The sequence below is a fragment of the uncultured Shewanella sp. genome, from assembly GCF_947501665.1.
Lineage (GTDB): Bacteria > Pseudomonadota > Gammaproteobacteria > Enterobacterales > Shewanellaceae > Shewanella.
The window spans coordinates 115,344-173,014 of sequence record NZ_CANMWS010000006.1 but is presented as its reverse complement, the minus strand read 5'-3'; the positions used below and the strand labels follow the sequence as shown (position 1 = coordinate 173,014).

Sequence of the window (57,671 nt, the reverse complement as noted above, 5' to 3'; positions counted from 1 at the left end):
TGTATAACAATAAATAAAGTTAATTCATTCTTCTGAACTCGTGACAAACTCGATGCGAGTCACACTGATAGGCGAATTACTGAAAATTCACCAAATCGTAATAATTAGCGCTTTTTGAGGGAATACTGTAAGCTGCACGGCCGCCCGCATCAGCAGGCCCCTTGAACATTGCTGTTTTATTCGATGTGAAGATGTGATGAACAGCCGAAAAGAGACCATTCTATGAGCTTTACCTCCCTAGGTTTATCTGCTGCTATTTTAAAAGCGGTAACCCAAAAAGGTTATGAAACCCCTTCAGCGATTCAAGCCCAAGCAATACCTGCTGTACTTGAAGGCAAAGATGTGATGGCTGCGGCCCAAACAGGCACAGGCAAAACCGCTGGTTTTACGTTGCCCTTATTAGAGAGGTTAAGTCAAGGGCGGCGTGCGGGAGCTAAGCAAGTAAGAGCATTGGTCTTAACCCCGACACGCGAGCTAGCAGCACAAGTGGGTGAAAGTGTAGAGACTTACGGTAAGCATTTACCAATAAAGAGTGCCATTGTTTTTGGAGGTGTGGGGATCACGCCGCAAATCACTAAATTAGCCAAAGGGGTGGATATTTTAGTGGCGACGCCAGGACGGTTACTGGATTTATATAACCAAAAAGCAATGCACTTTGATCAATTAGAGGTACTTGTTTTAGATGAAGCCGATAGAATGTTAGATATGGGCTTTATTCACGATATTAAAAAGGTATTGGCGCTGTTACCTAAGCAACGTCAAAATTTAATGTTTTCAGCAACTTTTAGTGATGATATCAGAAGGTTAGCTAAAGGCTTGGTCAATAATCCTGTTGAAATATCTGTGACGCCTCGCAATGCGACAGCAAATACCGTGAAGCAATGGATATGTCCCGTTGATAAAGGTCAAAAAGCAGCGGTTTTAGTTAAGTTAATTAAACAAGATGATTGGCAGCAAGTGTTAGTGTTTAGTCGTACTAAACATGGGGCGAATCGATTGGCTAAAAATTTAGAAGCCAAAGGGATCACCGCCGCTGCGATTCATGGTAATAAAAGCCAAAATGCTCGCACTAAAGCGTTAGCCGATTTTAAAAGTGGCGATGTGCGAGTATTAGTCGCAACGGATATTGCAGCGAGAGGATTAGATATTGATCAACTGCCTCAAGTGGTGAATTTTGACTTGCCTAATGTACCAGAGGATTATGTTCATCGCATAGGCCGTACTGGCCGTGCAGGTGCTAATGGGCAAGCAGTTTCATTAGTCAGTGATGAAGAAATTAAGCAGTTAAGAGATATTGAACGTCTTATTCAGCAACATCTACCCCGTAAAGAGATTGAAGGGTATGTGCCAGCGCATAGCTTACCTGAAACACAGTTAAAGAAAACGCAGCAAGGTAGAAGAAGCCAGAATAAAACGAGGCAATCACGTGCTCGTCATTCTTCTAGCCAAAAACCCAGTAATGGCTCACCACGAAGTAGTGGGAACAAGCAAGGCGCAAAAGCGGAACATAAAGACGGTCAGCGAAGTGGCGGACGGAGCAGTAATAGTCACAAACCTAAAGTTAGCAAGGGTATTAACCACCGTTAATTTATTATCTTGAAAAAAGGTGCAGCAAAAAAAGCAGGTATTGACCTGCTTTTTTATTGCTTAGAGACGGGTTAACGCATCTCCCAAGCACGGTAAGTGCGGCCTTTTAGTTTACCGTTAACGATTTTATTTAAGGCCTTTTTAACGACCTTACGGTTAACGGCCACGTAAGATCGGTGATCGGTAATTTTAATTTTTCCGACTTCATTGCCTTCTATGCCATTTTCACCGGTTAATGCACCTAAGATATCCCCAGGACGCAATTTTTGCTTCTTACCACCATCAATTTGCAAGGTGGTCATCATAGGTTGAGCGGGAAAAGTATCCAGTAAACTATCACTTGGCAGCGCTTCGCTAACAATATCTCTGCCGAGGTAATCTTCAAGTAAAGCAACTTTATAGCCGTCATCCTGATTATAAAAGCTATAGGCAGCCCCTTTGCTACCGGCCCGTCCCGTGCGGCCAATACGATGAATGTGCACTTCAGTATCAAAGGCTAAATGGTAATTAATGACGGCATCTAAGGCTTCAATATCAAGCCCACGGGCTGCAACATCGGTTGCCACCATGACCGAGATACTTTTATTGGCAAAACGCAACAAGGCTTGATCTCTGTCTCTCTGTTCTAAATCGCCATGTAGGGCAACGACGCTAAAACCATCATTAATTAAATTAGCGGCAACATCTTTGGTATCACGTTTGGTGTTACAAAAAATAACGGCGCTTTCAGGTTTGTGTTCAAGTAAGAGTAATTTCACGGCTTTTAAACGAGCATTATGATTATGGAGTTCATAAAAGTGTTGCTCAATCGTGGCGCCATCATGATTGGACTCCACTTTACAAACAATAGGTTTGAACATGATTTGTTCTGCAATTGCTTGAATTTGTTTAGGAAAGGTGGCACTAAAGAGCAGGGTTTGACGCTCAATTGGCATGTGTTCCATGATGGCATCAAGAGAAGGCTGAAACCCCATTTCTAGCATTCTATCGGCTTCATCTAAAATGAGAGTGGTGACATTCTCTAAATCTAAACGGCCACGTTCTAAATGATCGACAATGCGGCCCGGCGTTCCGACAATAATATGAGCTCCATGTTCCAGTGAGCCTATTTGTGGCCCCATTGGTACGCCGCCACATAAGGTTAATACTTTAATGTTATGAATGCCGCGAGCTAAAGTACGAATTTCTTTGGCAACTTGATCAGCAAGTTCTCGAGTAGGACACAATACAACAGATTGAATGCAAAAACGTTTAACCTCTAATTTATTGAGCAGACCCAGTCCAAAAGCGGCTGTTTTACCTGAGCCTGTTTTCCCCTGACCAATGACATCTTCGCCATTTAAAATAGCAGGTAAGCTTTGTGCTTGGATAGGTGTCATGGACTTAAAACCCATAGTGACTAAGTTGTCGAGTAAAGCAGGTTTTAAGGTTAAGCTACTAAAGGCTGGCTGAGAAGCCGCTTTTGTGTCGATATTACTCAATTTCGATATCCTAAATCATTGGCGACAGTATGCTAAAGCGGGTCGCACGAATATGGCTGCTCAGCAGGAAGCGCCTTGGTTGAGAAGGTAACCAATCGCTAAGCAATAATGGCGAGTATTGTAGCAAGGATCTTGGTCGCTTAGCGTATTTAAATTTAATTTATATTAATTAAATTATATGAGTGATCTTTCAGCGGGAATTCAATATATTGTAGGCAAGGTCGTTAATTGCTTCTGCATTAACAGACATTCCCATTATTCATGACGGTTACGAATATTTGAAGCGAATAGTACATTTTTATTTTATTTTTTAATATATTACATGAATAACCGTCTTATGAGTCGTTTGAATAAATACCAATAATTATTTTGTGTCATTAATGAAATATTGCCATTAGAGAAAACATATCCCAATATATTTTTTAGTCGAAAGGACTTAGGATCCGTGAAATGGATTTGAGTCTTGTATTGCGAATGTGAGGAGCTGGATTGATCGTTAGGCTTGACTGATGTCACCACTCCTTTTACATTGCAAAATCCTGTGAGTTCAATTTCAATACTGTCATTTTCTTTTAGTGTATCTTTTGCAATGAAAACATCGCAGTCTTCAACGGATATCCCATCTACTTGGGCTTCAATCTTGATTTTTGTATCAGTGATGATATTGATATTGGGGTTGGATAGCGTCCATTTATGATATAAACGCGGCAGATCAATAATCATGAACAGTCCGGTAAGCAAGAAAAGCGTATTAATCGAAGCCCAAACGAAAGACAGGTGTGTGTATGAGCCTAAAGACACTTGATAGCTGTAGTGGTGGTTGAGTAGCATTCCAATTAAATTGAGTGAAATTAATACAATCAGTGGTGTGGCTAGATGGTAATTAATAATGGCATTTTTTATTTTAATGTTCTTTTCGGTAACGGAAAAAGTGGGGCTTCCTTTTTTAAGTAGTCCTTTTAAGACAGCAAAAACCAGAGGGATTGCAATGACAAAATTAATGACATCTGTCATGAGAATCAGCATTTTTCCACGATTTTTGCTGGCTAGAAAAATCATGCTGGTCATGATGATGATGGGAACATACAGATAGACTTGATCATCTTGGATTGAAAAAGTTGTAACAGAGAAAAGTAATGCGAGTATAGGCGCTAATAAACACATAATGCGAAAGGGGTATGAAAACCAATGAAGAACACAAGAGATAAACTCCACACGCTGTAGCAGTGATTGCTTATTAAAGCGGAAGCTGCTTTGTTGAGAAAACAGTTGCTGTAAGGTCCCTGTTGCCCACCGACATCTTTGTTTAATGTATTCGTTTAATGTTTCAGGTGACATTCCGTAAGCGACAATTTTTTGAGTGTAACGAGTAATGTAACCATTTTGGAAGAATCTATACGAGAGATTGACATCTTCAGTGACAGTGTCGGTTGGAAAACCACCGACATTCATTAATGCTGTACGTTTAATTAGGGCTGGGCAGCCGCAACATAATGCGGTATCCAATTTGTCTAAACCAGGCAATACCCCTTCAAAAAAAATGCGCTGATCGTCTACAATGGCTTGACTGGCTAGAAAATTATGCTGAACGGGATCTTTATTATAGAAATATTGAGCCGCCTGAACTATGGCGACGTTATGTTGATCGATACAGCTCAGTAATGATGTAGCGATATCTTTATGGCATAAAAAATCGGCATCGAGTACTAAAATGAATTCTGCGTTAGTGATGTTAGCCGAATAATTGAGGCCGTTATTTAAATTACCTGCTTTAAAGTGAGTTCGCTCTGTTCTACCAAGGTAATGTACTTGATATTGCTCACAGAGCAATTCAATGTCTTTTCTTTTTCCATCATCCAATATCCATATGTTGATATTGTTGTAATGGATATTTTTCGCACAAACAATGGTTTTTTCAATAATGTATGCGGATTCATTATATGTGGTAATAAAAATATCAATACTGGGTTCTTTTTTCTGTAATTCTAGGCTGTGATTATTAACATTGATATTCATCATTGAGATTAAAAATGCAGTGAATATGCCGTTTAATATCATGAATACTTCAAGTAAGAAAAAGCACCATGCCCAAATATTGAATAGTGACAATTCTGGTAATGTTTCTGTGGAACGCCAGAAGAGGTAAGTGATATTAATGAGAGTAAAAAATCCAAATGTGATTAAATCCAGTTTAAAAATTTTATAGTGATTAGCAATGATTAAAAATAATAGAAAAAATAAAAACCAAATAACAATAATTGATGATGATAAATAAGCTATCATAAGCTAGAAATCCTGGCCATTTTCCCTACTTGGCAGTGTGCATTATTATCATGCTGTGGATAATTGTCATCATCAGAAGTAATTTTAATGACGAGCATAGAATCGGTATCGTCAGAAGAGGTTGTGGAAGCCACATAATCTTTATTCATGATAAAAGATTGTATGGCAGAAATACTGCCGGTGTGAGCTTTATCTTCTCCTGCAATATCGATGTTAACTTCATCACCTATATCCGCTTTTGCCGCAACAGAGTGAGACACTAGTACCGAAATATATTGCGGATGGCATGATGTTAATACCATGATTAACTGTCCTTTTTTGACATAACTGTGATTGCCCGTCGCAAGCTGCCATAAATAGGATTTATTTTGTGTAGAGATATTAACTTTATTCGCCTTGTTGTATTTTTCTTTATTCGCGTTAAATTGATTTTTTAAGGATGACATTTGATTGACTAAATCACTCAATCTGTTGTTAATGTGAATTACATCAAGTTGAATTTTATCATAAAATTGCTGTGAATAAGGCACATTATTATAGGCGTCACCGATGAATACTCCATTTTTGGCGGCGGTAATTTCTTGATTGAGTAGTTTAAGTTGCTGTGTATTGGTCTCAATTCTTTTTTCGATATCAAGTACTGTTTGTTGTTGATCTTCATGTTGACTGATGCTGACATGGTTGCCTTTTTTGAGTGTATTTAAGCGATTCATTTCTTGTTTATTTAGCGCTAATATTTTTTTATCATCTCTAATAATTGATTCTGTAATAGATTGTTTTTGTTCTAGCCAAGCAATAAAGTATTTTTTATGTTTCTGATAGTTATTTAATGTATTCGTTGCAATATTATTTAAATTACTTTTTTCTTCGAGCAACAAGTCATGCTGTTTTTGCATATCTACAATTTGTTGTTCAATATAGAGATGATCTTTGGCTAATTGATTGTTGGTCACTGAAAAAATTTGGGTGTTTTCTGGGAATATGAGTCCAAATGGCATTTGTGGATTGTCGTAGAGCAATGTTAAATGACCATCAATAGGAGAATAGTACTTGATCATTGGTGCAGAAACGATGCCTTTGTCTGATAAGACCAGCATTCTAAAGGTTAAAAAGAAGATGATTGCAATAATTATCAGTGTAATAAAAAAGATTTTTACCCATTGTTTTTTAACCATACGACTTGACCTTGATAAATTTAATTTTATTAACTAATAGGTAGTATAGCTATGATTTTATATTTAAATATTTTGAATATCTAAAAACAGAAATTAAGGTGGGTTTTATGATAAATCAAATGCGCTTAGTGACTCAATTAAGGCAAATATTGGCCAGTCCTAGTCTGCTGTTAATGCCATGTGCTTTTGATGCATTGAGTGCAAAGCTGATTGAGCAAGCAGGCTTTATGTTAACTTTTATGAGTGGTTTTGGCGTTTCTTCAGCGCGGTTAGCTATGCCAGATACAGGGTTAATTAGTTATCATGAGATGTTAGAGCAAGGCCATAATATCTGTCATGCTGTGAATATTCCGGTTTTTGGCGATGCTGACACTGGTTATGGTAATGTCATGAATGTACAGCGCACATTGCATGGTTATATTCATGCCGGATTTGCAGGTATTATGCTTGAAGATCAACAAACACCTAAACGTTGTGGTCATACTAAAGGTAAACAAGTCATTAGTCAGCTCGAGGCGTTTGAGCGATTGGGTGCAGCGGTAGATGCTCGTGATCAAGCGAGAAAAATGGGTCATGATATTGTTATTATTGCAAGAACAGATGCAAGAGCCACTTTAGGCATTGATGAAGCAATTAGCCGAGGGAAAGCGTTTCAAGATTTGGGGGCCGATGTGATTTTTATTGAGGCGCCTCAGTCTATTGAAGAAATGAAGATGATTTGCGAAGAAATATCGGTTCCGACAATGGCGAATATGATCGATCAAGGGGTGACACCCGTTTTACCTCCCGCTGAATTGGAAAAGATTGGGTTTAAACTAGTGGCATATCCTTTGAGCTTACTGAATGCATCTGTTGAAGCCATGCAAAAAACCTTATTAAAATTGAAGTTAGGTGAAAAAATTGAATCCAACTTGAGCTTTGAAGATTTACAGAAACACATTGGTTTTCATGATTATGATCTTAATTTAAAGCGTTTATCAGCAAAGAGAGAGCCTGGGAAATAGCAATTGTCATGAATTTTTTAAATCGTAAAAAATATACCATTAGCTGGAAAATAGTGAAATTGATTGCTTTAATTAAGAGTTAGAGACTGTAAAAGTTTAATGTTGTAAAGTGGTATTACTACAAAAGGACTTGTGGTTATGTGTGCAGTATTTCACATAGAATTACCCAAGAAAAATGCTTACCTATTAATATTATTAAGCGTGTTTCTCTCATTTTATACCTTATCAAAAGAGGAGCATTCACAGGCTCTTGTTTCAACGCCGCTTGTTCTAGCATCTCTAATACCGTCTATAGGGGTTTCTGATACAGAAGCTGCCCGTTTATTACAGCAAGCGACATTTGGGCCAACAATAACGGCAATATCAAATGTTAAAACACTAGGTATTGAAGCTTGGATTGATTGGCAATTGAGTTTGTCAGCGTCTTATCATGCTCCCTTAATTACTCAGAGTTACACCCACAGTAGTGCTATTCGCTTGAGTGCTTGGTGGAAAACGGCTATTTGGAGTGATGATCAACTGAGGCAGAGAATGGCTTTTGCATTAAGTCAAATATTAGTCGTGTCTCAAAATTCGGCAAAATTACATGAACGTCAAGAAGGCTTAATTTATTACTATGATTTGTTAGTTCAGCACGCATTTGGGAATTATCGAGATGTATTGCATGCTGTCACTTTAAGTCCTGTTATGGGAAAGTATTTAACATATCTTGGAAATGCTAAAGCTACAGAGAATTATCGCCCTGATGAGAATTACGCTCGAGAACTGCTGCAATTATTCACTCTCGGATTACATGAACTCAATATTGATGGCACTAAAAAACGTGATGAATTTGGATTATTGATCCCAACATACCATCAAGAGCACATTGAAACCTTTGCTAAAGTATTCACTGGTTGGTGTTTTGCACAGCCCACAAACGATAGATTTTGTAATTCGAGTAATGACTATGTTACGCCTATGCGAGCATGGGAAGATTATCATGATCAAAGTGAAAAACACCTTTTGTTAGGTGAGGTCCTTCCTGCGATGCAAACCGCTGAAGCGGATCTCAATGGAGCGTTAGATAATTTGATGTCTCATCCCAATATGGCTCCTTTTATCAGTGAACAGTTAATAAAAAGATTAACGACATCGAATCCGAGCCCTGAGTATATTGCTAGAGTCGCTCATGTCTTTAATAATAACGGTCAAAATATAAAAGGCGACTTAGCTGCGGTAGCTAAAGCGATTCTATTGGATAGTGAAGCGCGTAATGGACATGTAGACTTCCCCGATACTTTTGGCAAAATTAAAGAACCCTTATTACGCATGACTCAAATGTGGCGAGCATTAGATGCTTTGCAATTACATGATAACTTTAAAATTTACAATATTGGTGTAAAAGTAGGACAAGAGCCGCTTAATGCACCTTCTGTATTTAATTTTTATTCTCCTCATTTCACCACACCAGAGCTGGCTACTCAGGACTTAGTCGCCCCAGAATTACAAATCAGTGATGAGTCTCAACTTATTCAGTTCTATAATTATCTCTTTTCGCCTATTCGCTATGGTGTTGCTGAATGGACCTTAGCTGAAGACGCTCGATATTTTTGGCTTTATAATCAATTCACGCCATCAGTGACATTATATGAATCTGAAAATGGTGAGGACTTAACCATTGATTACTTTAACTTACTCTTTATGGCTGGTGGCATGAGTGAGGAATTAGACGCCTCATTGAAACAGCTCATCATCGATATTCGTGCATATGATGAAAGTCGTGGTGTTTATAGTCCTTATAGCATTATGGCTAATTTAGTCTTGGTGATCATGCTGTCGCCAGAATTTGTTGTGCAACGGTAATGAGGTGCTGTAATGAGTTTTTCATTCAATGAACGTCGTGCCTTTTTAAGGCATATTCTCTATGGGGGGATGGGGGTTGCTGCGTTAAGTTCCGTGCAATTGTCTTTGATGCAAGCGGCATTTGCTCAATCATCTTCTGCTACCGATTACAAGGCGCTAGTGTGTGTGTTTTTGTTTGGTGGTAATGATTCATATAACATGCTGATGCCTATTGAAGGGCAAGCACTGATAGATTATCAAATGACACGGCAAAATTTAGCGCGTGAATATCCATTGGAAATTATTCCAGCAGAGCAGCAAATTGATGGCGGAATAGGTTTAATGCCTGAGTTGATGGGGTTGAAAACACTCTTTGAACAAGGTCATCTAGCCATTCAAGCCAATGTTGGAACATTAGTTAGGCCAACAACGAAAACGGAGATAATGAATAAGAACGCGATACTGCCCGCCGATCTTTATGCGCATAATAGTCAACAACTCACTTGGCAAAGAGGGGCTGAACTCAATCAGCATAATACTAGCCATACCGGGTGGGCGGGTCGAGCAATGGATTTATTACACTCAAATTCAAATGCTTCTTTCATACAAAATGTGAGTGTTACAGGCCATAATACATGGCAATCAGGTATTAATACGTCTGCTTATCATGTTAATGCTGATGCCGTTGAAACCATGAATATATATAAACACCATGCTTATGCTGCAATAAGAAAACCTATTCTTGAGCAGCATATTTATGCGACTCCATTTTCCCATTTATTGGCTCAATCTTATAATCATGTTGTGAAAGATGCTGAGGATAACGCTCAACAATTAGCAATAGATTTATCACAATTATCGCCTTTAGATATTGATACACCCACTGGTAATACCTTAGCCTCTCAGCTTGCTAGAGCGACAGATTTGATTCGGATTGGTAAGCAAAAAGGGTTGTCGAGACAAGTGTTTTTTGTGGGGCTAGGAGGATGGGATACGCATAATAATCAAATTTCTAATCACCCAAAGTTACTAAAATTACTCAATGATGCTTTATTTTATTTTTATCAAACACATTTAGCTATTGGGGCTGAAAATGAAGTGGTGAGTTTTACGATGTCTGATTTTGGTCGTACTTTGACATCGAATGGTGGAGGCACAGATCATGGTTGGGCGGGGCATCAATTTATTTTAGGTGGCAGCGTAAACGGTGATTTATATGGGACTTTACCGCCACAAACATTGACGAATGAATATGCATTAAATCGGGGGCGAATGATCCCAACCACAGCCAGTGAACAAATGTTTGCTTCATTGGCTCAATGGTATGGAGTTGGGGCGCATCAATTGGATGATTTATTTCCTAACTTACAGTATTTTAATAACAATATAGATTATTTTTCTGTGTGATAGTTGAGGTATTCTTGGGATTGCATTTCTGTTAATCGGCTTAATGTTCGTTTAAATTCAAAGCTGAGGGCCCCTTGGGTATACAGTTGTTCTAGGGGGACTTCTGCACTTAAATAAAGGTGAACGCCTTGATCGTAGAGTTCATCGACGAGACTAATAAAGCGCCTAGCAGGATCATCATTAATAGCGTAGGACAATTGTCTCTCACCCGTTTCAGTCGCGAAGTGCCCATCTTCAGTCCCTCTTGCTCGAATCCAACTGCGTGGCTCACCACCTAAAATAGGAATATTACTGAGCAATAGGTGGGTAAATTGACTGGCTATTTCAATATAATCCAATTGTGATCTCGGTCCATCGCATAAAGCATCAAAGCTTAGCCATAAACAAGATGCGGAGTATTTGATGGTGTCGATTAGCCGCCCATGGATCAGCAATCCTTGTGAAATAAATAATGCTTTTTTAGAAGAATTTGGTGTTTCCTCTTGAGTGAGCTTGATAAATAAGTCGTTGAAATCTATTTCATGAGGTAAAAAGTATGTTTGCTGAAATTGTAAAGATCGTAATCGATGGTCCAGAGTTCCATCAAGGTGGATTTGCTTAGTATGTGCTAGCAGTAAATCTATGGTGGGTAAAAATCGTTGCCTTTGAAGTCCATTTCGATATAAAGATTCAATTTGGATATTTGATGTGGCGACTAATATTGTGCCTTGTTGAAATAAAGCTTCAAAAAGACCTGCTAGGATCATGGCATCACCAATATCGGAGACAAAAAACTCATCAAAACAAAGTACGTGTGCTTCTTTTGCAATTCGTTTAGCCACTATTTTTAGGGGATCACGCTTGCCTGATTCAAGAGAGAGCTCTTTGTGTATGCGAGCCATAAATCGATGAAAGTGTAATCGAAGCTTTGAGGTATGTTGTAGATTGCTATAGAACATATCCATAAGAAAGGTCTTTCCACGTCCCACATCTCCCCAGAAATACAGTCCTTTAGGTACGGAATGTGAATGATGTTCTTGTTCCTGATAAATAGCTTGATAAAGAGTGTCGAGTGCTAATACCGCTTGCATTTGTGCTGGATCGTTAATTAATGCATGGTTATCAAGTAAACTTTGATAAGTACGTAATGGGCTCATTTCTGGTGAATGGGCTGCGACGCTTTTTTTATGGAAAAATGAATGTGTCATCAAGAGATAGGCTCATACTGATTAAATTTTACCGCTGCATAAAGTGGTAGCCTTTTGAAGTTAAGTATAATGTGATTGTAATAAAAATGACCAGTAACTCAGTCTATTTTTGTCTTAATCATATTTCTGCATTGCTTGTTTGTTCGTTAGTTTAACCCATGGGATCCTGCAACTTCAGGCGATTTCGGTATATACTTTGTGATAATGCCTTGTGATAAATCAGCTTTTAAAAATAAACCTTTCTTATTATAAGGGATGATGGTTTGGATAAAGAGGGGGTATTCGATGAAGAAATGTAGATATTCTAGCATTAACTATCAATTTTACCGTCTGGACTAGATAATAATTCGATTAAAATATACTTATTAACGTTTAATTTAAAATAAATCAAGTAATTAATTATTAATATTTTAACTAACTAATTGAAATTTATGTAATTAAACTTGATTATTCATTTATTTCTTTGTTTAGTGCTTTTTTATTGCTTTAGTTATGATAAGTTAATATTTATAGAATTTAAAAATAGATAGGCATAAAATTAAAATTTAAGCCTATCTTATTAATAATTAAGCGATATATATATTATTATTGAATTAAGTTTAATTGTTTTGTTTTTGTTAATTTATTTGATTGTATGTTTTTATTGTAAAGTTAGATTATGCTTGGTGCTTATGATGAGCACTGATGAATAGTGGAATATTCAATATTATGGAATATTAAGGAGGTTGTTTGAACGCTGAATCTATTAATAACTTTTTTTTGATTGGTGCATTGCTTACTGCGGTGAGCGTCCTTTTGAGTTCAGTGTCTTCGCGTGTTGGCCTCCCTATTTTATTGGTGTTTCTTTGTGTCGGTATTTTAGCTGGCGAAGATGGCCCTGGTGGAATCGTTTTCGATAATTATTCAGTTGCGTATTTGGTGAGTAACCTTGCGTTAGCTATCATTTTACTTGATGGTGGAATGCGGACCCGTGTGAGTAGTTTTAGGGTAGCACTTTGGCCAGCTTTATCTCTCGCTACGTTTGGTGTCGCCTTAACCACCATTATTACAGGCGCATTGGCTGCTTGGTTATTTGATTTAACATTATTACAAGGCATGTTGGTTGGTGCAATCGTCGGGTCAACAGATGCTGCGGTTGTTTTCTCTTTACTCAAAGGAAAAAGCATTAACGAACGTGTTGGGGCTACATTAGAAATAGAGTCTGGTAGTAATGATCCCATGGCTGTATTTCTAACCGTGACTCTAATTGCTGTAATTGCTAATACTAACAATGATATGTCTTTTAGTTTCATGCTAACAAGCTTTGTTAAGCAGTTCGGGATTGGGGGGATATTAGGTGTCGGTGGAGGCTGGGTATTATGGCAGCTCGTTAATAGGAGCCATCTTGCTGATGGACTTTATGCCATTTTGGTCCTCAGCGGTGGCTTAATGATTTATGCCATTTCAAGTAAATTGGGGGGAAGTGGGATCCTTTCCATTTATTTAGTGGGTTTATTTTTAGGCAATAATGCTACACGTGGTAAGCACACTATTTTAAATATTCTTGATGGTATGACTTGGATGAGCCAGATAGGCATGTTTTTAGTTTTGGGCTTATTATTAACGCCTACAGATTTAATTGATTTAGCTCTTCCTGCGTTAGGACTGGCTTTTGGAATGATCTTTTTTGCGAGACCTATCGCGGTATGGTTTAGCTTATCACCGTTTAGAAGCTTTAAGACTCGTGATCGCTGGTTTATTTCGTGGGTTGGGTTACGCGGAGCTGTGCCTATTATTTTAGCGGTATTTCCTATGATGGCTGGATTACCCGGTGCGCAACTTTATTTCAATGTTGCATTCTTTGTGGTGTTAGTATCGTTATTGGTGCAAGGAACGACATTGGCTAAAGCGGCGAAGCTTGCAAAAGTGGTGCTGCCTTTAAAGCCAACGCCAGCTTCTCGATCTGGCTTAGAGGTGTATCATAAAAGTGATTGGGAGTTGTTTGTTTATCATTTAAGTGAGCATAAATGGTGTATTGGTGAGCCTCTTAGAAGGCTTGATATGCCAGAGGGTACACGTATTGCTGCTTTGTTTCGCGATCGTGTCATGCTTCACCCATCAGGTAGTACTCAACTAAAAGCCGGTGATGTACTTTGCGTGTTAGCCCATGAGCAGGACTTGGATGCCCTGGGGACGTTATTCAGTGAGCCACCTGTTGATAAAGAATTACCACGATTTTTTGGTGATTTCTTTATTGATGCTAATGTTTTATTAAGTGATTTTGCCCCTATGTATGGTATTAAGTTGAGCAGTGAATTTCAACATCTAAGCATCTGTGAACTCATCAAGTTGAAACTAGGTGAGAAGCCTGTTGTGGGCGATCAATTTGAATGGCAGTCTTTACATTGGGTCATTTCAGAGATTAAAGATGGAGCGCCCTATAAAGTCGGAATAAGGTTACCTGCTTCGGAATCTATCTAATCTGTTTAGCAATGAAAAAGCCCTATGTAGTGGGCTTTTTCCCTTTATTTATATAATGATGGATCGTTTTTATCAGGACGTGTTTTAAAGCGTCTATGTAGCCACATATACTGGGCTTTATTTCGACTGATTAACGTTTCAACTATCTTATTGGTTCTTTTCGCATCTTCAATTTCGTTCTGACCTGGGAAATCGGTTAAAGGCGGCAATATTTCTAATGTATAGCCTTTATCGTTATCATCACGTTCAACAAAAAAAGGAATGACTTTGGCTTTGCCTAACTTCGCTAAGCTAGTGGCTCCAGTAATGGTTGCTGCTTCTTGTACACCAAAAAAAGGAACAAAAGTGGCACTAGAGCGACCAAAATCTTGGTCAGAGGTGTACCAAATGACATCAGGATGCCTTAAACAACGTACCATTTGTCTGAGATCGCGCTTTGGGACTAACGCTTTGTTTGACCTTAATCTTCCTCTTACTTGTAGGTACTCGATAACGGCATTATTATGAGGACGATAAACACCGACTCCTGGCTGAAATTGACCAAAAATCCTAGCGCCCATTTCCAAGGGTAAACAGTGCACAGCAAATAAGATCACCCCTTGTCCGTCGTTTAAGGTGTTTGTGATATGCTCTTTGCCTTTGATTTGCATATGTTGCTGAATTTTTTTATCTGTCCACCACCATGCATTTATCGTATCAAAAATAGCTTTGCCTGTTTCTTCAAAGTTACTTTTGAGTAGTGTTGTTTGTTCATTTGCTGTCATTTCAGGAAAGCAGAGCTCAAGGTTGCGCTTTGCTGTTGAAACGCGACTGCCAATGATCTTCATGGCTAATCGCCCCAATATGGCACCTAACTTTAATTGCATCGATAAAGGTAAACATTGAGTTAATCGCATTATGCCAACACCTAACCAGATTAACCAATACTTGGGATGACATAAATTAAATGAAAATTCTGCTTTTTCGACCACGGATAACCCAAACTTTAGAAAAATTACGTATTATTCTAACTCAAAAGGATGCAAAATTAGGTACAATTGAATTAATTTTTTTAAAATGAATAGGCGCCATGAAGATTTCTCTCCCCGCATTTGAAAACGCAAAGGTTTTGGTTGTTGGTGATGTCATGCTCGATAGGTATTGGGCGGGGCCGACAGGACGTATTTCACCAGAAGCACCAGTGCCTGTTGTAAAAATTGAGCAACATGAGGACAGACCCGGTGGTGCTGCAAATGTGGCCATTAATATTGCAACTATGGGGGGCGCTGTACAATTGACGGGGATAGTGGGAGGAGATGAAACTGCGGGCGCATTGACTCAAAGTATTCAAGCCTCGGGCGTCGAACCCATTTGGCATTACGTTGATGCTAAGCCAACGATTACTAAATTGAGAGTCATGTCGCGTAATCAACAGTTATTACGCTTGGATTTTGAAGATGCTTATTCTCAATCTGAAAGTGATGCCTTATTGAATGAGGCCAAAGCATTAGTGCCTGATGTTGATGTCGTTATTTTGTCTGATTATGGTAAAGGTGCATTAGTGTCGCCTCAAGATTTTATTCGTTATGCTAATGAGGCAGGCGTGAAGGTGTTGGTTGATCCTAAAGGAAAAGACTTTTCTCGTTATCAAGGGGCCTATTTGTTGACACCCAATATGAGTGAGTTTGAAGATGTTGTAGGAGAAGTGACGTCAGAAGTTCAGCTGGTTGAAAAAGCGCAAGCCTTATTAAAACAATATGATATTCAATCGATTTTAGTAACGCGATCAGAAAAAGGCATGACGCTCATTAAGCGTGAAGGTAATGAATTACATATCCCAACCGTTGCTAAAGAAGTTTTTGATGTCACAGGAGCCGGTGATACGGTGATTTCAGCTTTAGCGACGGCCTTGGCTGCAGGCAGTGAATTAGATCAAGCATGTGCTATTGCCAATACTGCGGCAGGTATTGTGGTTGGAAAACTTGGAACATCGACAGTGACCCGAATAGAGCTCATTGAAGCCCTTTCATTAAGTCATGGAGAGATGGGCTTTGGTAGTGTCAGTGAAGCGCAATTAGTGATTGCGATGGAGCAAGCCAAGGCTCGGGGTGAAAAAATTGTGATGACAAATGGCTGTTTTGACATCTTGCATGCTGGTCATGTTAGCTATTTAAAACAAGCAAGAGCCTTAGGCGATCGCTTAATCGTTGCTGTGAACAGTGATGACTCAGTTAAACGTCTTAAAGGTGAGGGGCGTCCCGTTAATCCTGAAGATAGAAGAATGACAGTGTTAGCAGAACTGGCTTCCGTTGATTGGGTTGTGCCGTTTAGTGAAGATACACCTCAGCGTATAATCAGCAACCTTTTACCTGATTTATTGGTGAAGGGAGGGGATTATGAAGTGCATGAAATTGCTGGTGGTGAAGAAGTCATAGCTGCAGGCGGGAAAGTAGAAGTGTTAGGTTTTGAAGAAGGGATCTCAACCACTGCAATTATAGAAAATATTATGGATAATCGTTGAGTTTTACCACTCTGTCGATAATTTCTGGCTTGTTTTGGGTCAATGTGGCTGCAAAACAAGCTTTGGTTTGCCCCATTGACTACCTTGATGACTGCCTTGAACATTTACCTGCTCAGGTTCGAGAGCAATTACCGAGGGAGCCTCATCAATTACTGCAAGATATGTCACAGCGTCCTGCTATGGTGATCCCTTTAAATGATCCTAGTGTATTGGGGCTTGTACTGACTGCCCCAGAGTATGTGACACAAGTGCAAGTGTTGCATTTGAAACAAGAGGTATTTGAGTTTACGCTCCATGAGCAAGAAGTGCTGAGCTTATGGCATGAAATGGGCCATTTAGCAGCACAAGACTTAGCCGACACAGTATTTCAACGAACCTTAAGTCCATTTGAGCATGAATGGATTGCAGATTGTTACGTTATTTGGTTGGTGGCTCACCAAAAGCCTAATTTACACTTAGCTTGGCAACAATATCACAGACGCAATATTGATGTGATGTCTAATCGAATGTCAATGTCCCATTGGACCGTACCTATATTATGGACGGTTCTGAAGGAGTTTGATCAAGCGTCACTGAAATCATTTATTCACTTTGATGATTTTTTAAAGGCTTACTTGGCTATTGCTTCATTGCCCTCTGACAATGATTTGTTTGAGCTATCAGGGTTGCTGCAACATACGTTTGAGATGAGAACAACGCCGCCATTACCCCATTATCTCTATTGGCGTAAAGAAGAATTAACCTTGTATTTACGTCCGACATTAGAGCAAATTATGGGGCAAGAGAGAGCAGCGGCTTGGGTAAGAGCATCAAGTTTACATTCTCTTAAAAACGAGGGTTAAAAAATCCGCTGTGAAAGCGGATTTTTATTTCAATTATCACGAGTATATTGGTAAAGGTTATCCTTCCCAAAGCCAAATTTGACAACCATTTAGCCCACCTCTTTGTAAAATATGGCGTTGTTTTTCAGCTAAACGTTTGCTGTCATAGGGCCCTAAAACGACTTTATACCATATGCCGCTGGTGCCTTGTACTTTTCGAATAATGGCTTCTAATCCTTGAAAGGCAATAGTCGCTTTCATTGATTCTGCTTGAGATTCTTTTCTAAAAGAAGCGCATTGGATTTGATAAGGGCGTTTAGGCTTAGTAGGCCTTTTTTCACTGACATCCACTTCCACTTTTTTGTTTTCAAGCTCTTCAAGGTAAGTCCACTCTTCTTGAGGAGCTGGAGGAAGTGCTTTGGGATCCGGTTTCGCTATAACGGCTTTAACCGGTGTTTCTATGGTGGTTTTATCGGCTTTTTTACTTGGTGTGGAGCTGCCACTAATGCTCCACAGCAAATAAATAAAGGCACTGAGTCCTATCGCAGTAATGCATAAAATGAGCAAAGGAAAGCGCCGTGAGACTTGTCCTTTCCCACGAGATCGATTGCCCTTTTTATTTTTTTTCGGGTTGCGGTTAGCGTAATCACGACTGGTCATAGTAATATTACATACGTTCTAAAGTGTTAATGCCAAGTAAACTTAAGCCTTGTTTTAATGTTTTAGCCGTCAATTGAGCCAACAGTAAGCGGCTTTGTTTTTCTTGTTCATTATCGGCTGCTAATACGGGACAAGCCTCATAAAAGCTTGAAAAAGCTCCTGCTAATTCAAATAAATACAAACATAGGGCATGGGGCTGACCTTTTTCGACCATTCGAGTGATAACTTCACCAAATTGCGCGAGTTTACTGCCTAAGGCTTTCTCTCTGTCATGTTCAAGGCGAATGCTGGCATGGCTTAAGTCAATATTGTCAGCACGCTTAAAAATACCTGCGATGCGCGTGTAAGCATAAAGTAAGTAAGGTGCGGTATTGCCCTCAAAGCTGAGCATTTGTTCAAAGCTAAAAATATAGTCGCTGGTGCGGTTTTTAGACAGATCCGCGTATTTAACTGAAGCGATCCCCACAGTGTTAGCAATATTAATCAGCTCAGCTTCATCCATATCTGGATTTTTACTTCGCACTAATTCTAATGCTCTTGTATTGGCTTCATCCAATAAATCCACTAACTTGACTACGCCACCTGAGCGAGTTTTAAAAGGACGACCGTCTTCACCATTCATGGTGCCAAATCCCATGTGCTCTAAACTCATTTCTGGACGAACAAAATGCGCATCACGGGCGAGCTTGAAGACTTGTTGAAAATGTAATCCTTGGCGTAAATCAACAAAATAGAGGGCACGATCAGCTTTTAATGTATTGCTGCGATAGCGCATAGCCGCTAAGTCGCTAGTGGCATAAAGGTAGCCACCGTCGGCTTTTTGGATAATGACGGGAAGCGGCTCACCATCTTTGGTTTTAAATTCATTTTGAAAGACAACCTTAGCACCGTTACTTTGGGAAAGGAGCCCTTGCTCATCTAGCTCGGCGACGACATTAGCTAAATCTGTATTGTAGGTGCTTTCACCTTGCACATCGTCACGTGTTAAGCTAACGCCGAGACGCTGATAAACATCGTGACAGTGACTTAATGAGATATCATTAAACTCACGCCATAATTTATTGCAATATTCGTCACCGGATTGCAGTTCAACCACTAATTGACGTGCTCGAGTGGCAAATGTGTCTGATTCATCAAAGCGCAACTTGGCTGCACGGTAAAAATGTTCAAGATCGGCTAATGCCATTTGCGCTTGTTCACCTTGTGCGGCACGCAATTCTTCCATATAAGCAAGCAACATACCAAATTGAGTTCCCCAGTCTCCCACATGATTTTGTCGAATAACAGTATGGCCTAAAAACTCTAAGGCGCGAACAACACTGTCACCGATAATCGTAGAGCGTAAATGCCCGACATGCATCTCTTTTGCTAGATTTGGTGAAGAGTAATCCACAACAACTCGCTGTGTTTTAGGCTTGCTGATCCCATGGAGAGGATCCTTTAATGCGAACATCAGTTGATCGGCTAGTGCATTTTCATCAATGAAAAAGTTTATGAATCCAGGACCTGCAATTTCAACCTTGGAAACATGACTAGAGTCTGGCAAATTATCAATGATGAGTTGTGCAATATCGCGCGGGTTCTTTTTAGCCACTTTAGTGAGCATCATTGCCAAGTTAGTTGCAAAATCACCATGGCTCTTATCTTTTGTTCGGTCCACTTGAATGCGGGCTTCAAAATCTTCTGGGATCACCCCTTGCTGCTTAAGAGAAGTGATTGCATCTGCGAGTAAAGACTGAGTATGTGATTTCATTGGCGTTTAATTGATACTTACTAAAGTAAAGAATAGGGAAGAATAACCACCCATTTTAGCCGCTTGTATGGGTGAATTGCTATCTTTTCTAGGGATTTTTATGGCATAACATGAAAAAAATACCCTAGAGGAGATCTTGAGGATCCCTATCGATACTCCAACGGCAACGTTTAGCCATGGGAAGAGCTTCGATTTGGGGCAGAGTTTGTTCAAATGATTGTTGTAATTGTTGACGATTTTGAGTTTGAAAAATCAATTGTCTTCTAAACTTGCCTGCTTTTTTATCTAAAGGTGCGGGCATGGGGCCAATGACTTCACATTGCTCATTTTGAGGTAAAAGTTGTGCAATTTGACATAGAAAGTTATCTGCATCTTGTGCTTGATGTGCTTCAGCTCTTAATAATATCATATGCCAAGCGGGCGGTAATAGCGCCTGTTGGCGCTCAGCGAGCTGGTTGCGGGCAAATTCACCGTAACCTTTTTGCATGAGCTCTTTGAGTATGATGTTTTCACTTTGGTGAGTTTGTAATAATACCGTTCCCGGTTTTGTGGCTCGCCCTGCACGGCCAGAGACTTGAGTGTAAAGCTGGCCAAAGCGCTCCGGAGCCCTGAAGTCAGCACTAAAGAGGGCACCATCAACATCCAGTAAACCAACAAGTGTTACATCAGGAAAATGATGACCCTTTGCGAGCATTTGTGTACCAACGAGAATTTTGTACTCTCCTTTTAATATGGCGTTAAGATGAGTTTCAAGCTCTCCTTTTTTGCGAGTCGTATCTCTATCAATTCGAACAACAGGGTAATGGGGGAATTCTGTTTCTAGGAAGCTCGCGAGTTGTTCCGTACCGACGCCTTGTGCGGCGAGCAGAGTGCTTCCGCATTGGTGGCATTGTTTTGGAATCGCATATTGATTACTGCAATGGTGACATCGAATTTCCCCTAAACTTTGATGGATTGTAAAAAACGCATCACAACGATCGCACTCGTGTAAATGACCACACTCATGACATAACAGTGCCGGTGCGAACCCTCGCCGATTCAAAAATAGAATTACTTGATTACCCATTTCAAGGTGTATGCGCATTTCATTGATGAGGGCACTGGATAAGCCGGCTCGTAATGGTTGATGACAAATATCGATAATGCCTTGACGTACTTTTTCAGCATGACCAGCGCGACTGCCTAACTGTAAATGTTGATATCGCCCTGAAAGCGCATTTTGTAATGTTTCAAGTGAAGGGGTTGCTGTGCCTAATAAAACTGGAATGTCTTCTAAATGACCACGCATAACAGCAAGATCCCGTGCATGATAGCCGACACCTTCTTGTTGCTTAAAGCTGGCATCATGCTCTTCATCTAAAATGATCACGCCAGGGTAAGCCATGGGAGTGAATAAAGCTGAGCGAGTACCGATGATAATTGCGGCTTCCCCCGATTTTGCTTGTTGCCAAGCCCGCAAACGTTGGTTATCTGTTAAGCCTGAATGGATGACGGCAACGGTGACAGTAAATCGGCGTTTAAATCGATTAATGGTTTGGGGGGTTAAGCCAATCTCAGGAACCAATATGAGGGCTTGTTTTTTATTGGAGAGAATGCTTTCCAATAGGGCTAAATAGACTTCGGTTTTGCCAGAACCTGTAATACCTTCCAGTAGCGTACATTGATAGTTTTGCTGTTGTGTTAATGTGGAGACGGCAATGGCTTGTTCTGCGTTGAGCTGATGGGGCTCTTCTCCCATTAAGAGTGTTTCTCGCCAAGACAAATCTGCTTGTATAATTTGAGTGCTTTTTTGTATCCATTTTTTTTCAAGCAGCGCTTTTAATGCTGATGGGCTAAAGCCATGACTGGCTACATCATCAGTATTGATATGTGAGTCCTGTAGCGTTTGCATGATTTTTTTCTGTGCAATTGCTCGTTTTAGGGTACTGAGTTCGGCATTTTTTCCCGCTTGAGTGAGCTGCCAAAAAGTGCGGACGTTTTTAGTAATAGGCGCTCCTTTTCGCAATGCAACAGGAATGGCTTGAGAAAGCATTTGTCCCAAACTGCAAAAATAATATCGACTTGCCCATTGAGTTAATGTGAATAATGAATGAGGTAATAAAGGTTCAGTATCAATGAGCTCAATAATGGATTTGATTTGTTGTGGTTTAAGGTCGCAGTGTTCAGTTATTCCGATGATGAGTCCAATGCTTTGTTGACGGCCAAAGGGGACTTTCACTCTTAGGCCTTTTTGAAGCGAGGCATTAAGAGATATGGGGACTTTATAGGTAAAATTTTGCCGTAATGGAACTGGAAGCGCGACTTCAACAAACTGAGACATAGTTAAGTTAATCATTATTGCATTAAAGAGTAAGTGTAACTATCTCGATAATTTAGCGCTAGTTTTATTCTTATTTGCGGGAATGAGTTTCAAATGTTAAATTTAAGTGCTATTTCATTTTTGTTTATTTTAACAGGTTGTTGGATAAGTTATTTATACTTTCAAACGACTTGAAAATGCAGGATCTCTATCAACACCTAAGAAGGATCGAATGGTAAATATAATAAGAAAAGTGATCACCGCTAGTGTGTTACTGATAAGCCACTTAGTGTTAGCTGAAGTCTCTCATGTCAGTATTAATCAAACTTTGTTTGAGGTGGGAGACACTGCTGATTTTAGAGTCAATATTGTTGCCGAAGATATTGATGATGTGCGCTTTTATATGCATGATGGAGAGAGTGAAGAGCGCTTATCAGTAGAAGAATTAAATACTTTTATGTTAAATGTCACAGGAGAGGTGCCTGTGCTAAGTCAAGAGCCATTACTCATTGTTCATGAATATCTTGATGGTGAATGGCAAAAAAGGCAGCAATTCTCACTTAAATTGTCATTGCCTTCGTCCATTCAAGATAACAGTATTCAAAAAGCGTCCGATTCTCAAGGGCAAGCTGTAAACAATGGCGTAACATTGACGAACAATACTGAAAGTACCTTCGCTAATTCATCAGATATTGATGTATCAAGTGTCTCTTCTAAAGCGACTGAGTCGGGTCTAGATACCGCTAATTTAGGATCTTCGGCTATGGTCAATCAAAGTGCAGCCAATAATAATGTGGCGAACGTGGGAGGGCAGAATCTCAGTGAGTTGAATATTAATAGTGTAAGTGAGAGTGATGTTGGATCATCCCTATCGACAGCGAATGTGGATTTAAATGAAGAGCAAGTGATAGCAGAATTAACGTCTTCATCGGCGACGGACACGAGTCAGGTGTCAAATATTGCTAATACTAATAATAGTATTAGCGTCAACCCATCAACTATAGACACGAGTGTAACTGCGACGGACACGAGTCAGGTGTCAAATATCGCTAATACTAATCATAGTATGAGTACCACCCCATCAGCTATAGACACGAGTTTAGCTGCGACGGACACGAGTCAGATGTCAAATATCGCTAATACTAATCATAGTATGAGTACTAACCCATCAGCTATAGACACGAGTGTAACTGCGACGGACACGAGTCAGGCGTCAAATATCGCTAATATTAATCATAGTATGAGTACCAACCCATCAACTATAGACACGAGTGTAACTGCTGCGGACACGAGTCAGACGTCAAATATCAATAATATTGATACCAATAAAATTGCATCACAAGATATTAATCATAGTAATAAAAAAGATATTAAAGGCAGTGAAGATGCTCATGTCATCAAAAAATCAAATGTGCCTGAGCCCGAGTTTAAAGCTCATGGAATTAATGCAAAAGTAGATACGACTCATAATATGAATATTATTGAAAGTGACAATATTGTGAAAGCAAATCGTGAGTCAGTGGTTAATAAAAATAATGACATAGCGTTGGAAAATTCATTTGAAATGACGCCGTCGAAGTTGGTTGTGACTGAAGGCACTATAAAAGCGCCAACATCTGTATCGCAAGAAGTCGCAAAGGCAGAGGCTACTTGTCCTATTTTAGTGGCTAAGGATGAAACCTTGTGGAAGATTGATTTACGTTATCATAAGCAATGGGGAATAGGCTTGTTTGGTGGGGCATTAGCGTTATTTGAGGCTAATCCTAGTGCATTTAATAAAGGTAGTATTCATGGCTTGAAAGCAGGCGTGCGTTTGAGCTGTCCTTCCCATGAAATCCTCGCTAAGTACCAAGATGAAAGTCTCGCTGAGCGATTTTTTCTAGCGATGTGATCTCCGTTTATGGTGGCAGGTGATTTCAATAGGGTAATAGGCTTGTAACTCATCATTATCTGCTGTAAAATCCTGCGACTTAAAATATTGTATTCACAGCATGTGGTGTCCGACTTCGGGTTGGAAGAGCGACATGGCCTTAAATTGAGGTAATTCCAATGAAAGCAGGCATTCATCCTGATTACGCAGAAATCACTGCGACTTGTACTTGTGGTAACACTATCAAAGTAAACTCTACTGTAGGTAAAGATTTACATTTAGACGTATGTGGTGCTTGTCACCCGTTCTACACAGGTACACAAAAAGTTATGGATACGGGCGGACGTATCGATAAGTTCAACAAGCGCTTTGGTGCACTTGGTAAGAAGTAATCATTACTTCTGCATTGAATTTAAAAAGGCGCCTTATGGCGCCTTTTTGCTGTCTACGTTTTTTACTTTAACCTGTACTCGGGATAAGCAGCGCCGCTTAATAGCCCTCTATTAGACACGAAATCCCGCCTTGATATAGACAAAAATAGCGGTATTTAGCCAAATTAAACAGTAAAGAATAATTGGTTTGACTTTAAATTGTTGATTTAATTGGTTATTTGTTTTCTTTGACACTCGTCATTCCGAGTTCAGGTTATTTTAGACTAAAGTCTCGCTTTCCATGTTTATCGCCGTGATTAAACCATCTTTATTTCGAACATCATTTATATCCGTGATACTTGAAAATGCAGGCTTTAGCTGGAATGAAAAGTCTTTTAGACAAGGTCATTCATTACTCCTGCATAAATGACATTTCCATCATCCTTGATGGTCAGCTGAACATAGTGCCTAGTGATCCTAAGCTGATGTTCAGTTACGCTGTATAAAAGGCTTTCCTTTTTACTCAAAAGAGTTAACCCTTTGGGCGGTCTGTAAAAGCACCTATATCGAAGTTGCATCACCTTAAAAGGTAATAAGCATTTTTGCACCTTTTCTTTTACAAGAATACGCCTTGAATTAGGATCTTTTACAGGCTCTGAAAACATGCATCTTTAAGTATCACGGGTATGAAGGCGACAGATCAGCAGCCCCTGATTAAACTGATCAATTGGGTATACTCTTTAAGTCGTATTGACGCTGATTAAGGTTATATTATTCTTATAAAGACACAATTGACTCTATGGACAGAGGTCTAACCTGTTTCTTAGGTTAATTTTATGTTAAGCACCTTTGATGTAGCTTTTATGTCGCTTAATAGAGCAAGATTATTAATACTTGAAATTATATTGGTAAGTTTTACAATATTTTTTTCATTTTTAGTGCAAAACATACTGTTTAAATAGACTTTGAACGTATTATTTCTACATAATTGAGGTTGAATATTATAATTAAGTCTTCTAGATAATTAATAAAAATGAAGCTTTAATAACATCTCTATATCATTAGGTCAGAAAAAGAAAATCTATAGTTTGAAAAGCGGGTAAAATCGCGTATCTTTAGCGCCTCAATTTAAATGCTGCATTGATTTTTCATTTTTTTGTTTATGAAAATCGAACAATGTGGTTGTGTTTTAGGTTACTGGCCTATTACAAAATATTATTCGTCGCACTCAGGATTAAATAAATGGCAGATTTTCGTCAACAAGCTCTCGACTATCATGAATTTCCGGTTCCAGGCAAAACCGCAGTTTGTCTGACTAAACCCGCTGAAACCAGTATGGATCTCTCACTTGCGTATAGCCCAGGGGTCGCTGAGCCTGTACGCGAAATTGCAGAAAATCCAGAAACGGCTTATCGGTATACAGGAAAGGGGAATACCGTTGCGGTTATTTCTAATGGTACTGCTATTTTAGGTTTAGGTAATTTAGGGCCATTAGCCTCAAAGCCTGTTATGGAAGGTAAAGCACTTCTCTTTAAACATTTTGCAAATATTGATGCGACCGATATTGAAGTGAAGCATGATACATCTGAGCAGTTCATTAATACTGTTGAGGCTATTGCAGATACATTTGGCGGCATTAACCTTGAAGATATTAAGGCGCCTGAATGTTTTGAAATTGAAAAAGCATTAATCGAACGTTGTAATGTTCCTGTTTTTCATGATGATCAACATGGTACTGCGATTGTGACGGCTGCAGGGATGATCAATGCATTGGAAATTCAAGGCAAAAAAATTGAAGATGCCGTGATTGTTTGTATGGGAGCGGGCGCAGCAGCAATTGCCTGTATGACGATGCTAGTGAAGTGTGGTGTTCAACGTAACAATGTGTATATGTTGGACAGAAAAGGTGTGATCCACAGTGAGCGTACTGATATTAATGAATATAAAGCGCTATTTGCTAACCATACTGAAAAAAGAACCTTAGAAGATGTGATTGTTGGAGCTGATGCTTTCCTCGGTTTGTCAGGCCCTGATGTGTTATCGGATGAAAATGTGGCATTAATGGCGGATAAGCCTGTTATTTTTGCTTGTTCAAATCCAGATCCTGAAATTAAACCTGAATTAGCCCATGATATTCGCCAAGACTTGATTATGGGGACTGGAAGAAGTGATTACCCTAACCAAGTGAACAATGTTCTGTGTTTTCCTTTTATTTTTCGTGGTGCATTAGATGTGCGTGCATCAAAAATTAATGATGAAATGAAAATTGCAGCGGTGCATGCAATTGCTGACTTAGCAAAAGAAGCGGTACCTGCTTCAGTGTTAGCAGCATATCCTGATGTTGAGGCGTTGAGCTTTGGTCCTGATTATGTGATCCCTAAGCCAATGGATCCTCGCCTTTTATCTCATGTGGCGAAAGCCGTTGCACAAGCGGCTATTGATTCAGGTGTATCCGTATTAACTGCTTTACCTGAAGATTATATGGTTTAAGTGGAAATGTGTAATACTAAAAGGGCGCCTACTGGCGCCTTTTTTGATGGTAATCGTTGGAATAAAGGGAAGTCATTAGCATGAAACTCACCCGTATGCTGAGTAAAAAATTGACGAGCTTTTGGTTAATCTCTTTAGCTGGGGTGGCGTTTATCTTTTTTTTTACAGCGGTACTCAGTTTTGTTCAACTGACTTATGAGTTTCAGCAACAGAAAGTCAGAGAAATAGAAAGCATGCTTGTGAGTCATTATAAGCATGATAATGAATGGAAATTTGATTCTTGGCTGCCGCCTATTTTAATTGCTTTTAAGGCCAAACATTTCTCTCTTAGTAAAAATGGTGAGAAGATTTTTGAATATAAAGATAAAAATGGGCACCCTAATATTGTGACTTATGAAAAAGTCATTAATAAAGAGCAGGGTATTGTGATGAAGTTGACATTACCAGAGCCCTTTACACTTAAGCATGTGGGTTGGTATGAAGCGCTAATTATGTTACTAGGGGGACTGATTGTTGTTGCGGTTGTCCGTTTTGGTTTTTATTGGTTTTCAGAACAATTAGAGGGCATTGAACATCTTGCTCAGCGAAGTCAACGAATTTTAAAGGGGGATTATGATAAAGCCCTCACAGAAACAGGTGCAGGTCAGCCTAGAGTGATAAACAGAGCGCTGACTCGGTTGCTTCAAGAGTTAGAAGATGCATCAAAACAAAGAGCGCGTTTTGATCAATCCATTCGTTCTAATACCTTTTTAGATCCTGATACAGGCATCGGTAATCGTGTTTTTTTTGATAATCGTCTTGATGCATTGACCGATGAGCAGAAAATGACAATGCCCGGTGTGATGTATTTTTTAGAAATAGAAGATTTAGACTTACTGCAACAAGATAGCAGTCAGGAAAAGGTAGATGAAATACTCTCTTTAATTATCTTACCTATAAATCAAGTACTATCGTTACAAGTTAATAGCTTTTTTGCACGTCGTTCTTTTAATCAATTTGCCATTATAGTGCCACAGATCTCCCAGACTGAGGCAGATAGATTAGCGGCTAAGTTATTGAAAATTTGTTTAAGGCAAGTGGCGAGTGTCATTGGACAAAGCAATGATTTTGTGCACTTGGGAGGCGCCTATTTTAATATTGGAGAAGATAAAGCCATTTTATTAGAAGAAGCCGACATGGCCTTAAGAGCGGCTCAACTCCAAGGAACCAGCAGTTGGTTTATGTATGATAAAGGTGCATTAGATCGTGATTTATCAAAAGGCTCAGTTCAATGGAGAAGCTTTCTTGAAAGTGCGTTAGTTAGTAAAAGGGTATTTGCATTTTCTCGTACCGTTTTCGATAATGAAATGCTTGAGCAGCATAGAGAAGTGACTTGCAGGCTGAGAGATACGCAAGGTCATCTTATTCGTGCGACTTTATTTTTGCCTATGGCGATAAAGTGTGGTTTAACGCCTCAAATCGAAAGACAAGTAATTGAAACTGTTCTTTTTGATATTTTACGGAGTCAAAAAGGCGAAGGCACTAAATACAGTATCAATTTGAGTTTGGATACATTAATGAGTCGTGCTTTTATTCGTTGGCTGATGCGCATTTTGTTAGAATATCGACACTTAACATCGCACTTAATTTTTGAAGTGAATGAAATTATCGTCGTTAATCATCTAGACAAAATACAAGATACCTTAAATATGATGCAAAAAATGGGTGCCGCATTATGTGTTGACAGAGTCGGCCAACAGGTTGTGAGCGCTCAATATATTAAACAATGTCATTTTGATTTTGTTAAGCTGCATAAGTCAATTATTCGAAAAATTCATCTTCGAGAAGAAAACCAACTTTTTATTAGAAGTTTAATGGGGGGGATGCCTCGTAAAGATATTATTTTTGGTGCAGAAGGAGTGACGTCATTTGAAGAATGGCAAACCTTATTGATTTTAGGTGTTAATATTGGGCAAGGTCCATTTTTTAGTGAGCTTATTGAAGAAGAAGTGTAATAACAATGTTTTATATTAAATGGATACTAGGTAATTTGTTGATGCCTTTACCTATTGCGTTATTTTTGAGCGTTATGGCTTTAGTATTATTTTGGCGTAACAAAACAAAACAAGGGGCTATTGTATTACTGTTTTCCCTTTCAGGCTTATACGCATTAAGTTTATCACCCGTAGCGTTTTCATTGATTAGCCCATTAGAATATCAATATCCTGCATTTAATGACGAGAAAGTGGCGTTTATTCATGTGTTAGGTAATGGACATATTGAGGATGAGACGTTGCCTATAACGAGCCAATTAACTTATACATCGACCTTAAGGGTGGTAGAGGCAGTACGAATATGGCGTTTAAATCCCCAAGCACACCTTTTGTTATCGGGGTATGCAGGGATAAGTGCAAAACGTTCGACTGCTGATATGCATAGAGAGCTTGCTTTATCTTTGGGCGTACCCGCAGCGCATATTCAGATTTTTGAACAACCAAGAGATACAGAAGAAGAAGTGCAAGTCATAAAAGGAGTGGTTGGGCAACATAAGGTCGCCGTTGTGACAACGGCGAATCATATGAGGCGTACGATGACGTTTTATGAACAAGGAGGTGTGAATGTGGTACCTGCACCAACGATGCACCTGAGCCGTAACAGTCCGATCGCTTTTAATATCACTCAGTTATATCCAGAGGTTCAAAATTTACAAATGTCGACATGGGCGATACATGAATGGTTAGGTATTATTTGGCAAAAGATAAAGTTAGTTTTTTTTAATGAAAAAACAAAAGGAAATAATGAACAGTAATAAGGTGGATATTATTGATGCACTTAGCATGTATTGATAAGAGCTAAGTTGACTATGAGCTTCAATAAAAGAGAAGATGCTGGAGGTGAGAGCAAAAGCAAAGGTAAATAAAGCTGAAGCGATCCCTTGGGCTTTATTGATATAAATCATTGCAGCGCCTGTGGATAAAGGAATAAAGAAGCCTAGACTAAAACACATAATGTAAATTGAAATCATCATATACAACAGATTGTTATGTGAAAAAATAATACCTGCGATACTCACACTTAATAATAACAGTGCTGCGATCTTCATGTAAGCTTGATGACTTAAGTGTATGTAATGCCTATAAGTTAAAATACCGCCAATATAGATAATGCTAATTCCAAGCAAGAATAGGTTGTAATGAATATCACTGATAACTTTTATATCGGATAAAACAAGATGTATATTGGTTAAGATCACTTGCATAAATAGCGTAAAACTAATTCCTATGGCGGCACAATTCAATACAAATTGCTTTTGAGATAGACAGTATTTAAAGTGTGAGAGTATGTTTTTTAAAGCAATTAATTGTTGTGGTTTTTTATCTCGAGAGAGAATAAATAAAGCAGAAAAAAACAACACTACTTCAATACAAGCCATAAAGTAATACGCCCATCGCCAATTAAGATCTAACATCGCACGAGAAAGATAAGACGCCACTACAGGGGCGATAATAATGTACATAGAGAAATGAGAAAAGCTGTGTTTCATTTCTTCATTATTGTGGCTATGGCGTAATACAATGGCACGGGCAATTGCTGAGTAGCTTCCTGTTCCACTACCAATGAGAATACAGCCTAAATAAAACGTAATTTCACTGTCTGCACTTCCCGTTACTAATAGTCCACAAATAGAAGTTAATTGAGCAATTTTTAAGACTTTTTTCACTCCCAAAATATCTGAGAGTGTGCTCAATAATATGGCTGATAAAGAGAAAAGTAAGAAAATAAGTCCAATACCTGAATGAACTCTATTTGTGCTTAAACCTAGGGATGTTGAAATGGCATGAGAAAGTGGCGGAGAAAGCATTAAGGTCATATAGCCAATGAAACACAGGGCGTATGCTAACCAGTTGAAATAAATGCGCTGCATAATCAGCCTAATTGATATTAATGGACATTAGAAAGTTTAACTCTAATTGGCAATATTGACCGTTTTTAAAAGGTAATGTTGATTGAAAAGAAGAATAAAATTGGGCAAAAACCTATTTATTCAATACGTAATGAATAGATAGGTTTTTGAAGAAAGATGGTCAACTATTCAAATTGATAATCACTGGGAGCATTTGTTGTGATGTTTGCCTTATCGAGTTTGACCACATCACCCACTAAAGCAACGCCGGCGATGATAGCCCCCGCCCCACATTGAAAAGTCGTATCACTGATGGTGAGGTTATCTCGGTAATTGGATTTGATGTTAATCACAGCATTTCCACCTACACTTCTGGCTTTATTGCGTAACTCTTTCATTGCGGATAAAAAGACCCACTGACAGGCTTCTTTATCGGTTTTATTAAACGCATTGGTTTTATTATTGGTGCTAAATTCAACATAGCTTTTTAATATGGGTGGATGCTCTGTATTGCCAAAATAGAAGCTGATATCGTCCCCAAGAATACTTTTAGACTGCTCAAGTGCCAGAGTGTCACTGACGGAATAATTTTCTATGGTATCTCTCGCAAATGCTGAATGTAAAAATAGAGGGTACAAGAGAAAGGCAAATAATAATTTTTTCATTGATTAATCCCATTGTTATGAGTCGTGATGAGTGAGATATTTTGAACATCATCTTAGCTTAGTTTAGCTGTGCGCTGTCTTAACAATGAGAGAAAAAAAGGAAAATTAATCTTAATAACAAATAACCTAAGGAAGTGTTTATATCCCTTAGATTATTTGTGTTAATTATGTGTTTTTTATGCTTTATGTCCTTTGATTGAGTAAATTAACGGTACCGACTTTCCTTGGTGTGTTGAAGCATATTGACCCTGAGACACTTCTACCAGTGACGCTGAGACAGCATAGGGAGAATACGGATATTCATTAAATGCATCAATCATAATACCAGCGTTAAGTAATGCATTGATGACATCACTTAAACTGTGTGACCACAGCGCCAGCGTATTAACTTCATGATTATGGTTTTCAGTATATGTGGGTTCTTGGATGATTTGTGCTTGCTTGGTATCAAAGTAATCATCACCGGATAATAAATCATTAATGGGATGAAATTCTGCAAGATAAAATACGCCGTGTGGCTTTAATCGTGCGCTGAGTCCTTGTGCCCAGCGATTAAGATCGCTGAGCCAGCAAATGACGCCATAGGAAGTAAATACAATATCAAAAAGTTCAGAAGTTTTTTCTTGCTGTTTTTCATCAAAGTATTGATAAATATCATTGCAGATAAAATTAGCATTGAGTCCTGTTTTATTTGCCAACTGGCGAGCTTGCTTAATGGCTACAGGTGATAAATCAATGCCAGTGACATTGGCTCCTCGTTTAGCCCAGGATAAGGTGTCTAAACCAAAATGACATTGTAAATGCAATAAAGACTGATTGTTGACGTCACCTAAGGCTTCCCGCTCTATGGTATTTAGGCTACATTTGCCGCTAAGAAAACCAGCTACATCATAAAAATCTGATTTGATATGCCGTAAAGTACGTTCATTCCAAGCTTGCTGGTTGAGATCTAAATATGCTGTGGTGTGATTGTTTTTATTTGCTTTTGAAGACATATGTCTTTCCTGAATTTAGGGTGTTATAACCCTCATCAATAAACGCTGACGATAATTCAGTGAGCCGAGTGAAGTGACTCTAAATTGCTAGCTAACACATTGTTATTAAATGTGGTTAGTCTTTTTCGCTCTTGCTCTGATTATCGCAGCACGGGTGTGCAGTATTCAGAGCGCGTGATTGAGAAAAAGTGACGAGCAAAATCTCTTTGACACGTATACATAGTTAATCCTCCTTTTTAACTAAATGACAGATATTGTTAATGGATAGGCATAATAATTTTGATTGTCTGATAAATCAACATTTTAATGAGTATAAAGAATTAATAATAAAATGTGAGTAATGTCATTATGTATGGCTTGACCCTGCCACTCCAAGTGGTTTGGGTTGCTTGACTCAACTATGTTTAATGGATGGCTGTCACAGAGGAGCTTTATCTTGTATTTTTTGAGAACAATACAGCATCGGGTATATTTCATTTTGTTGATATTGATTAGCACTAATGTGTACTCATCAATAGAGAATGATCGTCTTGGGTATGAAAAAATACAATGGGATCGCATTGGAAAGTTACGTGTTAAAAATAAGATAAGCTGTACGGCAACATTAGTGGCGTCTAACTTAATCGTGAGTGCGGCTCATTGTGTGTTTGATAGAGATAAAAAGGCCTATGTGAGCCCTAAAGCACTGACATTTTATGCAGGACTCAAAGGCGCCTATGCGAGAGCTGTCGCAAGCATAAAATCCTATACTGTGCCCAGTGACACTTTTCCTGAGGGGCAATTTGATGAAAGTGCGTTACTCATTGACTGGGCGCTATTGGAGCTTGAAAAACCTATTGGTTGTATTTTGGGGCATTTTCCACTGTGGAATAGTCATGTTGGAAAATTAGAACAGTTAATTACTGCAGGTTATACCAGCGATAATACGAAACAACTGACGCGCACAAATACCTGTGTATCTGCGTTACCAAGAAGCGGTACTTCGATGTGGCGCTTAAAAAATTGTGCGTTAAAAAAAGGCGATTCGGGTGCGCCTATTTTGGCATTATTAAAAGGGCAAAGTACACCTTATGTTGCGGGGATTATTTCAGCGGGAGCAAATGATAGTCAAGGACGTTTTCGTGTTGTTGCTGTCCCATCCGAGCAATTTATGAAGACTATCAATAATAAAGCAACGCCTTGTATGACGTCAGATATTAATTAGTATTTCTGTTCTTTATCTGTATTCTTCTTTGCCACTCATCAAATTAATCAGCTTATTATCTTTTCGATCTATTTTTATATACCCATAAAGTAAAACATATAATCATTTATTTGTAATAAATAATATAAAACTTAAGTCTATGTTTTATTTTGGTTAATTTGTGTGTTTAATGATTTCATAGTTTTGCGGAAATGTAATCCAAGTGAAACTGCAAGGATGAGGAGCAGTCTAAAGCATGAAGAATATATTTAAGTTTTCAAGTGTGTCTACCGTGGTATTACTTGCCTTAAGTGCTTGCGGAGGGGGAGATAGTCAACACCTCAATACAACCGACAATTCAGAGAGTAGTATAAAATTGTCTGCTGCAAATGTGGAAATTACCTCGGCTAAACATTGGATCCCAGCCGAGTCTCGTTTGTCGGTTGAACCAACATTAAGCAGTGGCGCCAGCATTACCTTTAAAGAAGGTGAACAAATGATTATACCAAAAGATAAGGTATATCATTTCAGTCATGGCACACTGACGATGTTAGAGGATAATGCTTTTCGTTATACCTCATTAACCGGTGAAGACGCCGAAATTCTTTATACGGTCACGTTAGATAATCAATCGGCCAGTGCATCGATTGTGATTTCGAATGTGATTAGTGATCCCTTAGCGGATCAGCAATGGCATTTACGCAATACAGGGCAAAAAGCTTATGCGCTCAGTGACGAATTAGGACAAGCGAAGATTCAATTACTCATGGAAGAAGGCTTCAGCGAAGCGGATGCCATAGTGGAAGCTGAGAGCTTGTATCAGGAAAATTTAGCCAAACTTGTTCCTGGTGAAGATATGGATGTGGCTAAAGCCTATTCTTATGGGGTAACAGGGCAAGGGATGACGGCAGTGGTTGTTGATAGCGGCCTTGAAATCACTCATGAAGATTTAATTAATAATATTGTGCCTAATAAATCTTTAAATCTTGATGGGGCGGTTTTAAATAAAATGGATCCCACATCACTGGCTGAAGATGGCGATCATGGTACCAGTGTCGCGGGGTTAATTGCAGCTGAAGGTTGGAATGGTTTAGGGGGACGAGGTGTTGCACCCGATACTCAACTCATTGGTATGAAGTATTTAGGGAATCAAACTGCTGCTTCACAATCGGATTTAATTGTGCATGGTTTTCCAGGCAGTGGTCTCTCTGTTCAAGATAATATTGCCGTTTTTAATCGCAGTTACGGGAGAACTTACCCCGCTTTTTTTAGTTATTCAGAGATTGAAGAAGAGATCCATTCTTATCCTGTGTTGAATTTAAGAGAGGGCAAAGGGGCGCTGAATGTTAAAGCCAGTGGCAATAGTTTTATTAATGACCGTAATGGCCGTGCTGAAGGCTCTGTTTGTTTAGACAATGGGGCGAATACATTAGGGCTAACGTGTTACAGTAGCAGTTTTGAGTCGAGTCAGGCCGACCCTTATTATTTGAGTGTAGCGGCTGTCAATACCGATGGTAAGCACACCAGTTACTCCACAGCGGGTCCTAATATATTTGTTTCTGCGCCTGCTGGTGAATATGGCCAGTGGGCACCAGCAATGGTGACGACAGATCAAATGAGCTGTCTAAAAGGGTATGCGAGCTTTAATAGTCCCTGGGCTCAGTTTTATGGTGAAGAACTTGCCGCGCAGCTTTTCCCGTTTAATTATCCGGCCCATGAAGATAACCTAAGCTGTAACTATACTTCTACTTTTAATGGTACCTCTTCGGCAGCTCCTAATGTTTCGGGTGTCATAGCCTTGATTTTATCGGCTAATCCGTCATTAACTTGGCGTGATGTTAGGCATATATTGGTGTCTACGAGTAGTCCAGTGGACTTGGAAGATAAGCCTGTATTGCTAACAATGCCTAGCGGAGCGTTTGTTGCTCATGATGCATGGGTTACTAATAGTGCGGGATATGCCTTTAATAATAAATATGGTTTTGGTCGTGTGAATGCGGGCGCTGCTGTGGCAATGGCTCGATTATATGATAAAGATTTAGGTAAACAGTTTATCAGTGATTGGCAAGGGAAAGGCACCAGTGTTAATGAAGACTCTCTTGAAAAAGTGATTAAAGATAATGAATTAAACGGTGTGACTGTCACTGTTGATGTTGACGAGGATCTTACCTTGGAGGCTGTACAATTTAAGTTCGATATTTTCAATAGCGACATGCTCAGTGAATTGATGGACAGTGAAGGCAAGCGATTTAATACGACAGCAGGCATGGATTTAGCCATTGAAGTGATTTCTCCAAAAGGGACACGCAGTGTACTACTGTCATCCAAGCAAGCGTTAATAGTGCCTGCTTATTCTTTTAGTGAAGGAATGCAAGAAGGTTATATTGTCAAAGATGGCGTCTTTTTATCCAATGCATTTTACGGTGAATCCAGTAAAGGGAGTTGGACGGTTCGCCTATTAGATACCAATGGCGAAGATATGCCTTTATCTGAGCCAGGTGCTGATGTGACTCAAGCGCAATATTATTTGAATAATCGAGAAGATAGCATACTAGAAGGTGTTGCGATGAGAGTATTCGGACATTGAACGACATATTGAATAAAAAATTAATATAAAAATAGTGAAATCGTTCGAATTAAATGAAGTTGTTGAATAAGGAGAGTCATCATGAAACACATATTATTATGGGTGATAAGTATTCATTTATCATTAATTTCTTTTTTACCTATTCAAGCACAAGAAAGAGATATTGAATCTTTACTGGCGCAGTCTCGAATTCAAGCAAATAATTTATCAAGGCAAGAACATTATCTTCTTACGACAGAAAAAAGTGATTTTGGTGCTTATAAGGTTGAATATCAACTTTCGCTTGTTCCCCAAGCTATTGCAGCTGTCGATCACCGAATGGATACTTTAGGCACTATGTCAGTTGTTAAAAACCAGCGACCCATAAAACGTGTTGTAGAAGGGACGTTGGCTCGAAATGTATTAACCAACAAGTTAGCGCCAATTTCAGGTAATATTACGGTGTTATTGGCGAAAAATGTAACGCTTGAAAGTCTTGTGCAAGCAACGGGATTAGATGTGGTGTCATCTTATAGCGGTACGCAGTTAGCGGTGTTAAAAGTGCCTGCCAATGAAGACATTTTACTAGCGGCCAAGCAATTAAAGGCGTTAGATTTAGTTGTACAAACAAAGATTGAAGTGTTAGATGTTGTTTATGAAGCCTATTAAAATTTGAGACATTTTCAATCTGTGTTAATAACACATGTCATAAATATAATTTAAATATTTATGGCATGTGTTAAAAAAATATAAAAACTTAATATGTAAGTTAATTTATACCTATTTAATAAAGTAAGTTTTAATCTGTAAATTTAAATTAAATTGCTGTGCTATAATTTTATTTTTAATTAGCATAGAGATAGTTATGTATAAACTAATGTTATATGTTTTTTTTACAGTTTATTCTGGTGTGACTTTTTCAGAAGAATTAATTCATAAAGAGTTAACAGAGAAAGAATTTACAGGTGCAGCATCCAGTATTAGAGAAACATATAATGCCCAGTTGTATAAGTTGCCAGCATCAAAAATGAGTCATTATGGGTTAAGAATGTTTCGCCAATCAGGCAATGACGCTTTTAATACTCCTGTTTGGGTGGATATGGCACTAAAAGCAAGCAGCTTAAATAAAATAAGAGTAAACCTTTCATCTAAAAAACAAATTGAATATTATGCTAATGAAGTTAATAGCAAGTTTACAGATACTGATCCCATAAGAAGGCAATTACGTGTTAACACCTTTACAAGAATGCCAGAGTATTTATTGATTGCAAGTCGATTATTACCAGCAATGGCAAGAATAGATGAATATGGTTTAAAGCATGTATCGGATAAAAAATTTAGGCAGACTATTCGAAATGAAAATTTTAAATTATATTTTTCTGATCCTAATATGATACACGCTTGGGCTGCACAACTGGCGAATCAAGTTTACTGGTTAAAGCAATTAAAAATAGAAGATTTAACGGATTATTTTACTTCTTCATTTAGAAAAGCATACCCCGATACACTAGATGATAAATTAACTACTCAGCAATACAATAATAAATTATATGCTATGACTCATTTTATTTTCCCTGCTTCTCTATATTATCAAAAATCAGTAAATGAAGCTGATTTTCAATGGATCTATGACTATTTTAGAAAGAATATTGATACAATATTAGAAAGATCAAAGGCTGATGTTATTGCCGAAGTGGGTATTTCATTTTTACTTGCAAATAAAGAGAATGATCCTGTTGTAAAAAAAATTAAGGAATATATTTATCATTCAATTGATAAGTCAAGAAAAATAATACCTTCTGAATCGGGTAGTTTTGATTTAGCGTATGGAGAACATAGAAACGTACTTGCTATTATGCTACTTGATTGGCAGGGCGTCCATAATCAACCTACTTATAAAAATAATGTATCAACATTTACTAATCTCCCATATGGCTTAGAAGAAAAATAATATCAATCTAAAGGCTTACTGAGCTTATAGGCAATGAAATGAATAATTTATTAAGAAAAAGAAGTGAAATACTACTTTTTTTAGTGTTGTCATTTATGGGAGGAGGGATTCTATATTCTGACAATGTTTGTGCTGAAAGTAACAATAATATTGATTTTTATCATCAAAAAATAAAGGCTGTGGATGTTAATAAAATTTTATATGGGCTGGCGTTAAAGGATAAACGGATAAATATTGAAGTTATTGGTTATTCTGAAGATAAGCAGCCTATTGTAAAAGTGAGTTTGAGTCAATTTAGGACAAACTCAATACCATCTAAAGTTAAAGTCATGATTACTGCAGGTCAACATGGCGATGAACCTTCTGGAACGCTTGCCATTTTATCATTTTTAAGGGAATTAAGTAATAATAAATATACCAGTATGTTGGATAATATTGATATTGTTATCATACCATTAGTCAACCCTGATGGTTGGGATAAAGAGATGCGAGCAAATGGAAAAGGCATTAATATTAATGCGGACTATGTATTGCTAAAGACACCAGAAGCAAGAATGGTTGTGAGTATGATAAATACAGAATCGCCTAATATGATGCTAGACATTCATGAATCGAGTACATACAAGTCAGTACTAACAGGAAAACAAGGTTACTTAACTGACGTCGTTAGTCAATTTGAGACAAGTAATAATGCAAATGCATTTAAGAAAATCCAAGCCTTTGCCAATGAACATTTTTTACCTGCTGTTATGAAAGAAATATTCTACCAAGGGAGCATTGCTCAGAAGTATCAAGGGGCGATAGTGAGGCTCAATCAACCTTTAATAGGCGCTAGGGCGACGATAAACACCTTAAGAAACTATGCCTCTTTTCACAATGTCATATCTATTTTGCTAGAGAGTAAAAAAGATTACCAGAAGCGACATTTTTCAACACCTGAGAATATAAAAAATCGAGTGAAAAGACAAAAAATTGCTTTAAAAAGTGTGTTGGATCAAGTTATCACTGATAAAAATGATATTTTAGCTCTTACCTGTTGTGAAGAAAGCGTACAGCATAAAATCATTGCAAAAGTAAATTACTCTTTAAATAAATCAGAACCTTATAAGAATATTTCCTTAGTTAATATAAAAACAGGGACAAAAGAAATCCATCCATTTCCTAATTGGAGTCACGTAGCGGTGAGCCAAACTTATCAAAGGCCTTTTGGTTATGCGATTATGGACAATGAAGAAAAGCTGTTAACATGGCTTGGTTTACATGGTATTGAGGTAATGCATGCAAGTACTGGGAATTGGTCTGGGGTGAGTTTGGTATTGAAAGAGAGGCAAGAACGTAAGGAAGCGGGTATTGGAGCAAGGGTCGAAACCGTTTTTCAATTTGATGAAGAAGATAAAGTATTTAAATTGAGCCCTAAAAACTTAATTGTTCCGTTAAATCAACCTTTAGGTGTGCTAGCAAGCCTATTACTGGATCCAAGATCGGCTTATGGCCTTTATCAAAATCAATATGAGAATTTAAAGCTCAATCAAGTGCCAACTATACTTCCCATTAATGAAATGAGATAAATTGAATTTGCGAAAATCCAAACCATTCCCTGGTTTGGATCTGTTGTTGTGTTACTTATTAGAACGCTTTACTAATTCATAAACCACCTTTGTGAGAGGTTGATTATTATTGGCGGCATTTTTTGCTCGTTTTTTCCAATAAGTCGGAATTGATTGGCCTTCTTTCCATTCACCAAATACTTTAGGATAAGATTGTGCAACGGCTGTCGTTGTTGGTGTCCATAAAAAGTCAGGGTGTGCATTAGTATACCATTCCCCGCCAATGATTTTCCCTTTACTGTCTATTTCTAAGTCATAAAAATAATCAACGAAAACAGTATGGTCGTGATATTCATTATCTTTCTTATTGTGGGTTGGGTTGGTTTCAGATAAGTATTCTAATTCCATTTTTACACCTACAATATGTGTTGCATTATCTGCTCGATAAGATTTGAATTTATCATTTTTATAATCATCAATATTAATAATAGCATCTTGAAGATTAGCTTTTGTTTTATTGGATACTAAATTAACGTATTTAAGTTTATAAGAAATAATGGGTTGGTTCCATACTTGATAATCATAAGTGGCATCCATTACAAGGCTGCGTTTACTGATCCCTATTTGATTTAAAATAGCCGTATGGAAACTGCCTGGATTATTATCAAAACAACTTTGCTCAATGATACGGCCATTTTCATCTTTTGCAGGATCCTTAACATTACATCTTTGGCCCATAAAGTTACTTTGGTAGGGGGCGCTTGCCCAAAGAAGGGTGCTTAATGCTTTAATATCAGATGGGTAAAAAGTCAGTTCTTCTCCCTTTGCATCTTTAACGTTAATGGCATTTTTAGGCCTGTCCATCATGTAAGCTGCTGCCGCCCATCCATGACATAAGCCCATCCAGCCTTCAACTTCTCCGTATGATTCAAAATACTGTTTACCAGAATTCCATGCACTTTTCGTTAAGCTCATGTTTGAATCACCGACAAGCAAATCATATTTTTCTGCGGGAGACAGATCTTTCCTGTCTTCATTAATGTATTGTTCTACCGGTTTCACTGTATGTGAGAAATCATAATATTCTTGCCAATTATTAGCTGAAGGGGAGTCTGCATATCGCCAGGCACTGGCGCCAGAGTATAGTGGCCAATAAGTATCAGACCAAGCTGTCCGCGCTAAATGACTTTCACGGCTAGCTCTCTTATCCAGTGCAATTAAATTTGTTTCAAGATTAAAGCCAAGGTCAACTAAACGAGCTGGATTATCGGTATTATAATCGATTCGACTCAATTCTCCGAACCCCATTGGCTTATTATTTTTTTTGATAAAATCTCCTCTCGATTTATCTTTTAATGCGACAAATGTATTATCATTGATTTGTTCGTTAGAGAATAAAGATAATAGGGGCTGCTGGCTGTTACTGTGTTTTTCAGGAACTTTATCCATTACTTTAGCTGGATTGTTATGAAATTCATTAAAAAAAGGAACAGTATCATCAGTTGCATATGTTGAAGCTGACATAGCTAATAAAATAGTACTGATAGATAATGATAATATATTTTTATTCACGTTGATTTCCCTCTTGTATAATTAAATAGAGCCGTGTTATTAAATTTATAAAGGTAAGCTTTTACTGATGTAAATATATTGATTTAATAATTAAATATGAAAATCACTAATCCATGTTGTTTTCGTAACTGAAGGTATAACAAGATCTAGGGGATGTAAACAATACTTATTATCAAGAATGCATTGATTACATATAAGTGATTCATGAATTTTATTATTTTGTTAAGTTTTAATTGGTATCGTATATGCCTAGAATTCTAAATTAGAAATCAATAAACTTCATAATTAGTACATTAATATTGGCTTCTAAAAATATTAATTAATGCTGCAGTAGATAGTGTTAATATTGATATTGTTTATAGAGCAGATGATATGTTATAGATTTTAACTTTTATTATTTTTTGTTTTTAGACTTATGTCTATTGATGTTTATTAGTAATATACTAAAATTATGATTGTTTCTCTTGTTTATAAAATTATTAATTTGAATAATAAAACAGTGTGAGATAAAGGCGTTATTATTTTTATAGCATTAAGGGCAATTTATCAGTGAGCAGGCAGATAGTTTTTGAGTTCAATTAGATTTTATCCTCTTGAGGTTGCGCAATAAGTGGTGGTTCACTTCAGAATAAAGAATTGATATTCTCTATCGAGCTATTGTTGTTATTTGATGAATATGAAGTCATAAAGAAGGGGATTAGCATGGAGGAAATATGTATTCGAAAAGCGATGCATACTGATATTAATGCAATGAGTGCGCTAATGATTAGTTCAGCTGAAAAATATATTGCTTTTGAACTTACAGATAAGTGCAAAGCGAAATTACTGGCCTCTATGTCTACAGATGCTTTGACGCAATATTTCACTTTTCATTATGATTATTACGTTGCGATTATGGATGAGGAGATTATAGGAGTTATCGGTATGAAAGACACTTCTCATTTATACCATTTATTTGTAGCCGATACTTTTTATGGAAGGGGAGTGGCAAGGCTACTTTGGCAAGTCGCTAAAGAAAATGCGATTAATTTTGGTGGCTTGAGCTATTTTACAGTTAATTCTGCGATAACGGCGCAAGAGATTTATAAAAAGTGGGGTTTTTTGCCCATAGATGGCATTAGAACTCGCGATGGTTTTTCTGATATACCGATGAAACTTAGCTTACCAGGCAGCCATTAAAGAGTATGGAGATATTCATTATCAAATAATTTTTGAAAGAGCATAAATAATTATGTTCTATTTGATAGGTAATTTAGAGAGTATACTCCTCTTACTGCATAAATAAAGAGACAATAAAATGACAAAACTGACCATTATCGCTCGTATTCAAGCTAAACCCGAAAAAATAGATTTAGTGAAATCTGAACTATTAAAGCTAATTGAGCCGACTCGTCAAGAAGAAGGCTGTTTGCAATATGATTTGCATCAAGATAACACTGATCCGAGTATTTTTATGTTTCATGAAAATTGGACAAGTCGTGAGCTTTGGCAAATACATATGGCTAACACGCATTTGCAAGCTTATATGGCTGCTACAGATGGGGCCGTTGACAGTTTTATCTTAAATGAAATGACGCATATTGTTTAATCTAATGTGCATAAAAGAATGATAATAAAGCTCAGCATTGAGCGAGCTTTATTATTTAGTTTGAACTGAGGAAAATGAGTATCACATAATCAAAATAATTTATTGAATACCATTTTCATTTCTGAAAGTGATTTCCTCATTCGACATTATCCAGTTAGGATCGTCGAGTGAAATGTTTAGTGCTTTTGCTGATATGATGTCTTGGGTGACGGGATTTTCGTTAATATTGTTACTTGATAAAGCAAAGCTCATTGATTGTGTCTCGATACCATAATCTCCCCAATCATTTTGGTATTCATCATAGATATAGCTATTGCCATTATCATCAATATAACCAATTTCTAACCATTGAGTGAATGTTCTAATAGAGGTAGCTTGATCGATCTGCCCTTTAAAAGTAAAGGTTTTATTATCCCATGGATTTAGGTACGTAGCACGATAAGGGAAAGCAGCATTACTTTGATATACATTAGCTTTCATGGCGTAAATAGATTTTGGTGGCACGGATAAATCAGCAACAGTAGTCGTAGAGCTGGAGTCACTGGTTGAGCTACTGGCACCCACAGTATCGGAAAATGATGTTGTCACGGAATATGACCATTCTTCTTTAACTGTAGCAAAGCCGCCAGCTTTTATATCGACTCCAATTTTAACTCCCATGGTGGCACTAACGCCTTGAGTACTAGACCATGAATCTGTTGAGCTTTCACCTTCAGTATAAGTAAGCCTGACTTGCATGGATTGATCTAATGAGGTGCTATTAGAAGCAACATTATCAGAAAGAAATGCTTGTTCTGCATTGCCTACATTTACTGTTTGTTCAAATTCAATATCTTGCAGCTCAAGTGTTAAAGGTTTTGCATTAACTGCTGAAATACTCCAAATTTTACTGTCTGAAGCCGTCCCCCAGAAACCAACAAGTACCCTGCCATATGAGAAAGCTTGCTCATTCCATTTATCCCAGCCATTACTTGAGCCCCAATATAGTTCATTGCCTAAGTTAGTCCATAAACGGATCCGAGAAATAGAGCCTTCATTTTTTTGATAGAACCTGACTTTCTCTACATATTCGTCGCCGTTAAGTGTTTTAGTTGTACCGCTTCCGCCGACATTACCAACAGTCATGTCGTCACTGTATAAGTAATCAATTTTTATTCCTTTAATGTATTCTGCATTGTTACTGTAGATGGTGATAGATTTTATTTTATCTCCTGGTTTTTGGGTATTTGTCCAACCTGTACTTAGGTCAAAATCAGAACCTTTACTGCTTTTTCCTGTATAAACACTAGAATTATAGTTAGGTGTTAAATAATCGGAAACAATATCTGCTGTAGCATAATGAGAGAAAAGCAAACACGTGATCAGTAAACATTTTTTTTTCATTTTTGAATCCCCTGTGTAAATTTATTGTTTTTATTTGAAATTTTATTAATAAAGTTTAATGAAGCTTCGTTAATGAAATTATCTTTACAAATGAGGGATTTCAATTCTTAAGCTGTGAATAATATAAACACAGTAAATAAAAAATAAGAATTATTTGTAACTTAATAAAATCCTAGCGTTAATGTTTAGGGTTTAATCAATTTATTTGGAATAATAGACTGATTTCTTCTAATTATTATTTATTTTGTAGGATATAATATGGTTGATAATACTTAAGTATTATTCCTTCTGTTTTTTATGTGACTTGTTTTAATTTGTGTTCTTACTTTAAATTTGTGTTAACTTTTTGTGTTTTTTTGTTTATTATTGCCAACATAAAAAATGTTGGCAATAATAACGTTTATTTCCAATAAGAATTTATATTATTGGGTGATGGTTAATTTCGCTGCAGCAATACCAGCTTCACCTCTTATAGTGTAATAAAGGTAAATATCCCCATTGAGATCAACAAAAATAGCAGGGTCTCTGACTTCTTCAACATCCGTATAAGATACTCCGCCACTGGACTTACCGCTATTCAAGCCATAGCCTTCCCAGTCAAAAGCGGGGGTTAATACCGTCTTTTCATTAGAGACTAGCCAGTTTTTAGGATTGTTTTCGCCTTGTGTGTTTATTTCAACAAATTTAATATGCTCAGGATTATCTCCAATGAGTGAATAAAATAATAAGATTTTATCTTCAGCTTCACTTTCATCAACATATATCGCTGGGTGACGCATTCCCTCTATTATTCTTGCTTTTTTAGTAAAATTAGCACTTAATTCATCATCGTCATTATTAAACAATAATCCCCAGTCTCCGTCGTTGTTTTTAGACACGGCATAACTATTATTATTAGCTTCAAAATAACGTAAATATGGATGAGAGAAATCCTCTGTTCCTTCCATAACACTCAATGTATCGATAGAGTTTCCTGTGAGTAATAATGTTTTCTGTCCTGAAGAGCTGTCACCTGATTTTCCATGGACATAAAGATAAAGTTGATTATCTTTAACATGTGCATCTGGCGAAGCAATATGCTCATCAATGTTGTCTTTTATTCCATTATTAAGTTCAGTGTTGTTACCATCATTGAAGTAGTTAATATTATTGGTTAAATTGACTTTTTGGGGAGATTTAATTATTTCCCAAGGACCACATGGAGCGGCAGATGTTGCGACTCTTATAGAGCGGCCCTCATGGTGAGAGAAAAACATGATATAATTTGCGTCTGTTTCATAATTAGGATCATTCCAATAAATAACACTAGGACCATTTATATTTTTTTTCTCAGTATTCCATGAATCTTCATCGGCAGTACCATCTGCTAGGTAACTGGGGTTATTCCCATCTTTGATTGAAGCGTAGTAGTCATTGGTAAAGGTGTCATCATCATTTATGACATTATCTCGATCAAATAATGCAGTGCTATCATCGCAACGCTCTATTGAAATATTATAATTGGTATCAAAACTAGGTTCTAATTTATCGACTGAAGCTAAACTTGATATGGGCAGTAATACACTTATATATAAATTTATTTTAGATATTTTAGATATTTTAGATATGTTCATTTTTATTCCTTTTTATTATTTAATGATGAATTATATTTATTATTAATAAAAATTAAAAAGGCATTTAAATAATGCCTTTGGTGATATTGGAAGTTAATATAGGGTAAAGCTTATGAAGATGTTACTCCTAGATCCCAAACGTATTTTTCATGGTATTTTTCTCCAAATGCATCCAACCAACCATCTTCAATAGTACAGAGACTGCTGTCAGGATCGATGGCACCAATATCTGACCAAATCGTATCTCCAATCGTAATGGTCATATCTTCTACTTGCCCTTTAACCTCAAATGTTTCACCATCATGTGGGTTTTCATATGTAATCGTATATGGGTAAGTCGCTGTTTGTTGGTAATTTGTTGCTTTCATTGCACTAATGGTATAAGGCGCGACGTCAAGTGTTTCTACATAAGTTACGCTATTCGTTTCATTATTAGTTGCTGATTCCCCAATGTATTTCACGGCCTTCTTGTGTCCATAAATAGAGTCTTGAAAGTCGACCATTATCTTTTACATTAAATTGTACTGTATCTATATATTCATCTATATCAAGTTCTTCAGGGTGTCCATCACCATTAGTATCACCAACCGTTGCTTCGTCAGCATATAAATAAGTAATTCGAATTCCTTTTAAGTAATTATTACCTTTATAAATAGTTACTTTAGTAATTTTATCACCGGGTGTGGCTGATAGATCACCATTTTCATTTGTTGCATAACTTGCCCAAGTTGAACTGGTATCAAAAGATAATCCTTTTGTTGCATCACCTAAATACAGTTGATTGTTGAATGATGGTGTTAAGTAGTCTGTAACATCAGCAGACATTGCATATATTGGAAGCGTGGATAAAAGAGCTGCGATTAATGTTTTTTTCATTTTTATTCCTTTAAATTTTTTAATTTATTGCAGGGTGCAAATAGCCTTATTGTTATTAACAATAAATATAATTTTAATTAAGATAAGTTAAACTAGTTATTTAAATATTAGTGATGACGCCACTCCTTAAACGATTAATATTTGTTAATGAAGTTAATCCCTAAATGTATCATTATCAATACAAATTTGATTTTTATTTTAAGTTTGTTAACTTTAATTTTTCTTGGTTGGTTTTTTATTCGATTCAATCTTATGGATGTATGTCTTTTAAGCTGGTTAATGTATCTTTTTTAGGTGTTATATGTCGAAATTAGTTTTTAAGTAAGTTTGTTTTGTTAATGTTTGTTAGGTGTTGATTTTTGGTGGTGTTTGTTCTTTTTTTGTTCTTTTGCGGATTTTTTATTCCTTAATCTGGTTTACTTATCATTTCTAGGGGGGGAGCTATCATTTTTAGTGATGAATAAAAAGCGTATCTTTAAGGGGAAGGGACAGGTTAGAGAAAGGTTTTCTTGAGTGGTCTGATGAGTTGATTCATAATACAAGCGATAATAGTCGTTAAGGAGATAGTGATAGATGCAATTACATCCTATTAATGGATACATACAAACAATTTATTTAATTGAATATTCAAATAAATTGTTATTACTCGATGGCTGTAGTCGTGCTGATATTCCTGTTTTAAAAGAGTATATCTGTATTAAGTTAAAGCGTAAGTTGCAAGACTTAAGGTTAGTGGTAGTGACTCACATGCACCCTGATCATGCTGGGGCGGCGCACAAATTGCGGGAAATAACCGGATGTAAAATAGCTGCTGCAAAGGTGGCGGGTCAATGGTATTCAGGCTTTGATGGTAAACTGATGCACCTGACTGATATATTACTCACCTTATGGGTGGCAAATAAGATGAAAAAGCCACGGCGAAACATCTATTACTCTTCTCAATTAAAAGCCGATTATCATCTTGAGGATGGTGCTTTATTACCCGGTTTTGATGATTGGAAGGTGATTTATACTCAAGGTCACACAGACAGAGATCTGTCCCTTTATCATGAAATCACTGAGCGTTTATATGTTGCCGATTTACTGGTTAAAGTTAAGACTAAGTTTATTCCACCTTTTCCTATTTTTTACCCAAACCGTTATCGAGAGTCACTGCAAAAAGTGAAAATGCTAAAACCTCAAATTATTGCATTAGCACACGGCGGGGAAGTGCAGCTCACAGAGGAGGATTATCAATCACTCATACAGCTTGCACCGACAACACCTATGACCCATTGGCGTTCGGTGAAGGCAAAATTGAAGACAGTATTGAGTAGAGCTTAACTAACCGCCAAGTCAGATCGCTTTTCTTGCTGGTTTTCTGTGAATTTATGATAAAAAAATGAAACCTGTGTCCCTTTTAAAAAATTGTTGCAGGCTGGCTTGAAAGCCGTGGTTATTAGTTGTTATTTGAGGTGGTGTATTATATTTAAGATTGCCAGAAATAAATTTTCAAGTACATCATTGATAATTGTTACATGCAGCAATGGTTTTTGCTTAGTATAGGCGAAGATTATCGGATATTTATTAATGATAAATTCTCTTTTACTCTCACTGTTTGCGTCTATTTTAAAGTGAAGCTTAGCGCTGATATTGTCCATATCAGAGTATAAGTTTTTTATTCTAGTGGCATCTTCTTGTGTGGTATCAGGGCGATCCATCAAACCTCGAGAGCTTGCTTCAAAATCTTGATTATAAAAAGTGATTTTTTGTATATTCAGCCAATAAATTTGCTAAAGGGTAAGGTTTTGCATTTTCCGACGCATTGACGTTATAGGGATCAAGAAGGTGAGCAGGAAATAGCCAGTGGTATATTTTTATTTTATTGGCGAAAATAATACTGTGTTCTTTTTTAAGTGTTTTTAACAGCTCAAAAAACTCTTTTCGGTGAGCGAGCCTATTGATAAAAAGGTTTTGCTGCTTGGTCTGAGTTATTTGAGTGTTTGCATTACTGATCTGAATCTCAGCATTTTTTATTTGAGGTTCTGCAGTGTCAATTTGCAGCGCAGTTTGTTTTGTCGCATGAATGCGAATTGTCATCATGCCGAGCGGTAATGATAAGGTGAGAAGAGCAATATTCTCACCTTTATTATGGTGATGTGTACGTTACTCTACGTTTTATCATTTATCTTGGTAATCATTTCAAATATTCATGGTGAGAGTATTAAGGTCACTCTACGCTGGAGAGAAGATCGCCTACACTTAATTCAACGTGATAGTCATTAAACTGAAAGCTTGATGAGTCGATTATGAAGGCGATGATATTTGAGAAATTTGGTCAGGCAAAAGATGTATTGCAATGGGTTGAGCTTGATAAACCCGTTGTACAAGCAGGAGAAGTTTTGGTAAAGCTGTATACCTCTGCGGTGAATCCTTCTGATGTAAAAAAACGAGCAGGTGCATTTCCTGAATTATTGAATAATGGTGAAATAATTCCTAACAGCGATGGTGCTGGCGTGATTGAAGCGGTGGGTGAAGGAGTGCCTAAAGCAAGAATTGGTGAGCGTGTATGGGTCTATCAAGCGCAACATGATAGGCGATTTGGAACATCGGCGGAGTTTATTAGAATAGAGAGCAAGCGTGCGGCACACTTACCTGATGAAGCGAGCTTTGAAGTCGGGGCTTGTTTAGGGATCCCTGCCATGACGGCACATCGATGTGTATTTGCTGATGGAACGGTTAAAAGTAAAAAAGTACTCATCACCGGTGGGGCGGGGCGAGTGGGATTTTATGCGATACAGTGGGCGAAAATATCAGGGGCTTTTGTGATTGCAACTGCATCAAATTCTCAAGATAAAGAAACCTGTCTTTCCCTTGGCGCTGATGCGGTGGTGGATCACACTGGACATGATTTCACTCAACAAATTTTACAGGCAAGCGATGGCGATTTGATTGAGCGAGTGATTGATGTTGAATTTGGCGCTAATCTCGAGGCAGTATTAAATGTCGTTAAAATTGGCGCTGTCATTGCAACGTATTCATCAACTCAAGAGCCTGAGCCCCAATTGCCTTTTTATAAAATGATGTATTTAGATTTAACACTGCGCTGCGTCATTGTCTATTCTATGCCAGAGTCTGCGAAAAGTATGGCGATTACCGATATTGAAAAAGCGTTAAAAAATCATAGGCTCACTCATCAGATAAAAACTGTATTACCATTAAGTGAGGCTGTAAAGGCACATGAATTAGTAGGATCAGGAAAGATTAGAGGCTGTGTCATTTTATCTATTTAACTTTAATACTTGTGAGTCAATACATCACAATCTGTTGATTTATATTAAGTAATTTTTATTAGGGATTAGGTATACTATGGATAAGTCTCAGAATGTTAGCATCTGCAAGTTTAGTTTTGTTTCTGTTTTATTACTGCTGGCCGCCATCTGTATTCCTTTAATATTTTTCCCCGAATTAACTGAAAGGTTTCTAAGTGATTTATATACCCGTTTGATTGTGAATTTAGGGTGGGTTTATATTGTCGTAACTATTGCTGCATTCGTTTTTTTGCTTATTTTAGCTTTTTCTCGTTTCGGAAAAATGAAGTTGGGCGGGATTGAGGACAATGTTGAATATTCTGATTTATCTTGGGCTGGCATGTTATTTTGTGCTGGCGTGGGGGCGGGCTTGCTGTTCTGGGCTGTGATTGAGTGGGGCTATTATTATGAAGCTCCACCGCATAATGTTGAATCGCGCTCTGTTGCGGCCATAGATTGGGCGACGAGTATGGGGTTGTTTCATTGGGGAATTGTAGCTTGGGCTATTTACTGCTTACCGACAGTGGCGATAGCTTACCCTTTTTATGTGAAGAAAGTGCCTTATTTAAGACTCAGCACAGCATTATATGGCTTAGTGGGTGATAAGCCAATCGCAAAGCCGATTGCTGCTATTGTGGATATTATTTTTATTATTAGCTTGTTAGGCGGAGCGGGATACTCTCTTGGGATCAGCACTCCAATGATCTCTGCAAGTGTGGGCTACTTATCTGATTTAAATGATAACTTTACCTTAAAATTAATGACTGCGTTGGTGTGCTCAGCATTGTTTTCAATGAGTGCTTATTTTGGTTTAAATAAAGGGATTAAGCGGTTAAGTGATGCAAATATTTTATTGGCATTTCTTTTACTCGCCTTTGTACTCTTTGTGGGGCCAACGGTGTTTATAATAAAAGTAGCGATAAATAGTTTAGGATTTCTTGCCAGTGAATTTGTCACTATGATGACTTGGACAGATCCTTATACTGATTCAGGTTTTGTCGAAAAGTGGACAATATTCTATTGGACTTGGTGGATAGCCTATGCTCCATTTGTCGGTCTATTTGTGACTAGGATCTCTAGAGGGAGAACGATTAGGCAATTGATTGCAGGTATGTTGATTTATGGCACATTGGGTGGGTATCTATTCTTCATGATTTTAGGAAATTATTCTTTATCCTTAACGTTAGAAGGGGTGGTCAACACTGCTGAAATTTTAAAAAATGAAGGTGGAGTTGCGGCGATAATAGCCACGTTTACAGCCTTACCCTTTCCTAAGTTGGTATTGGGTATTTTTTGTATTGTGAGTGTGCTCTTTTCTGCGACTACCTATGATTCGGCTTCTTATATCATTGCTTCTACGGCGACAAAGAACTTAACAGTGGGTCAAGACCCTGGTAAGTGGCACCGATTATTTTGGGCTTTTGCATTAGCAGCATTACCGATTTCGTTAATGTATATGGAAGCGTTAGAAATAATGGTGTCGATTATGTTGCTGACGTCTATTCCCATTTTATTGATTGGTTTTTTTTCTGCTATTGCTTTAGTCAAAACCCTAAAACGAGACTTTCCCTTTAAGCCTGTAGTGATAAAAAACACTAAAGTGATCACAAATAGCCATAATTAAACAAACTCTTTTTAATTTACCTTAACTCAGGACAATGAGTGTTTGTTTAAACAAAGTTATATTAAAAACAATAAATTAATTTATTGTTTTTATTTATGTCACTTTTTGCACAATGTCGATATTTTTGTCGAAATCAAGGCGGGATTTCGTGCCTAATCGCACGCTATGAGTAGAAAGCACAACACGGATAGGGGCCAAAATAGTGATATTTAATGGCGCTGCTTAACCCAAGTTCAGGTTAATTATATCTCAATGTGTTGTTTAGTCTTGCTTGCATGTATGTGAGCATAAGCTCGCTAATACTTTGTCCTATCATTCGAGAGCCCGCATCGAGACCTGAGGGGTGGCAACTTGGAGCGGCTTCTGCTAAGTGTAAATAAGTACATTGACAATGTTTGGCAATGTCATGTACGTAATGGATTGCATCTATTAGTGGAATGCCAGCCACGGTGGAAGCACTGCTTGGCATATTGATTATCGCGTCCAAATCCAGTTCAAGAGCCACTGGTTTTTGAGTATTGTTTAAGGATTTTTTTATGTTATATAAGGCTTTTTCTAATGTTATTTCTCTTCTTAGCCAAATTTGTTGAAGGCTATGCCAATGACCTCCAAAAGCGGTAAGTTGTTCTAGAGATGCTTCGGTATTTTTATGTTCATGTAATCCAAGGACATGGTAGTAATTCAGTGCCCCTTCTGCCGCTGCATAACTGAAGCCATTACCACTATGTCTGCCTTCTCTAAGCCGAAAATCACAATGGGGATCAAGATTTACGGCCGCGATAGGTGTATTTTTGGCAGCCTTGCTTGCCATTAATAAACCATAAGCATTATTGTGCCCACCGCCGATGATAATAGGCTCTAATCCTGCTGCTATAATTGGTGTGAGTATTTTTATGACCCGCTCATCAAGTTGTTCAACTTGTTTTCTTAAATGACTGATATTTTGTTCGAGCTCATTTTGAAGATCATCTGTTATAATTTGGCCAAGAATAAGGCATTGATTACCAGTAAAAAAGCGATTTGATTGCATATTGATAAAGTGAGCGATTCCACTTTCATAGGCATCCGCCGCACCGCCTCGGCCAAGGTTTGCTCTTGGACCAATATCTTCACCGATACCAATAATGACAAAACGAACGCCTTTATTTTGTGCGTCAAGGATGATTTCATCGAGGGAGTTATTATCCGCAGGCGTTTGGACAACTTGCCCCAGTTTGGTTTCTCCTATTCTTGCTCCACCCGCTTTTTGAATTAGCTTCGCTAAACCTCGTTGGGTGAAAAGTGTTAAATGCTGTGTCATCGTTTCGTTCGCCTGAAACATACCTGTCGGTCTTAGGTATTGATTGACCGTTTAATGGTTATGGATGAAGAGAAACAAAAGGAGGCGACTAAGCACTCCTTCTGATTTTATTTGTACTAGGGTCAGTCAATATCTAGTGGCTCAGGGGATAAGATAATGCCGGTATTGTCCGCATAAATATGATCCCCTGGTAAGAAAGTCACTCCTCCAAAATTAACGGGAATTTCCAATTCACCATTAGTGTTGCCATCGGCTGCGACAGGAATAGAGGCTAAGGCTTGAATGCCAATATCTAAATCTTCTAGTGCATCGACATCTCTTACTGAGCCGTAAACAATAATGCCTTCCCAGTGATGATCACAGGCAATTTGAGCAATATTAGAATCGATTAATGCTCGTCTAAGCGAGCCACCACCATCAATTAATAATACCTTGCCTTCGCCATCATCTTGTAAGGCATCTATAATTAACCCATTATCTTCAAAGCACTTTATAGTGCTAATGGCACCGCCAAATGAGCTACAACCCCCATAATTACTAAACATGGGTTCGACAACATCAACGACATCGAGATAAGTATCACAAAGTTCTGAGGTGTTGTATTCCATAATGACACTCCTGAGAGGTAAATTTTGCACAGGGTTAGGGTGCAATGACAATGATTTAACCCAGTATATAAGGGTTTTTTAAAAAGAAAAGTGATATCAGGAGGAAATTGATTTAAACCAGTTAATGGTATATCTCTAAGTGTCAAAATAGCATTGATTCTAGGGGCGACTAAGCTGAGTTTAAAGGTGCAAAATACTCATTAGCTCGAGCCTGACTAATGACTTAAAAAGGAGAGTACATGCAAGATGTAAATTGGATTGAAATGTTGGGGTACTTAGCATCAATTATTATTGTAATTTCTTTTATGATGAAAGATATCATTAAGTTACGTTGTTTAAATGGTACGGGTTGCCTGTTGTTTTCACTGTATGGCGTCTTGATTGGTGCTTGGCCTGTTGCGGCGATGAATGGGTTTATCGCGATTGTGAATATATATCATTTATTCAAGATATATTTGAAAAAAAAGCACTCGTTAAAATAAGGAGCTGTATTTATACATGACCTCATGGTCGTTTGCTCACCTTTTATGTGAATACGATATTTGCTTATCTTACCAGTATGGATATAAGAAATGTCTATTGTTTGGAATAACAAAGACCTTAACATTAGGTGCTGAAGATAGAGAAATGGCCTGAAACTTAAGCCGACGACCCCATGGATGGGGAAGATAGAGCGACGTCTGGAACCTAAGCCGACGACCCCATGGATGGGGAAGGTAGAGCGACGTCTGGAACCCAAGCCGACGACCCTATGGATGGGGAAGATAGAGCGGCGTTTTTATTAACGGTCTTAAGAAACGAGCATTAACGATTAACACAGCTTATTCTCTTACTGCGGATGACTGAATTGAACCACGCTAAGATATTAATACTGTAGAAGCGACTCAATACCTTTAATTGTCATAAAAAAGTCGATAAGCCTTCATTGATTTGTCATGGGGCGCTCTTAATGTTGATGATTAATATTGAATAAGGTGCGATGCCTATGTTCGAGATGATATTTAAATTGGATAAACTGGCTTTTAGTCAATTGAATAAGTTTGCCCATCGTTATCAATTAATAAAATTAGCGACAAAAATTTCAATGACAGGAGACGGTCCGTGGTATTTATACTTTATGGCGTTATTACAAGTATTACACCCTAAAGGAGAGGACTTTTTCAACCTTGCCGGATTGAGTTTATTATTGGCTTTTACGCTTTATCTTATTTTAAAAAACATCTCCCGTAGGCAACGTCCTTGCCACGAAGAAGATTTTATTGCGATTCCCTTTGAGCCTTCAGACAGGTTTAGTTTACCTTCAGGGCATACGACAGCGGCTTTTGTGATGGCAACGAGTGTGAGTTATATTTTCCCTGAATGGATAATGTTCTCATATTCTTGGGCTGTATGTATTGGTTTATCTAGAATGATTTTAGGTGTGCATTATCCTCTTGATATTTTGGTCGGGAGTGTATTAGGCATTGAGACTGTTCATTTGATATATGCACTTATTTGAATGCGGATTTTATACGGGGTACAGGGCACTGGAAATGGGCATGTCAGTCGAGCCAGAGTAATGGCAAAGGCTTTTATTGAGAAAGGGATTAAAGTCGATTACTTATTTTCTGGTCGAGGGGATATCCCTTTTTTTGAAATGGCACTTTTTGGTGATTATCAAACGCAAAAAGGACTGACTTTCACTACTCAAAATGGCAGAGTTAATCTTTCAAAGACCTTTAAAAATAATTCACTGTTATCGATCAATCGTGAAATATCTCATTTAGATTTAACCCCTTACGACTTAGTTATTAGCGATTTTGAACCTATTACAGCTTGGGCAGCAAGAAAGCAAGGGGTGGCATCGATAGGGATTAACCATCAATTGGCGTTGCGTTACCCTGTACCTAAACTAGGAGATTCATGGTTAGGCCAATGTTTTTTAAATAATTTTGCTCCTGTCGATATCCCATTAGCCTGTCATTGGCATCATTTTGGCTTCCCCATTTTACCACCGATTGTTGATGTCATCCCGAGTGCTATGGAATTAAGTCAGCAAGTTGTAGTGTATTTACCTTTTGAACATCCTCAGAGCATCATTGAGTTAATTGCTCCCTTTGAGGAATATCAGTTCATTGTTTATCATCCCATTTCAATGACAAAAGTGTTGCCTGATCATGTGAAATGGCAATCATTAAACGGTGATTTATTCAAACGAGATGTCGCCTGCTGTGCTGGGGTGATCAGTAATGCAGGTTTTGAATTGCCCAGTGAAGCGTTAATGTTGGGAAAGAAATTATTAGTGAAGCCTTTACACGGTCAATTTGAACAATTATCGAATATGGCGGCGTTGGCGTTATTGGGGGCAGCAGATTGTATGATGAAGTTGGATAAAGATGTTGTTAGGCGATGGTTAAAATCGGCGTCACGTGAAGCGATTAATTACCCTCCTCTTGGAGAGTGTTTAGTGGATTGGATTATATCTGGAAATTGGAACGAGATTGCTTCCTTGTGTCAATCTGTTTGGCAAGAGGTAAGATTACCCGAAACATGGCAAAAAAAAAGCGTATCGACTAACGTTATCGGTGATATTTCACTGCCATATCGATGAGCGGTTCTCTACTGCTTTTCTCTTGCTTTAAGCGTGAGAGATAATCTTGCCATAAAGATGATTGTTCTGTGGCTAATTTGTACAAGTATTCCCAAGAGTATAGCCCTGTATCATGCCCATCATCAAAGGTAATTTTAACCGCATAATTACCTAAGGCGTCTATTGCCGTAATATTGACATTTTTTTTGTGAGCAACAAGCACTGGGTGTCCGTGGCCTTGTACTTCAGCTGAAGGGGAGTGGACACGAAGCATTTCACAGCTTAAAGAATAAGATTCCCCCGTATTGAACATGATATCAAGTTCACGAGACTTTTTCTTTAAAGTTAAATCAGTAACATAAGGCGTTTGATTGTGTTGTGTCATGAAAGTTTCCTAAAACGGCATCATTTTGGTGATGCCGTTAAGTTGTGCTAGAAATGACAAGTGCCTTTTAGACGTTGCTTTATTATAAAATAAAGCGGCTTAAATCTTCATCAAGTACAAGATCATCTAAGTGGGCTTTGACATATTCTGCATCAACGACGGCTTCACTGCCTGATTTGTCAGAGGCATCATAAGATAGCTCTTCCATTAAGCGTTCCATTACCGTATGTAGACGACGAGCACCGATATTTTCAGTTCGCTCATTGACTTGCCATGCAGCTTTTGCAATGTGTTCAATGCCATCTTGTGTAAATTGGACTTTTACGCCTTCTGTTGCCATTAAAGCGACATATTGCTCAGTCAGCGATGCATGGGGCTCCGTTAAAATACGTTGGAAATCTTCCGCGGAAAGTGCTTCTAATTCTACGCGAATAGGAAGACGCCCCTGTAGCTCAGGGATCAGATCGGATGGTTTTGCCATTTGAAAAGCGCCAGAGGCGATAAACAAAATGTGATCCGTCTTGACCATACCATGTTTAGTGTTAATGGTGCTGCCTTCAACCAAAGGCAGTAAATCACGTTGTACACCTTCACGGGAAACATCAGGGCCGGATGCGTCACCACGCTTACAGATTTTATCTATTTCATCAAGAAAAACAATGCCATGCTGTTCAACTAATTCAATAGCTTGCTCTTTAAGATCTTCTTGGTTGACCAGCTTTCCAGCTTCTTCTTCGATTAATAATTTTTGCGCTTCTTTAATATTCAGCTTACGTCGCTTACTGGTACCCGGTCCCATATTTTGGAACATGCTTTGCAATTGGTTGGTCATTTCTTCCATGCCAGGTGGCGACATGATTTCAATACCGACTTGAGGTGCAGCGACGTCAATTTCAATTTC

The 57,671-nt window shown here is 38.0% G+C and carries 47 protein-coding genes (1 of these 47 only partly in view); 25 read left to right on the top strand and 22 right to left on the bottom strand.

Features of this window, described 5'->3' with window-relative positions:
- Positions 1 to 222 precede the first annotated feature (222 nt).
- Positions 223 to 1,587 carry a DEAD/DEAH box helicase gene (locus Q0976_RS06160; RefSeq protein ID WP_299492105.1) on the top strand — a complete coding sequence of 455 codons (1,365 nt, stop codon included), beginning with the start codon at positions 223 to 225 and terminating at the stop codon, positions 1,585 to 1,587.
- Between the two features lie 71 nt (positions 1,588 to 1,658).
- Here the strand turns inward: Q0976_RS06160 and dbpA are convergent, their stop codons facing one another.
- The 3 genes from dbpA to Q0976_RS06145 all read right to left on the bottom strand — a co-directional run bounded on the left by dbpA (position 1,659) and on the right by Q0976_RS06145 (position 6,526).
- Positions 1,659 to 3,068 (bottom strand): ATP-dependent RNA helicase DbpA, encoded by a 1,410-nt coding sequence (gene dbpA, locus Q0976_RS06155; protein WP_299492104.1) that lies wholly within the window; start codon positions 3,066 to 3,068, stop codon positions 1,659 to 1,661.
- Between the two features lie 318 nt (positions 3,069 to 3,386).
- Positions 3,387 to 5,351, bottom strand: coding sequence for a glycosyltransferase (locus Q0976_RS06150; protein ID WP_299492102.1), 1,965 nt, complete (start codon positions 5,349 to 5,351; stop codon positions 3,387 to 3,389).
- The gene (locus tag Q0976_RS06145) at positions 5,348 to 6,526 is read right to left on the bottom strand and encodes a hypothetical protein (protein WP_299492100.1); all 1,179 of its coding nucleotides are present in this window, start codon (positions 6,524 to 6,526) and stop codon (positions 5,348 to 5,350) included. Before Q0976_RS06145 ends, Q0976_RS06150 begins: the two co-directional genes overlap by 4 nt.
- 107 nt (positions 6,527 to 6,633) lie before the next feature.
- Between Q0976_RS06145 and Q0976_RS06140 the strand changes: the two genes are divergently transcribed.
- The 3 genes from Q0976_RS06140 to Q0976_RS06130 all read left to right on the top strand — a co-directional run bounded on the left by Q0976_RS06140 (position 6,634) and on the right by Q0976_RS06130 (position 10,761).
- On the top strand, positions 6,634 to 7,530 hold the full coding sequence (locus tag Q0976_RS06140) for an isocitrate lyase/PEP mutase family protein (protein WP_299492098.1): 897 nt from the start codon (positions 6,634 to 6,636) through the stop codon (positions 7,528 to 7,530).
- Between the two features lie 138 nt (positions 7,531 to 7,668).
- Positions 7,669 to 9,375, top strand: a complete 1,707-nt coding sequence (locus Q0976_RS06135) for a DUF1800 domain-containing protein (RefSeq protein ID WP_299492096.1) — start codon at positions 7,669 to 7,671, stop codon at positions 9,373 to 9,375.
- A 12-nt stretch (positions 9,376 to 9,387) separates the two neighbouring features.
- Entirely contained in the window at positions 9,388 to 10,761 is a 1,374-nt protein-coding gene (locus tag Q0976_RS06130) for a DUF1501 domain-containing protein (RefSeq protein WP_299492094.1), read from the top strand.
- On the opposite strand, the gene zapE is transcribed toward Q0976_RS06130, so the two are convergent.
- Positions 10,746 to 11,948 carry a cell division protein ZapE gene (gene zapE / locus Q0976_RS06125; protein WP_299492092.1) on the bottom strand — a complete coding sequence of 401 codons (1,203 nt, stop codon included), beginning with the start codon at positions 11,946 to 11,948 and terminating at the stop codon, positions 10,746 to 10,748. The genes Q0976_RS06130 and zapE overlap by 16 nt on opposite strands.
- A gap of 729 nt (positions 11,949 to 12,677) precedes the next feature.
- Between zapE and Q0976_RS06120 the strand changes: the two genes are divergently transcribed.
- Positions 12,678 to 14,408 carry a potassium/proton antiporter gene (locus tag Q0976_RS06120; protein ID WP_299492090.1) on the top strand — a complete coding sequence of 577 codons (1,731 nt, stop codon included), beginning with the start codon at positions 12,678 to 12,680 and terminating at the stop codon, positions 14,406 to 14,408.
- A 44-nt stretch (positions 14,409 to 14,452) separates the two neighbouring features.
- Here the strand turns inward: Q0976_RS06120 and Q0976_RS06115 are convergent, their stop codons facing one another.
- Complete coding sequence (locus Q0976_RS06115; RefSeq protein ID WP_299492088.1) at positions 14,453 to 15,379, bottom strand: LpxL/LpxP family Kdo(2)-lipid IV(A) lauroyl/palmitoleoyl acyltransferase; 927 nt, start codon at positions 15,377 to 15,379, stop codon at positions 14,453 to 14,455.
- A gap of 98 nt (positions 15,380 to 15,477) precedes the next feature.
- On the opposite strand from Q0976_RS06115, the gene hldE reads away from it, so the two are divergent.
- Together hldE and Q0976_RS06105 are read left to right on the top strand one after the other, a co-directional pair.
- Positions 15,478 to 16,908: a bifunctional D-glycero-beta-D-manno-heptose-7-phosphate kinase/D-glycero-beta-D-manno-heptose 1-phosphate adenylyltransferase HldE gene (gene hldE / locus Q0976_RS06110; RefSeq protein ID WP_299492086.1), complete on the top strand. Its 1,431-nt coding sequence runs from the start codon at positions 15,478 to 15,480 to the stop codon at positions 16,906 to 16,908.
- On the top strand, positions 16,905 to 17,750 hold the full coding sequence (locus tag Q0976_RS06105; RefSeq protein ID WP_299492084.1) for a hypothetical protein: 846 nt from the start codon (positions 16,905 to 16,907) through the stop codon (positions 17,748 to 17,750). Before hldE ends, Q0976_RS06105 begins: the two co-directional genes overlap by 4 nt.
- Before the next feature lie 57 nt (positions 17,751 to 17,807).
- On the opposite strand, the gene Q0976_RS06100 is transcribed toward Q0976_RS06105, so the two are convergent.
- The 3 genes from Q0976_RS06100 to priA form a co-directional block, all read right to left on the bottom strand.
- Complete coding sequence (locus tag Q0976_RS06100; protein ID WP_299492082.1) at positions 17,808 to 18,389, bottom strand: SPOR domain-containing protein; 582 nt, start codon at positions 18,387 to 18,389, stop codon at positions 17,808 to 17,810.
- Positions 18,390 to 18,396: 7 nt separating this feature from the next.
- Positions 18,397 to 20,142 (bottom strand): arginine--tRNA ligase, encoded by a 1,746-nt coding sequence (gene argS / locus Q0976_RS06095; RefSeq protein WP_299492080.1) that lies wholly within the window; start codon positions 20,140 to 20,142, stop codon positions 18,397 to 18,399.
- Between the two features lie 124 nt (positions 20,143 to 20,266).
- Entirely contained in the window at positions 20,267 to 22,462 is a 2,196-nt protein-coding gene (gene priA / locus Q0976_RS06090) for a primosomal protein N' (protein ID WP_299492078.1), read from the bottom strand.
- A gap of 211 nt (positions 22,463 to 22,673) precedes the next feature.
- Between priA and Q0976_RS06085 the strand changes: the two genes are divergently transcribed.
- The 5 genes from Q0976_RS06085 to Q0976_RS06065 all read left to right on the top strand — a co-directional run bounded on the left by Q0976_RS06085 (position 22,674) and on the right by Q0976_RS06065 (position 29,960).
- On the top strand, positions 22,674 to 24,332 hold the full coding sequence (locus Q0976_RS06085) for a hypothetical protein (RefSeq protein WP_299492076.1): 1,659 nt from the start codon (positions 22,674 to 22,676) through the stop codon (positions 24,330 to 24,332).
- A 158-nt stretch (positions 24,333 to 24,490) separates the two neighbouring features.
- On the top strand, positions 24,491 to 24,703 hold the full coding sequence (rpmE, locus tag Q0976_RS06080; protein WP_298771542.1) for a 50S ribosomal protein L31: 213 nt from the start codon (positions 24,491 to 24,493) through the stop codon (positions 24,701 to 24,703).
- Positions 24,704 to 25,924: 1,221 nt separating this feature from the next.
- Positions 25,925 to 27,172, top strand: coding sequence for a malic enzyme-like NAD(P)-binding protein (locus Q0976_RS06075; RefSeq protein WP_299492074.1), 1,248 nt, complete (start codon positions 25,925 to 25,927; stop codon positions 27,170 to 27,172).
- Positions 27,173 to 27,252: 80 nt separating this feature from the next.
- Complete coding sequence (csrD, locus tag Q0976_RS06070) at positions 27,253 to 29,166, top strand: RNase E specificity factor CsrD (protein ID WP_299492072.1); 1,914 nt, start codon at positions 27,253 to 27,255, stop codon at positions 29,164 to 29,166.
- Between the two features lie 5 nt (positions 29,167 to 29,171).
- On the top strand, positions 29,172 to 29,960 hold the full coding sequence (locus tag Q0976_RS06065; RefSeq protein WP_299492070.1) for an ElyC/SanA/YdcF family protein: 789 nt from the start codon (positions 29,172 to 29,174) through the stop codon (positions 29,958 to 29,960).
- Here the strand turns inward: Q0976_RS06065 and Q0976_RS06060 are convergent.
- The 3 genes from Q0976_RS06060 to Q0976_RS06050 all read right to left on the bottom strand — a co-directional run bounded on the left by Q0976_RS06060 (position 29,916) and on the right by Q0976_RS06050 (position 32,715).
- The gene (locus tag Q0976_RS06060) at positions 29,916 to 31,076 is read right to left on the bottom strand and encodes an MFS transporter (protein WP_299492069.1); all 1,161 of its coding nucleotides are present in this window, start codon (positions 31,074 to 31,076) and stop codon (positions 29,916 to 29,918) included. The genes Q0976_RS06065 and Q0976_RS06060 overlap by 45 nt on opposite strands.
- A 164-nt stretch (positions 31,077 to 31,240) precedes the next feature.
- Positions 31,241 to 31,720 carry an excinuclease ABC subunit A gene (locus tag Q0976_RS06055; protein ID WP_299492067.1) on the bottom strand — a complete coding sequence of 160 codons (480 nt, stop codon included), beginning with the start codon at positions 31,718 to 31,720 and terminating at the stop codon, positions 31,241 to 31,243.
- A 176-nt stretch (positions 31,721 to 31,896) separates the two neighbouring features.
- Positions 31,897 to 32,715 (bottom strand): class I SAM-dependent methyltransferase, encoded by an 819-nt coding sequence (locus tag Q0976_RS06050; protein WP_299492065.1) that lies wholly within the window; start codon positions 32,713 to 32,715, stop codon positions 31,897 to 31,899.
- Between the two features lie 478 nt (positions 32,716 to 33,193).
- On the opposite strand from Q0976_RS06050, the gene Q0976_RS06045 reads away from it, so the two are divergent.
- The 5 genes from Q0976_RS06045 to Q0976_RS06025 all read left to right on the top strand — a co-directional run bounded on the left by Q0976_RS06045 (position 33,194) and on the right by Q0976_RS06025 (position 39,983).
- On the top strand, positions 33,194 to 33,919 hold the full coding sequence (locus Q0976_RS06045; protein WP_299492063.1) for a trypsin-like serine protease: 726 nt from the start codon (positions 33,194 to 33,196) through the stop codon (positions 33,917 to 33,919).
- A gap of 235 nt (positions 33,920 to 34,154) precedes the next feature.
- Positions 34,155 to 36,485: a S8 family serine peptidase gene (locus Q0976_RS06040; protein ID WP_299492061.1), complete on the top strand. Its 2,331-nt coding sequence runs from the start codon at positions 34,155 to 34,157 to the stop codon at positions 36,483 to 36,485.
- Between the two features lie 81 nt (positions 36,486 to 36,566).
- On the top strand, positions 36,567 to 37,133 hold the full coding sequence (locus Q0976_RS06035) for a hypothetical protein (protein WP_299492059.1): 567 nt from the start codon (positions 36,567 to 36,569) through the stop codon (positions 37,131 to 37,133).
- Positions 37,134 to 37,329: 196 nt separating this feature from the next.
- Positions 37,330 to 38,415, top strand: coding sequence for a DUF3541 domain-containing protein (locus tag Q0976_RS06030; protein WP_299492057.1), 1,086 nt, complete (start codon positions 37,330 to 37,332; stop codon positions 38,413 to 38,415).
- Positions 38,416 to 38,453: 38 nt separating this feature from the next.
- Positions 38,454 to 39,983 carry a M14 family zinc carboxypeptidase gene (locus tag Q0976_RS06025; RefSeq protein ID WP_299492055.1) on the top strand — a complete coding sequence of 510 codons (1,530 nt, stop codon included), beginning with the start codon at positions 38,454 to 38,456 and terminating at the stop codon, positions 39,981 to 39,983.
- Positions 39,984 to 40,034: 51 nt separating this feature from the next.
- Here Q0976_RS06025 and Q0976_RS06020 read toward each other — a convergent pair whose 3' ends face one another.
- Positions 40,035 to 41,534: a peptidase gene (locus tag Q0976_RS06020; protein WP_299492053.1), complete on the bottom strand. Its 1,500-nt coding sequence runs from the start codon at positions 41,532 to 41,534 to the stop codon at positions 40,035 to 40,037.
- Positions 41,535 to 42,236: 702 nt separating this feature from the next.
- On the opposite strand from Q0976_RS06020, the gene Q0976_RS06015 reads away from it, so the two are divergent.
- Both Q0976_RS06015 and Q0976_RS06010 read left to right on the top strand, forming a co-directional pair.
- Positions 42,237 to 42,713: a GNAT family N-acetyltransferase gene (locus tag Q0976_RS06015; RefSeq protein WP_299492051.1), complete on the top strand. Its 477-nt coding sequence runs from the start codon at positions 42,237 to 42,239 to the stop codon at positions 42,711 to 42,713.
- A gap of 118 nt (positions 42,714 to 42,831) precedes the next feature.
- Positions 42,832 to 43,122 carry a putative quinol monooxygenase gene (locus tag Q0976_RS06010; RefSeq protein ID WP_299492049.1) on the top strand — a complete coding sequence of 97 codons (291 nt, stop codon included), beginning with the start codon at positions 42,832 to 42,834 and terminating at the stop codon, positions 43,120 to 43,122.
- 99 nt (positions 43,123 to 43,221) lie between these two features.
- Here the strand turns inward: Q0976_RS06010 and Q0976_RS06005 are convergent, their stop codons facing one another.
- The 4 genes from Q0976_RS06005 to Q0976_RS05990 form a co-directional block, all read right to left on the bottom strand.
- A complete protein-coding gene (locus tag Q0976_RS06005; RefSeq protein WP_299492047.1) occupies positions 43,222 to 44,505 on the bottom strand; it encodes a hypothetical protein in 1,284 nt (427 codons plus the stop codon).
- A 422-nt stretch (positions 44,506 to 44,927) separates the two neighbouring features.
- Entirely contained in the window at positions 44,928 to 46,118 is a 1,191-nt protein-coding gene (locus tag Q0976_RS06000) for a hypothetical protein (protein WP_299492045.1), read from the bottom strand.
- Between the two features lie 110 nt (positions 46,119 to 46,228).
- A complete protein-coding gene (locus Q0976_RS05995; protein WP_299492043.1) occupies positions 46,229 to 46,579 on the bottom strand; it encodes a hypothetical protein in 351 nt (116 codons plus the stop codon).
- Positions 46,551 to 46,994 (bottom strand): hypothetical protein, encoded by a 444-nt coding sequence (locus Q0976_RS05990; RefSeq protein WP_299492041.1) that lies wholly within the window; start codon positions 46,992 to 46,994, stop codon positions 46,551 to 46,553. The genes Q0976_RS05995 and Q0976_RS05990 overlap by 29 nt, the downstream gene beginning before the upstream one ends.
- Before the next feature lie 573 nt (positions 46,995 to 47,567).
- On the opposite strand from Q0976_RS05990, the gene Q0976_RS05985 reads away from it, so the two are divergent.
- A complete protein-coding gene (locus tag Q0976_RS05985) occupies positions 47,568 to 48,317 on the top strand; it encodes an MBL fold metallo-hydrolase (RefSeq protein WP_299492040.1) in 750 nt (249 codons plus the stop codon).
- Positions 48,318 to 48,439: 122 nt separating this feature from the next.
- Here Q0976_RS05985 and Q0976_RS05980 read toward each other — a convergent pair whose 3' ends face one another.
- Both Q0976_RS05980 and Q0976_RS05975 read right to left on the bottom strand, forming a co-directional pair.
- Positions 48,440 to 48,694 carry a hypothetical protein gene (locus tag Q0976_RS05980; RefSeq protein ID WP_299492038.1) on the bottom strand — a complete coding sequence of 85 codons (255 nt, stop codon included), beginning with the start codon at positions 48,692 to 48,694 and terminating at the stop codon, positions 48,440 to 48,442.
- A 31-nt stretch (positions 48,695 to 48,725) separates the two neighbouring features.
- Positions 48,726 to 49,076 (bottom strand): hypothetical protein, encoded by a 351-nt coding sequence (locus Q0976_RS05975; RefSeq protein ID WP_299492036.1) that lies wholly within the window; start codon positions 49,074 to 49,076, stop codon positions 48,726 to 48,728.
- Positions 49,077 to 49,282: 206 nt separating this feature from the next.
- On the opposite strand from Q0976_RS05975, the gene Q0976_RS05970 reads away from it, so the two are divergent.
- The gene (locus Q0976_RS05970) at positions 49,283 to 50,266 is read left to right on the top strand and encodes an NADPH:quinone reductase (protein ID WP_299492034.1); all 984 of its coding nucleotides are present in this window, start codon (positions 49,283 to 49,285) and stop codon (positions 50,264 to 50,266) included.
- Between the two features lie 76 nt (positions 50,267 to 50,342).
- Positions 50,343 to 51,908, top strand: coding sequence for a BCCT family transporter (locus Q0976_RS05965; RefSeq protein WP_299492032.1), 1,566 nt, complete (start codon positions 50,343 to 50,345; stop codon positions 51,906 to 51,908).
- A gap of 238 nt (positions 51,909 to 52,146) precedes the next feature.
- On the opposite strand, the gene Q0976_RS05960 is transcribed toward Q0976_RS05965, so the two are convergent.
- A complete protein-coding gene (locus tag Q0976_RS05960; RefSeq protein ID WP_299492030.1) occupies positions 52,147 to 53,208 on the bottom strand; it encodes a formimidoylglutamase in 1,062 nt (353 codons plus the stop codon).
- 122 nt (positions 53,209 to 53,330) lie between these two features.
- Complete coding sequence (gene rraA, locus Q0976_RS05955; protein ID WP_299492028.1) at positions 53,331 to 53,816, bottom strand: ribonuclease E activity regulator RraA; 486 nt, start codon at positions 53,814 to 53,816, stop codon at positions 53,331 to 53,333.
- Positions 53,817 to 54,055: 239 nt separating this feature from the next.
- Between rraA and Q0976_RS05950 the strand changes: the two genes are divergently transcribed.
- The 3 genes from Q0976_RS05950 (at position 54,056) to Q0976_RS05940 (ending at position 56,406) form a co-directional block, all read left to right on the top strand.
- Positions 54,056 to 54,298, top strand: a complete 243-nt coding sequence (locus tag Q0976_RS05950) for a YgjV family protein (RefSeq protein WP_299492026.1) — start codon at positions 54,056 to 54,058, stop codon at positions 54,296 to 54,298.
- A gap of 503 nt (positions 54,299 to 54,801) precedes the next feature.
- Entirely contained in the window at positions 54,802 to 55,314 is a 513-nt protein-coding gene (locus tag Q0976_RS05945; RefSeq protein ID WP_299492024.1) for a phosphatase PAP2 family protein, read from the top strand.
- Complete coding sequence (locus tag Q0976_RS05940) at positions 55,315 to 56,406, top strand: MJ1255/VC2487 family glycosyltransferase (protein WP_299492022.1); 1,092 nt, start codon at positions 55,315 to 55,317, stop codon at positions 56,404 to 56,406.
- Here Q0976_RS05940 and Q0976_RS05935 read toward each other — a convergent pair.
- Positions 56,375 to 56,770, bottom strand: coding sequence for a DUF971 domain-containing protein (locus tag Q0976_RS05935; RefSeq protein WP_299492020.1), 396 nt, complete (start codon positions 56,768 to 56,770; stop codon positions 56,375 to 56,377). The genes Q0976_RS05940 and Q0976_RS05935 overlap by 32 nt on opposite strands.
- Positions 56,771 to 56,852: 82 nt before the next feature.
- Positions 56,853 to 57,671, bottom strand: the 3' portion of a protein-coding gene (hslU, locus tag Q0976_RS05930; protein ID WP_299492018.1) for an ATP-dependent protease ATPase subunit HslU. Its footprint extends 507 nt past the window's final position; only the last 819 of its 1,326 coding nucleotides appear in the window; the start codon falls outside the window, past its right edge; it ends in the stop codon at positions 56,853 to 56,855.

Excerpts from the sequence above, each read along its gene's own strand:
- Q0976_RS06000 (WP_299492045.1), bottom strand. The coding sequence starts at position 46,118 with ATGAACATATCTAAAATATCTAAAATATCTAAAATAAATTTATATATA.
- csrD (WP_299492072.1), top strand. The coding sequence starts at position 27,253 with ATGAAACTCACCCGTATGCTGAGTAAAAAATTGACGAGCTTTTGGTTA.
- Q0976_RS06015 (WP_299492051.1), top strand. The coding sequence starts at position 42,237 with ATGGAGGAAATATGTATTCGAAAAGCGATGCATACTGATATTAATGCA.
- Q0976_RS05960 (WP_299492030.1), bottom strand. The coding sequence starts at position 53,208 with ATGACACAGCATTTAACACTTTTCACCCAACGAGGTTTAGCGAAGCTA.
- Q0976_RS06040 (WP_299492061.1), top strand. The coding sequence starts at position 34,155 with ATGAAGAATATATTTAAGTTTTCAAGTGTGTCTACCGTGGTATTACTT.
- Q0976_RS06035 (WP_299492059.1), top strand. The coding sequence starts at position 36,567 with ATGAAACACATATTATTATGGGTGATAAGTATTCATTTATCATTAATT.
- Q0976_RS06135 (WP_299492096.1), top strand. The coding sequence starts at position 7,669 with ATGTGTGCAGTATTTCACATAGAATTACCCAAGAAAAATGCTTACCTA.
- Q0976_RS06075 (WP_299492074.1), top strand. The coding sequence starts at position 25,925 with ATGGCAGATTTTCGTCAACAAGCTCTCGACTATCATGAATTTCCGGTT.
- Q0976_RS05950 (WP_299492026.1), top strand. The coding sequence starts at position 54,056 with ATGCAAGATGTAAATTGGATTGAAATGTTGGGGTACTTAGCATCAATT.
- Q0976_RS06010 (WP_299492049.1), top strand. The coding sequence starts at position 42,832 with ATGACAAAACTGACCATTATCGCTCGTATTCAAGCTAAACCCGAAAAA.
- Q0976_RS06150 (WP_299492102.1), bottom strand. The coding sequence starts at position 5,351 with ATGATAGCTTATTTATCATCATCAATTATTGTTATTTGGTTTTTATTT.
- rraA (WP_299492028.1), bottom strand. The coding sequence starts at position 53,816 with ATGGAATACAACACCTCAGAACTTTGTGATACTTATCTCGATGTCGTT.
- Q0976_RS05945 (WP_299492024.1), top strand. The coding sequence starts at position 54,802 with ATGTTCGAGATGATATTTAAATTGGATAAACTGGCTTTTAGTCAATTG.
- Q0976_RS06130 (WP_299492094.1), top strand. The coding sequence starts at position 9,388 with ATGAGTTTTTCATTCAATGAACGTCGTGCCTTTTTAAGGCATATTCTC.
- Q0976_RS05985 (WP_299492040.1), top strand. The coding sequence starts at position 47,568 with ATGCAATTACATCCTATTAATGGATACATACAAACAATTTATTTAATT.
- Q0976_RS05990 (WP_299492041.1), bottom strand. The coding sequence starts at position 46,994 with ATGAAAAAAACATTAATCGCAGCTCTTTTATCCACGCTTCCAATATAT.
- argS (WP_299492080.1), bottom strand. The coding sequence starts at position 20,142 with ATGAAATCACATACTCAGTCTTTACTCGCAGATGCAATCACTTCTCTT.
- Q0976_RS06145 (WP_299492100.1), bottom strand. The coding sequence starts at position 6,526 with ATGGTTAAAAAACAATGGGTAAAAATCTTTTTTATTACACTGATAATT.
- Q0976_RS06055 (WP_299492067.1), bottom strand. The coding sequence starts at position 31,720 with ATGAAAAAATTATTATTTGCCTTTCTCTTGTACCCTCTATTTTTACAT.
- Q0976_RS06100 (WP_299492082.1), bottom strand. The coding sequence starts at position 18,389 with ATGACCAGTCGTGATTACGCTAACCGCAACCCGAAAAAAAATAAAAAG.
- Q0976_RS06005 (WP_299492047.1), bottom strand. The coding sequence starts at position 44,505 with ATGAAAAAAAAATGTTTACTGATCACGTGTTTGCTTTTCTCTCATTAT.
- Q0976_RS06030 (WP_299492057.1), top strand. The coding sequence starts at position 37,330 with ATGTATAAACTAATGTTATATGTTTTTTTTACAGTTTATTCTGGTGTG.
- Q0976_RS06060 (WP_299492069.1), bottom strand. The coding sequence starts at position 31,076 with ATGCAGCGCATTTATTTCAACTGGTTAGCATACGCCCTGTGTTTCATT.
- zapE (WP_299492092.1), bottom strand. The coding sequence starts at position 11,948 with ATGACACATTCATTTTTCCATAAAAAAAGCGTCGCAGCCCATTCACCA.
- Q0976_RS06160 (WP_299492105.1), top strand. The coding sequence starts at position 223 with ATGAGCTTTACCTCCCTAGGTTTATCTGCTGCTATTTTAAAAGCGGTA.
- Q0976_RS05975 (WP_299492036.1), bottom strand. The coding sequence starts at position 49,076 with ATGATGACAATTCGCATTCATGCGACAAAACAAACTGCGCTGCAAATT.
- Q0976_RS06085 (WP_299492076.1), top strand. The coding sequence starts at position 22,674 with ATGGTAAATATAATAAGAAAAGTGATCACCGCTAGTGTGTTACTGATA.
- Q0976_RS05935 (WP_299492020.1), bottom strand. The coding sequence starts at position 56,770 with ATGACACAACACAATCAAACGCCTTATGTTACTGATTTAACTTTAAAG.
- priA (WP_299492078.1), bottom strand. The coding sequence starts at position 22,462 with ATGTCTCAGTTTGTTGAAGTCGCGCTTCCAGTTCCATTACGGCAAAAT.
- Q0976_RS05970 (WP_299492034.1), top strand. The coding sequence starts at position 49,283 with ATGAAGGCGATGATATTTGAGAAATTTGGTCAGGCAAAAGATGTATTG.
- Q0976_RS06025 (WP_299492055.1), top strand. The coding sequence starts at position 38,454 with ATGAATAATTTATTAAGAAAAAGAAGTGAAATACTACTTTTTTTAGTG.
- Q0976_RS05940 (WP_299492022.1), top strand. The coding sequence starts at position 55,315 with ATGCGGATTTTATACGGGGTACAGGGCACTGGAAATGGGCATGTCAGT.
- Q0976_RS05980 (WP_299492038.1), bottom strand. The coding sequence starts at position 48,694 with ATGGATCGCCCTGATACCACACAAGAAGATGCCACTAGAATAAAAAAC.
- Q0976_RS06050 (WP_299492065.1), bottom strand. The coding sequence starts at position 32,715 with ATGTCTTCAAAAGCAAATAAAAACAATCACACCACAGCATATTTAGAT.
- hldE (WP_299492086.1), top strand. The coding sequence starts at position 15,478 with ATGAAGATTTCTCTCCCCGCATTTGAAAACGCAAAGGTTTTGGTTGTT.
- Q0976_RS05965 (WP_299492032.1), top strand. The coding sequence starts at position 50,343 with ATGGATAAGTCTCAGAATGTTAGCATCTGCAAGTTTAGTTTTGTTTCT.
- rpmE (WP_298771542.1), top strand. The coding sequence starts at position 24,491 with ATGAAAGCAGGCATTCATCCTGATTACGCAGAAATCACTGCGACTTGT.
- Q0976_RS06065 (WP_299492070.1), top strand. The coding sequence starts at position 29,172 with ATGTTTTATATTAAATGGATACTAGGTAATTTGTTGATGCCTTTACCT.
- Q0976_RS06140 (WP_299492098.1), top strand. The coding sequence starts at position 6,634 with ATGATAAATCAAATGCGCTTAGTGACTCAATTAAGGCAAATATTGGCC.